Source organism: Rhizobium sp. NLR10b, assembly GCF_019685435.1.
In the GTDB taxonomy this organism is placed as follows: domain Bacteria; phylum Pseudomonadota; class Alphaproteobacteria; order Rhizobiales; family Rhizobiaceae; genus Rhizobium.
On sequence record NZ_JABDWV010000001.1, the window covers coordinates 114149 to 170798 of the forward strand.

General features: G+C 62.7%; 54 protein-coding genes and 2 pseudogenes (2 of these 56 cut by a window edge). 24 read left to right on the forward strand and 32 right to left on the reverse strand.

The window, feature by feature from the left end; translation table 11 throughout:
• The 3 genes from HJB91_RS00490 to HJB91_RS00500 all read right to left on the reverse strand — a co-directional run.
• Positions 1–295: the 5' portion of an adenylate/guanylate cyclase domain-containing protein gene (locus HJB91_RS00490; RefSeq protein ID WP_210632514.1), read on the reverse strand. It extends 1616 nt beyond the left edge of the window; 295 of the gene's 1911 nt are visible here — the first part of the coding sequence; it begins with the start codon at positions 293–295; its stop codon lies off the left edge, out of view.
• A gap of 169 nt (positions 296–464) precedes the next feature.
• Entirely contained in the window at positions 465–1343 is an 879-nt protein-coding gene (locus HJB91_RS00495) for an FkbM family methyltransferase (protein ID WP_210632515.1), read from the reverse strand.
• Entirely contained in the window at positions 1343–3058 is a 1716-nt protein-coding gene (locus HJB91_RS00500) for an adenylate/guanylate cyclase domain-containing protein (RefSeq protein WP_221153281.1), read from the reverse strand. Before HJB91_RS00500 ends, HJB91_RS00495 begins: the two co-directional genes overlap by 1 nt.
• A gap of 271 nt (positions 3059–3329) precedes the next feature.
• Here HJB91_RS00500 and HJB91_RS00505 point away from each other — a divergent pair, with 271 nt between their 5' ends.
• Together HJB91_RS00505 and HJB91_RS00510 are read left to right on the forward strand one after the other, a co-directional pair.
• Positions 3330–4412: a glycosyltransferase family 4 protein gene (locus HJB91_RS00505; protein ID WP_210632517.1), complete on the forward strand. Its 1083-nt coding sequence runs from the start codon at positions 3330–3332 to the stop codon at positions 4410–4412.
• Positions 4413–4416: 4 nt separating this feature from the next.
• Positions 4417–5169, forward strand: a complete 753-nt coding sequence (locus tag HJB91_RS00510; protein WP_221123101.1) for a polysaccharide deacetylase family protein — start codon at positions 4417–4419, stop codon at positions 5167–5169.
• Positions 5170–5182: 13 nt separating this feature from the next.
• Here the strand turns inward: HJB91_RS00510 and HJB91_RS00515 are convergent.
• The 8 genes and pseudogenes from HJB91_RS00515 to pcaD form a co-directional block, all read right to left on the reverse strand.
• Positions 5183–6057: pseudogene (locus HJB91_RS00515) on the reverse strand (alpha/beta fold hydrolase).
• Entirely contained in the window at positions 6054–6428 is a 375-nt protein-coding gene (locus tag HJB91_RS00520) for a GFA family protein (RefSeq protein ID WP_210632520.1), read from the reverse strand. Before HJB91_RS00520 ends, HJB91_RS00515 begins: the two are co-directional and overlap by 4 nt.
• A 118-nt stretch (positions 6429–6546) precedes the next feature.
• Complete coding sequence (locus tag HJB91_RS00525) at positions 6547–7377, reverse strand: MBL fold metallo-hydrolase (protein ID WP_210632521.1); 831 nt, start codon at positions 7375–7377, stop codon at positions 6547–6549.
• A gap of 326 nt (positions 7378–7703) precedes the next feature.
• Positions 7704–8750, reverse strand: a complete 1047-nt coding sequence (locus HJB91_RS00530) for a 3-carboxy-cis,cis-muconate cycloisomerase (RefSeq protein WP_210632522.1) — start codon at positions 8748–8750, stop codon at positions 7704–7706.
• Positions 8751–8886: 136 nt separating this feature from the next.
• Entirely contained in the window at positions 8887–9498 is a 612-nt protein-coding gene (pcaG, locus tag HJB91_RS00535; protein ID WP_221144872.1) for a protocatechuate 3,4-dioxygenase subunit alpha, read from the reverse strand.
• 2 nt (positions 9499–9500) lie between these two features.
• Positions 9501–10250 carry a protocatechuate 3,4-dioxygenase subunit beta gene (gene pcaH, locus HJB91_RS00540; RefSeq protein ID WP_210632526.1) on the reverse strand — a complete coding sequence of 250 codons (750 nt, stop codon included), beginning with the start codon at positions 10248–10250 and terminating at the stop codon, positions 9501–9503.
• Positions 10251–10259: 9 nt separating this feature from the next.
• On the reverse strand, positions 10260–10661 hold the full coding sequence (gene pcaC, locus HJB91_RS00545; protein ID WP_210632527.1) for a 4-carboxymuconolactone decarboxylase: 402 nt from the start codon (positions 10659–10661) through the stop codon (positions 10260–10262).
• Positions 10658–11479 carry a 3-oxoadipate enol-lactonase gene (pcaD, locus tag HJB91_RS00550; protein ID WP_221153282.1) on the reverse strand — a complete coding sequence of 274 codons (822 nt, stop codon included), beginning with the start codon at positions 11477–11479 and terminating at the stop codon, positions 10658–10660. Before pcaD ends, pcaC begins: the two co-directional genes overlap by 4 nt.
• A 191-nt stretch (positions 11480–11670) precedes the next feature.
• On the opposite strand from pcaD, the gene pcaQ reads away from it, so the two are divergent.
• The 3 genes from pcaQ to HJB91_RS00565 all read left to right on the forward strand — a co-directional run bounded on the left by pcaQ (position 11671) and on the right by HJB91_RS00565 (position 13860).
• Entirely contained in the window at positions 11671–12588 is a 918-nt protein-coding gene (pcaQ, locus tag HJB91_RS00555) for a pca operon transcription factor PcaQ (protein WP_210632530.1), read from the forward strand.
• Positions 12589–12655: 67 nt separating this feature from the next.
• A complete protein-coding gene (locus HJB91_RS00560) occupies positions 12656–13168 on the forward strand; it encodes an MbcA/ParS/Xre antitoxin family protein (RefSeq protein ID WP_210632531.1) in 513 nt (170 codons plus the stop codon).
• Positions 13165–13860, forward strand: a complete 696-nt coding sequence (locus tag HJB91_RS00565) for an RES family NAD+ phosphorylase (protein ID WP_221153283.1) — start codon at positions 13165–13167, stop codon at positions 13858–13860. The genes HJB91_RS00560 and HJB91_RS00565 overlap by 4 nt, the downstream gene beginning before the upstream one ends.
• 3 nt (positions 13861–13863) lie before the next feature.
• On the opposite strand, the gene HJB91_RS00570 is transcribed toward HJB91_RS00565, so the two are convergent.
• Complete coding sequence (locus HJB91_RS00570) at positions 13864–14505, reverse strand: alpha/beta fold hydrolase (RefSeq protein WP_210632539.1); 642 nt, start codon at positions 14503–14505, stop codon at positions 13864–13866.
• A gap of 70 nt (positions 14506–14575) precedes the next feature.
• On the opposite strand from HJB91_RS00570, the gene HJB91_RS00575 reads away from it, so the two are divergent.
• Positions 14576–14758, forward strand: a complete 183-nt coding sequence (locus HJB91_RS00575) for a hypothetical protein (RefSeq protein WP_085780917.1) — start codon at positions 14576–14578, stop codon at positions 14756–14758.
• Positions 14759–15163: 405 nt separating this feature from the next.
• Here the strand turns inward: HJB91_RS00575 and HJB91_RS00580 are convergent.
• Positions 15164–16092 (reverse strand): annotated as a pseudogene (locus HJB91_RS00580) (LysR family transcriptional regulator).
• 128 nt (positions 16093–16220) lie between these two features.
• Between HJB91_RS00580 and HJB91_RS00585 the strand changes: the two are divergent.
• From HJB91_RS00585 to HJB91_RS00600, 4 genes are all read left to right on the forward strand, one after another.
• Positions 16221–17069 carry a class III extradiol ring-cleavage dioxygenase gene (locus tag HJB91_RS00585; RefSeq protein WP_210632541.1) on the forward strand — a complete coding sequence of 283 codons (849 nt, stop codon included), beginning with the start codon at positions 16221–16223 and terminating at the stop codon, positions 17067–17069.
• 115 nt (positions 17070–17184) lie between these two features.
• Positions 17185–17583: a DoxX family protein gene (locus HJB91_RS00590; RefSeq protein WP_086083302.1), complete on the forward strand. Its 399-nt coding sequence runs from the start codon at positions 17185–17187 to the stop codon at positions 17581–17583.
• A gap of 79 nt (positions 17584–17662) precedes the next feature.
• Entirely contained in the window at positions 17663–18565 is a 903-nt protein-coding gene (locus HJB91_RS00595; RefSeq protein WP_221153284.1) for an NADP-dependent oxidoreductase, read from the forward strand.
• Between the two features lie 243 nt (positions 18566–18808).
• On the forward strand, positions 18809–19510 hold the full coding sequence (locus HJB91_RS00600) for a DUF899 family protein (RefSeq protein WP_221153285.1): 702 nt from the start codon (positions 18809–18811) through the stop codon (positions 19508–19510).
• Between the two features lie 20 nt (positions 19511–19530).
• Here HJB91_RS00600 and HJB91_RS00605 read toward each other — a convergent pair whose 3' ends face one another.
• From HJB91_RS00605 to hutI, 6 genes are all read right to left on the reverse strand, one after another.
• Positions 19531–20160, reverse strand: a complete 630-nt coding sequence (locus tag HJB91_RS00605) for a J domain-containing protein (RefSeq protein WP_011427926.1) — start codon at positions 20158–20160, stop codon at positions 19531–19533.
• Between the two features lie 175 nt (positions 20161–20335).
• Positions 20336–20911, reverse strand: coding sequence for a HutD family protein (locus HJB91_RS00610; protein WP_221153286.1), 576 nt, complete (start codon positions 20909–20911; stop codon positions 20336–20338).
• A 5-nt stretch (positions 20912–20916) separates the two neighbouring features.
• Positions 20917–22590, reverse strand: a complete 1674-nt coding sequence (gene hutU / locus HJB91_RS00615) for a urocanate hydratase (protein WP_210632547.1) — start codon at positions 22588–22590, stop codon at positions 20917–20919.
• A gap of 24 nt (positions 22591–22614) precedes the next feature.
• Positions 22615–23418, reverse strand: a complete 804-nt coding sequence (gene hutG / locus HJB91_RS00620) for an N-formylglutamate deformylase (RefSeq protein ID WP_210632548.1) — start codon at positions 23416–23418, stop codon at positions 22615–22617.
• Positions 23419–23467: 49 nt separating this feature from the next.
• Positions 23468–25003, reverse strand: coding sequence for a histidine ammonia-lyase (gene hutH, locus HJB91_RS00625; protein ID WP_221153287.1), 1536 nt, complete (start codon positions 25001–25003; stop codon positions 23468–23470).
• The gene (hutI, locus tag HJB91_RS00630; RefSeq protein WP_221153288.1) at positions 25000–26262 is read right to left on the reverse strand and encodes an imidazolonepropionase; all 1263 of its coding nucleotides are present in this window, start codon (positions 26260–26262) and stop codon (positions 25000–25002) included. The genes hutH (HJB91_RS00625) and hutI overlap by 4 nt, the downstream gene beginning before the upstream one ends.
• 122 nt (positions 26263–26384) lie before the next feature.
• Here hutI and HJB91_RS00635 point away from each other — a divergent pair, with 122 nt between their 5' ends.
• Positions 26385–27731: a formimidoylglutamate deiminase gene (locus HJB91_RS00635; protein ID WP_221153289.1), complete on the forward strand. Its 1347-nt coding sequence runs from the start codon at positions 26385–26387 to the stop codon at positions 27729–27731.
• A gap of 61 nt (positions 27732–27792) precedes the next feature.
• Positions 27793–28515, forward strand: a complete 723-nt coding sequence (gene hutC / locus HJB91_RS00640; protein WP_221153290.1) for a histidine utilization repressor — start codon at positions 27793–27795, stop codon at positions 28513–28515.
• 32 nt (positions 28516–28547) lie between these two features.
• Here the strand turns inward: hutC (HJB91_RS00640) and hutC (HJB91_RS00645) are convergent, their stop codons facing one another.
• Entirely contained in the window at positions 28548–29303 is a 756-nt protein-coding gene (hutC, locus tag HJB91_RS00645) for a histidine utilization repressor (RefSeq protein ID WP_168296485.1), read from the reverse strand.
• Positions 29304–29497: 194 nt separating this feature from the next.
• Between hutC (HJB91_RS00645) and HJB91_RS00650 the strand changes: the two genes are divergently transcribed.
• From HJB91_RS00650 to hutH (HJB91_RS00670), 5 genes are all read left to right on the forward strand, one after another.
• Positions 29498–30340, forward strand: coding sequence for a transporter substrate-binding domain-containing protein (locus HJB91_RS00650; RefSeq protein ID WP_221144891.1), 843 nt, complete (start codon positions 29498–29500; stop codon positions 30338–30340).
• Between the two features lie 104 nt (positions 30341–30444).
• On the forward strand, positions 30445–31170 hold the full coding sequence (locus HJB91_RS00655) for an ABC transporter permease (RefSeq protein ID WP_168296487.1): 726 nt from the start codon (positions 30445–30447) through the stop codon (positions 31168–31170).
• Between the two features lie 10 nt (positions 31171–31180).
• Positions 31181–31885: an ABC transporter permease gene (locus HJB91_RS00660; protein WP_168296488.1), complete on the forward strand. Its 705-nt coding sequence runs from the start codon at positions 31181–31183 to the stop codon at positions 31883–31885.
• Positions 31886–31912: 27 nt separating this feature from the next.
• Positions 31913–32689: an ABC transporter ATP-binding protein gene (locus HJB91_RS00665; protein WP_040111353.1), complete on the forward strand. Its 777-nt coding sequence runs from the start codon at positions 31913–31915 to the stop codon at positions 32687–32689.
• Positions 32686–34179: a histidine ammonia-lyase gene (gene hutH / locus HJB91_RS00670; protein WP_221124001.1), complete on the forward strand. Its 1494-nt coding sequence runs from the start codon at positions 32686–32688 to the stop codon at positions 34177–34179. The genes HJB91_RS00665 and hutH (HJB91_RS00670) overlap by 4 nt, the downstream gene beginning before the upstream one ends.
• Before the next feature lie 13 nt (positions 34180–34192).
• On the opposite strand, the gene HJB91_RS00675 is transcribed toward hutH (HJB91_RS00670), so the two are convergent.
• On the reverse strand, positions 34193–34735 hold the full coding sequence (locus HJB91_RS00675) for a hypothetical protein (RefSeq protein ID WP_221144893.1): 543 nt from the start codon (positions 34733–34735) through the stop codon (positions 34193–34195).
• A 180-nt stretch (positions 34736–34915) separates the two neighbouring features.
• Between HJB91_RS00675 and HJB91_RS00680 the strand changes: the two genes are divergently transcribed.
• Positions 34916–35653, forward strand: coding sequence for a phosphatase PAP2 family protein (locus tag HJB91_RS00680; RefSeq protein ID WP_210632558.1), 738 nt, complete (start codon positions 34916–34918; stop codon positions 35651–35653).
• Between the two features lie 73 nt (positions 35654–35726).
• Here HJB91_RS00680 and HJB91_RS00685 read toward each other — a convergent pair.
• From HJB91_RS00685 to HJB91_RS00720, 7 genes are all read right to left on the reverse strand, one after another.
• A protein-coding gene (locus HJB91_RS00685; protein WP_221153291.1) for an IS630-like element ISRel6 family transposase occupies positions 35727–36675 on the reverse strand; the annotation gives its coding sequence in 2 pieces (ribosomal slippage) (positions 35727–36338 and positions 36340–36675; 948 coding nt in all).
• A gap of 126 nt (positions 36676–36801) precedes the next feature.
• Positions 36802–39363, reverse strand: a complete 2562-nt coding sequence (locus HJB91_RS00690; protein ID WP_210632559.1) for an FAD-dependent oxidoreductase — start codon at positions 39361–39363, stop codon at positions 36802–36804.
• A 268-nt stretch (positions 39364–39631) separates the two neighbouring features.
• On the reverse strand, positions 39632–39871 hold the full coding sequence (locus tag HJB91_RS00700) for a hypothetical protein (RefSeq protein WP_210632561.1): 240 nt from the start codon (positions 39869–39871) through the stop codon (positions 39632–39634).
• An 11-nt stretch (positions 39872–39882) separates the two neighbouring features.
• A complete protein-coding gene (locus HJB91_RS00705) occupies positions 39883–40143 on the reverse strand; it encodes a hypothetical protein (protein WP_210632563.1) in 261 nt (86 codons plus the stop codon).
• Positions 40144–40464, reverse strand: coding sequence for an XRE family transcriptional regulator (locus tag HJB91_RS00710; protein WP_221153398.1), 321 nt, complete (start codon positions 40462–40464; stop codon positions 40144–40146). It abuts the gene before it with no gap.
• A gap of 187 nt (positions 40465–40651) precedes the next feature.
• Complete coding sequence (locus tag HJB91_RS00715) at positions 40652–42172, reverse strand: mechanosensitive ion channel family protein (protein ID WP_221153292.1); 1521 nt, start codon at positions 42170–42172, stop codon at positions 40652–40654.
• Positions 42173–42404: 232 nt separating this feature from the next.
• Entirely contained in the window at positions 42405–43247 is an 843-nt protein-coding gene (locus HJB91_RS00720) for an AraC family transcriptional regulator (protein ID WP_210632648.1), read from the reverse strand.
• A 244-nt stretch (positions 43248–43491) separates the two neighbouring features.
• Here HJB91_RS00720 and HJB91_RS00725 point away from each other — a divergent pair, with 244 nt between their 5' ends.
• From HJB91_RS00725 to HJB91_RS00750, 6 genes are all read left to right on the forward strand, one after another.
• Positions 43492–44958: an alpha-glucosidase/alpha-galactosidase gene (locus tag HJB91_RS00725; RefSeq protein ID WP_210632565.1), complete on the forward strand. Its 1467-nt coding sequence runs from the start codon at positions 43492–43494 to the stop codon at positions 44956–44958.
• 124 nt (positions 44959–45082) lie between these two features.
• The gene (locus tag HJB91_RS00730) at positions 45083–47170 is read left to right on the forward strand and encodes an ABC transporter substrate-binding protein (RefSeq protein WP_210632566.1); all 2088 of its coding nucleotides are present in this window, start codon (positions 45083–45085) and stop codon (positions 47168–47170) included.
• A 177-nt stretch (positions 47171–47347) separates the two neighbouring features.
• Entirely contained in the window at positions 47348–48355 is a 1008-nt protein-coding gene (locus HJB91_RS00735; RefSeq protein ID WP_168296502.1) for an ABC transporter permease, read from the forward strand.
• Between the two features lies 1 nt (position 48356).
• A complete protein-coding gene (locus tag HJB91_RS00740) occupies positions 48357–49493 on the forward strand; it encodes an ABC transporter permease (protein WP_221144899.1) in 1137 nt (378 codons plus the stop codon).
• A 10-nt stretch (positions 49494–49503) separates the two neighbouring features.
• Positions 49504–51171 (forward strand): ABC transporter ATP-binding protein, encoded by a 1668-nt coding sequence (locus HJB91_RS00745; protein WP_221144901.1) that lies wholly within the window; start codon positions 49504–49506, stop codon positions 51169–51171.
• A 22-nt stretch (positions 51172–51193) separates the two neighbouring features.
• Entirely contained in the window at positions 51194–52564 is a 1371-nt protein-coding gene (locus HJB91_RS00750; RefSeq protein WP_221153293.1) for an alpha-glucosidase/alpha-galactosidase, read from the forward strand.
• Positions 52565–53159: 595 nt separating this feature from the next.
• On the opposite strand, the gene HJB91_RS00755 is transcribed toward HJB91_RS00750, so the two are convergent.
• The 4 genes from HJB91_RS00755 to HJB91_RS00765 form a co-directional block, all read right to left on the reverse strand.
• Entirely contained in the window at positions 53160–54098 is a 939-nt protein-coding gene (locus HJB91_RS00755; protein WP_259669807.1) for a carbonic anhydrase, read from the reverse strand.
• A gap of 131 nt (positions 54099–54229) precedes the next feature.
• Positions 54230–54430 carry a hypothetical protein gene (locus tag HJB91_RS30490; protein ID WP_405047654.1) on the reverse strand — a complete coding sequence of 67 codons (201 nt, stop codon included), beginning with the start codon at positions 54428–54430 and terminating at the stop codon, positions 54230–54232.
• A gap of 23 nt (positions 54431–54453) precedes the next feature.
• A complete protein-coding gene (locus HJB91_RS00760; RefSeq protein WP_210632571.1) occupies positions 54454–55248 on the reverse strand; it encodes a DUF2092 domain-containing protein in 795 nt (264 codons plus the stop codon).
• A gap of 205 nt (positions 55249–55453) precedes the next feature.
• Positions 55454–56650 carry the 3' portion of a SulP family inorganic anion transporter gene (locus HJB91_RS00765; RefSeq protein ID WP_210632649.1) on the reverse strand. The gene runs 465 nt beyond the window's last position, so 1197 of the gene's 1662 nt are visible here — the last part of the coding sequence; its start codon lies beyond the right edge, outside the window — the gene reads right to left on this strand; it ends in the stop codon at positions 55454–55456.

Below are 56650 nucleotides of genomic sequence, written 5' to 3' on the forward strand. Positions count from 1 at the left end.
CGTTTCGCAGAACTTCGAGAAAGAGTTCCTGTTTTGCCTCGATATCCTGAGGCGGCGGCGAAGCGAGCTGCGGCAGGGTCGCTGCCAGCGCGACCGCCTCGTAGCCTCCTTCCAGCGTGTTGCGGTATCCCTCGATCAGCCGCAGGCTCATCTCGCGCATCTGCTGCGCGCCGGCACTCACGGCAGCATTGCTTCCCTGCCTGAACGCCATCCAGATAATCGGCATCGACGTGCAAAGCAGCGATGCAACGATCAGGACCCCGAGATGTACTCTGAGCGGTTTGGACCAGCGCACGAGACTTCCCTCGAATGCGGAAACGTCTCAGCACACCTATCGCCCACGGGTCGTCTAACTGTGCATGAAGAGCGTCCCCAACGACGGTAGCTAACTGCTTTTTTCGGGCTTGCACAAGCCGGTCCCGCGCGCCCGGCTCCGGGCGTCAGTATGTTTTTGAGAAGTAAGCCTAAGGCAGAAACAGCACGTTGTACTGATCGAACTCTTCAGGCAGGTCCCGCACCTTCATCTCTTCCTCGCGGTCCTCGAAGAGCACGAGACAATCCTCGTAGAACCCTGACAGCATCGCTATGAAGGCCTTCGTTCCCTCGCGCCCGTAGAACAGCGGCGTGAATTCCATATGAAGCGGCACGCGGCGGGAAAGCAGCGGCTGCATCGAGCGGCAGGCGACCGGCTCGTAGCCTTCGATATCCATCCACACAAGGCCGATTGCGGCCGGATCGATCGAGAGGCCGGCGAGGATTTCGGAGACCGGCTTCACCGGCACGCTGATCTTCCGGTCGATCGGGCTCTGGCGGATGGCGCTGCTCTTGCCGTGATTGTTGAGGTTGAGAAAAAAGTCGATCTCGCCTGCGTGCTCGCCGGCGGCGCAGTTGACGAGCCGAACCTTCTCCTCCAGCCGGTTCTGGCGAATGTTGAGTTCAAGCAGCGGGAAATTGCGCGGATCGGGCTCGACACTGACGATGTTGGCGTAGGTGCCGCTCAAGGCGAAATAGACGGTCTGGGTGCCGATATTGCCGCCGATCTCGAGCAGCGTCGCATCCTTTCTGAGCAGGCCGCGCTCGCGCAGGATGACGATCAGCCGGTCGACGGCGTCGCGCTCGAAATGGCCCTTGCGGAAGACCTTGCGGCCGATATAGTCGGCGGGCGAGAAGGTCATCAGATGATCACCGGCATCGACCGTCATCGAGACGACGCGCGGGCCGATATTCTCGATCAGCAAGCGACGGCCGAGGCGAGTGTCGAAGAACCGCGAGGCGGTTCTATTGCGCGCCTTGCGTAGCCGGCGGCTCCAATATTTGGCGGTGAGCCAGGGCTTGCCGGGCATCAGACATTTCCTTCGAGCGGTTCTGCCGCTTTCTCTCTCGGAATGACATAAACTTTCAAGGGCAGGGCGCGGCCGCGCACGCTGATTTCACGGCTTTCGACGTCGGCAAGGTCGGCGCCGGCAAGCCGCGCCACCGGCTCGGAGAAGACGATCGCCGCGTCGAATTCCTTGGCCGCGCTTTCCAGCCGGCTCGCGACATTCACCGTATCGCCGATCGCCGTCATGCTGCGCACCCGGCCATAGCCCATCGTGCCGACGACGGCCGGCCCGGCGTGGATGCCGATGGCGATCCGCAGCGGCAGCGTCAGCTCTTCGGCCAGTTCGGCGGCGAGTTTCTCGATCCCCGCGACGATCGCCGCGGCGGCGTCGAGCGCCTGGCGGCATGCTTCTTCCGGCGCGGCGTTGAGGCCGAAGAGCGCCATGGCACCGTCGCCGATGAACTTGTCGAGCCGGCCGCCGGCCTGTTCCACCGCCTTGCCGATGATGGCGAAATAGCGGTTCAGCAGGAAGACGACGTCGAAGGGCAGGCGCGTTTCCGTCAGCGTGGTGAAATGACGGATATCGACGAAGAGCACGACGATCTCACGCTCACGGCCGGGGCTCGTCTCCTGGCTGTTGGCAGGCAGAGCCGCCTCCTCCGCCGGAACCATGAGAGGCGCGACCGCGATCTCGGCATTCGGTCGAAGCTGGCAGGCCAGCCGCACGTCAGGGCCGGCATTGATGCGTTTCAGTGTCGTCTGCTCCAGCTTGTCGGGCGGCGGCAGCTTCTGGTAATCGCCGAGGATCTGCACCCGGCAGGTTGAGCACTGGCCCTTGCCGCCGCACACCGAATAATGCGGCAGGCCGCCGAGGCGGCTCGCCTCCAGCACGGTGAAGCCCCGCGGCACGCGGATCACTTCGCCACCCGGATAATGCACCGCGACCTGATCGAGACGCTCCTTCAGCCTGCGCTGGGTGCGGGCGGCAACGACGATGATCAGCGAGGCCGAGAAGGCGCCATAGAGCCCGGCGCGAACCATGGCGATCTGACTGCGAATCTCAGGATCGGAGACATAGTGAGAGTTCACGGTCGTCGCGTAAGGCTCGATCGCGGTCAGTTGGTAGGCGGGGTCGGCGAGGGTGCGGCCCATTTCGACAAAACCGAGCAGCGACAGCACCGGCACAAGGATCGCCAGCGCCAGCAGCAGCGGTGCGAAATCGCCGTACCAAGGGCGGTAACGCAGCCAGTAATGGATGCCGATGCAGCCATGGATCCACACCGCGAGAAGGCCGAATGCCTGGCGCACCCCCGTCGCCGGCGTCCGCAGCCACAACATGCCGACGATCGTCTCGTAATTGTCGATATAGCCGTAGAGTTCATGCGCGATGCGGGTGCCGATGACGTGATCGATGAGAAGCAGCGGGATCAGCAAGCCGAGCACCATCTGAGCTGCTTCTCCCTTGGGCATGACCAGGCTGCGCCTGATGTAGATGGCGCGCAGCACCAGGGCCATATGGACGAAGACGGATCCATAGAACAGAACGGTGCCGACGGGATTGCGCCAGACAGCCAGGAAAAGATGGCGGGCCTTATCGGCTGCGGCGATCGAGACGAGTCCGAGCGCATGGTTCGACAAATGCAAGAGAACGAAGACAAAGATAACCAGCCCGGAACCGAGCCTTGCCCTTCTGATCGAGCGTTCCGAAAAAATCCCTGTGACCGAGGCCGTCGTCATTCATTCCCGTTCTTGTCGATGCAATCGCAGGCCCATAGAGATGGGGAAGGAGGCGGAATTGCTTCCATTGCGATCACATTGCATATGCTTATGCGCAAGTTTTCGGGAAGGCAGCAATAAGGGATTTTTTCGCCTCCGGGCACGATGCCGCGCACCATGGGAAGGTTCAAGGCGACCGCATGCTGCATGTGCCTGATCTGGTTATGAATTCGAATGATCTATGATGCCTGTGAATACCGATTGGAAACAGTGTGTCTATGTGAGGGATCGCATGCGGGTCGCCTTCTATGCGCCGATAAAATCACCGAACCACCCGGTGCCCTCGGGCGACCGGCTGATGGCGCGGCTGCTGATCCGGGCATTGCAGCTTGCCGGGCATCAGGTCGAGGTCGTCTCCGAATTCCGTACCCATGCTGCGACGCCCGAGGCGGCGGCAGCGCTCGAACCCGCGATCTCAGCCGAATTGGCGCGGCTGCGGGCGAAATGGCAAGAAGAGCCTCGGCCGGATCTCTGGTTCTGCTACCACCCCTACTACAAATCCCCCGATCCCTTCGGGCCGGCGATTTCGGCCGAATTCGCCATTCCCTATGTCACCGCCGAAGCTTCTTATGCGGCAAAACGCGATAAGACCGATTGGGCGGCCCGGCAGAAGCGCGTGGGCGAGGCGGTCATGCAGGCGGCGGTCAATATCGGCTTCACCGAGCGCGACCGGGCCGGGCTCCGCTCCGCCTTTCCGCAGGCGCGGCTTGCGGCTCTCAAGCCGTTCATCGATCCGGCGCTGTTCGAGGCGGTGCGCCCGGCGCCCGATCGCAGCCGGCTGATGACGGTCGCGATGATGCGGGCCGGCGACAAGATGGAAAGCTTCGCGATGCTCGCGAAAGCATTGCGGCTGATCGGAGACCGGCCATGGACGCTTTCGGTCATCGGCGATGGGCCGATGCGCCAGGAGGTGGAGGCGCTGTTCGCCGGCCTTTCCGGCCGCATCGAATGGCTGGGCGAGCAAGGTGAGGCTGAGATCGCCGGCCTGCTCGCGCGTGGCGGCATCTATGTCTGGCCCGGCTGCGGCGAGGCCTATGGCCTTGCCTATCTCGAAGCCCAGGCCGCCGGCCTGCCTGTCGTGGCGCAGCAGACGGCGGGCGTGCCCGCCGTGGTCGAGGCCGGCGTCACCGGCCTGCTGACGCCGGAGGGCGATGTCGCCGCCTATGCCGCGGCTGTCGCGGCCCTGCTCGGCGACGGGCGGAAACGCGACGCGATGGGGCAGGCAGCGCGGCGCTTCGTGCTCGGGGAGCGCTCGCTCGCGATGGCTGCCGGCGCCCTGGACGGGATTTTGCGCAAGGCGCAGGAACAGGAGTGAGATGATGAGCCGAGGGATGAGCTGGGAACCGCTGCGCCGGGAGCTCGACCGCTGGCGCGCCGCCGGCCGCGTGGCGCGGTTCTGGCTGCGCGACGACGATGCCGTCGAGCCGACGCCGGATCTGGAGCGGCTGCTGTCGCTGACCGGCGCGAACGGAATTCCGCTGACGCTTGCCGTCATTCCCGGCCGGACCGGCGAAGCATTGGCGGCGCGGCTGGCGGCAGAGGCGAGCGTCGCTGTCGCTGTGCATGGCTGGTGGCATACGAACCACGCCGGACCTGAGCGCAAGAAGCAGGAACTCGGCGGCGAACGCCCGCCCGAGGTGGTGCTCGGCGAGTTGCGTGAGGGACTACAGCGCCTGAAGCGGCTCCATCCGGCTCGCTTCCTGCCGGTGCTGGTGCCGCCGTGGAACCGGATCGACGCCGCGCTCATCCCGGCATTGCCCGACCTCGCCTTTGCGGCGCTTTCGGTTTACGGGCGGGCAAGAGAGGGCGGGCCGATCCCGCTTCTCAACACCCATGTCGACATTATCGACTGGCACGGCACGCGCGGCGGCCGCGACGAGGAGGAGCTGGTGGCCGAACTGGTCGCCGAACTCCGCGACCGGTTTGCCGGCAGCGACGAGCCGATCGGCGTGCTCACCCACCATCTCGTCCATGATGCGGCCGCCTGGGATTTCCTGTCGGCCTTGTTTGCGCTGACGGCCGATCATCCTGCCGTCTCCTGGTCGTCGCCGGGCGCACTTCTCAAAGCTTAGCGCGAAGGAGCGATCAGCCGGCGTGAACGCGCCCGAGGAAGTCCCGCATCAGGGCTGCGACCTCTTCGAGATGCGTCTCGAGCAGCCAATGCCCGCCATCGAGCAGATGCAGTTCGGCATCCGGCAGTCGCGGAGGTAGGCGCGTGCCGACTCTTCCGGCATATAGTGGTCGTTCGGCCCCCAGACGATCAGGGTCGGCGGCCGGTTTTGCCGGAGATATTTCCGGTGCTCGGGAAACCAGGCGCGGTTCTCCTTCAATCCGGCGATCAGGTCGATGGCGATTTCCGTGCGCCGCGGCGTGACCAGCGACCAGTGCAGCCTCCAGAGATCCGGCGGGATCGTTTCGGCCAGAGGCGGCGGCAGGTCGTTGAGGAATTCCTCCCGGAACATCTCCTCGCTGATTGCTTCCGCCAGCGCCTTCCTCATCTCCGCGCGCGGTAGCGCCCAGGTCGCCTCGATATCCGCATATTTCGGGCCAAGCGCATCCTCATAGGGAATATCGCCATTCTGGATCATCAGCGCCACGATGCGGCCAGGGTTTCTGATGGCCAGCCGCGCTCCGATCGGCGAGCCGAAATCGTGGAGATAGAGGGCGAAGCGGTCGACACCGAGCGCGTCGATGAAAGCCTCCAGCCAGGCGGCATAGCCGTCGAAGCTGTAGTCGAAATCGTCGGGCGTGTCGCTATAGCCCGCGCCGGGGAAATCCGGGGCTATCAGGCGCCAGCGGTCGGCAAGGCGCGGCATGAGATTGCGAAATTCGTAAGAAGAGCAGGGATAGCCGTGTGGCAGAAACAGGACCGGTGCGTCCGGCGGGCCGGCCTCGCGGTAAAAGGTCTCGATGCCTGAGATCGTAACGAACCTATGCCGGACGAGCGTGGCGAGGCTCACGTTCGGTCCTCCTCATACTGCTCGGCGCCCTCCACGGGTCGCAGCCACGTTTCGCGGCGTTTGATCCACAGTTCATAGCGCGGCACCAGCGGCGTCGGCGCCTGCGAGAGGATGCCGAGCTTGATCTCCGCCTCCTGGTCATCGGCGGAAAACAGCCGCGAACCGCAGCCGGTGCAGAAGCGCCGGCCGTGAAATTCGCCCGTTTCTCCGGAATGTTCGAACCGCCCGGCGGGCCAGATTCCATAAAAAGTAAAGGCCGAACCGCTTTCCTTTCGGCAGTCGGTGCAATGACAGATGCCGACACGCAGCGGTTCGCCTCGCACAGAAAGCTGCACCTGCCCGCAAAGGCATTGTCCGGAGAGCACGGTCATGGCTGATACCCCGTTTCATCGATCTTGCGCTGCCGGGGAAACGGTCGGACCCGACATCTGTTCCGTCAGCAAGGCGCGAACGGACGTCGTCTTGCGCGCCCGCAGGAGACTCGGTGTCCTAGATCACCACGGTCTGGTTGTCGCGCGCGGCGAAGGCGCCGGGGAAGGCGGCCTCAGCCTGCGCTTCCATCTCGGCCAGCTGTTCGTCCGTGCGGGAGGGCGCATGGTGGAACAGGGCGAAGCGCTTGGCGCCGGCCATTTTGGCGAGCTCGGTGCCGTGCTGCCAGGTCGAATGACCGAAGCCCTTGAAGCGCTGCATCTCATCTTCATTGTAGGTGCAATCGTAGACGACGAGATCGGCGCCCTGCATCATCTCCAGCGAGACCGGATCATAGCTGCCTGGAATATGCTCGATATCGTAGATGAGAGCGATGGAACGGCCTTGCCATTCGATGCGGTAGCCGATGGCGCCGCCTGGATGGTTCAGCGTGAAAGTCCTGATCTCGATGCCCTCGTGCGGGGTCAGAACCTGGCCGGGATGGAAATCGCGGAAGTTCATCGTCGCCTGACAGATATCTGTCTTGACCGGAAACCAGGGCGGGCTGATGAACTGCTCGACCATTTCCCGCGTGCTCATCTTGCCGTCGAGATGGCCGGACCAGATGTTGACGTTGATCGAGGGATAATAGATCGCCTTGAAGAAGGGCAGGCCGATGATGTGGTCGTAATGGCAGTGGCTGAAGAACAGATCCACGTCGCTGACGCCGTCGGCGAGCAGCGACAGTCCCGCCTCGCGCAAGCCCGAACCTGCGTCGAAAAGCAACCGATGTTTTCCGCAACGAATCTCGATGCAGGAAGTGTTACCGCCGTAGCGATCGAACTCGGGGCCCGATACGGGAATACTGCCGCGGACGCCCCAAAATTTTATCTGAAACAGTTCTGTCGTCATCGTTTTTCAAACCGGCCTTCCCGCATCGCCATCGTAATCATAGTTTATCCCGATGCGAAGCAGCAGAATTCCACGAGTTTGCCTGCGCCCCCTTTCGTTCTCCTAACCGCTAGCGGAAGAAGAAGTATATTCTCCTAAGCAATCGGCTTTCGCTTCGGAAAGCAACCCGGTATGGTTGGTTTTCGGTAAATGGGCTGCTCGGGCGGGGCGTTTTCCGCAAGTCATGCCTATTAGATGGTTGCGCGCGATCGAAAATGCAAATCACCGCGCTCGCGCTGGAGCCCCTGACGAACGGGCTTGCCACAGCGCTGGCCGCGGCTGCGATCTCAGGCCGTCCCAAGCCGCTTGATATTTCCGATCAGCTCTCCGGCAAGCCGCAGGCTGGCGGCGGTTGCCATGGTCATCTGCGGCAGCAGCAGCCATTCCAGCGTCCAGGCCGCTCCGGAGCGTTCCTGTTCATGGACAAGCGACTGGTGGATGCCGGAGAGCGCCGTGGCGTTGAAGCGGGCGAGCGAGACCAGGACTTCGGCGGCAACCGGATTCTGCTTGTGCGCCATGGCCGACGAGGCGCCGCCGCCTGAGATTTCGATCTCGCCGCCCATCTCGGCAAGCAGCGCGATATCCTGTCCCATCTTGCCGAGGCTGCCCGAAATCGAAGCGAACAGGCCGGCGATATCGGCGATCGGCAGGCGCGCGCTTTGCCATTGCCTGATATCGGTGAGGCCGAGCTCCTGGGCGAGCGAAGCGCGGATTGCGGTGGCCTGTGGCCCGAGCTTGTCGAGCGTGCCGGCAGCACCGCCGAACTGGACGGGAAAACTCTGCTCGGTCAGGCGGTCGCGATAGGTCGCGAGCGGCGGGCGCCAGGCATCGAGACGGTCGCGGACGCTGATGGCGATCGCCGCCTGCATGCGGGTATGCCCCATCAGGCGGTTGCGGCCGAACCGCCGGTCGAGCCCGTCGAGCGCTGCGAGGATCGAGGAAAGCCGGCCGGCAAACAGGAAGACCACCGCCTTCAGTCGGATCATCAGGCTGGTGTCGATGACGTCCTGGCTGGTGGCGCCGAGATGCAGGTTTTTGCCGGCTTCCTCGCCGACCTTGGCGCGCAGCTGCTTGACGAGGTCGGGGACGATGACGCCGTCCTTCGCCGTTGCCGCGCGAAGGCTGGTGAGGTCCGGAGAAAAACCGGCGCAGGCTTCGGCGATCTTCCTTGCGGCTTCGCCGGGAATGACACCGTGCGCGGCTTCCGCCCTGGCGAGCGCGGCTTCGAAGGAGAGCATGGCGCGGATATCGGCTTCGGCGGAAAAATAGGGCGCGATTTCGATATCGCCGAGAAGGCCGGAGAGGAAGGGATGGTCGAAGGGCGATGCGGTCATGGGGGTCTCTATTCGAGCATTTCAGACAAAGTGCAGGGGTGGGCGCCGACCCGACCCATCCTTCGAACCCCCCGCAGAGAGGGCAGGGTGAGGGGGCTGCTTGCTAAGAGCTCTCCTTACAAATAGCCGTCGACCTTCAAATATCCAGAAACACGGTCTCCTTCGGCCCCTGCAGGTGGATGTCAAAACGGCAGATCGCGCCGTCGCGGCCGGCGACCATGGTGGCGACGCGTTCGCGATGTTCGATACGGGCAAGCAGCGGGTCGCTGGCGTTGGCCTCCGTCTCCTCCGGAAAATACATCCGCGTATGCAGGCCGATATTGATGCCGCGGGCGACGATCCAGAAGGTGATGTGCGGCGCCTGTCTGCGGCCGTCCTTGAAGGGAACGCGGCCGGGCTTGATCGTCTCGAAGCTGTAGACGCCATCGTCGGCGCTGGTCGGGCAGCGGCCCCAGCCGGCGAAGTTCGGGTCGGCGGCGCCGCGCATTTCCGAGGGGCTGTTGTAGAGGCCGGCGCTGTCGGCCTGCCAGATCTCGACGACGGCATCGCGCACCAGCGCGCCCGCCCCGTCGAAGATGCGCCCGGTGACGGTGATGCGTTCGCCGAGCGTTTCGTCATTGAGCATCGCGGCGCCGAGATCGCTGTCGTAGACGCCTGTGATGTCGCAAAAATTCGGCGTCAGGCCGATATGGACATAGGGGCCGGCGGTCTGCGACGGGGTTTCCTTGAGATAGCCGAGCTGCTGCATGGTCAGTTGCCCTCCAGCCTGTTTTCGAACATCGTCGAGCGGCGGCCCCGCAGCACGATGTCGAATTTATAGGCGCGTGAATCCATCGGAATCGTATTGCCCCAGTCGAGCGGCGCGATCAGCTGCTCGATCGCCGCCTTGTCCGGGATCGTGCCGACGATCGGACATTTCCAGATCATCGGATCGCCCTCGAAATACATCTGGGTGATCAGGCGCTGTGCGAAGCCGTGGCCGAAGATCGAGAAGTGGATATGGGCGGGGCGCCAGTCGTTGACGCCGTTCGGCCAGGGATAGGCGCCCGGCCGCACGGTGCGGAAATGGTAGCGGCCTTCCTCGTCGGTGATGGCACGGCCGCAGCCGCCAAAATTCGGGTCGATTGCCGCCAGATAGGTTTCCTTCTTGTGGCGGTAGCGGCCGCCGGCATTGGCCTGCCAGAATTCGACCAGCGCGCCGGCCACTGGCTTGGCGCGTTCGTCGAGCACGCGGCCGTGGACGATGATGCGCTCGCCGATGGCGCTTTCGCCGGGCCGCGCATAGTTCAGGATCAGGTCGTTGTCGAGTTCGCCGATCAGCGAATGGCCGAAGACCGGCCCGGTCGTCTCGGAGATCGTGCCGTCGAGCGACAGCAGTGCCCGTTGGGGCGCGCGCAGCACCGAGGTTTTGTAGCCGGGGGTCAGGGCCGGCGCATGCCAGGCGCGGTCGCGGGCGAAGAAGGCGCCGGTCTCCGGCTTTTGGTTGGGTCGTTCGGACATCTCTCTCCCTCAGGCCGCCTTCTCGGCGTCCATCTCTGCAAAGGCCTGCTTGGCAATCTTGATCGCGTGGTTGGCGGCGGGGACGCCGGCATAGATCGCCACATGCAAGAGCGCCTCGCAGATATCCTCGCGGCTTGCTCCCGTATTGGCAGTAGCGCGCACATGCATGGCGACCTCGTCATCCTGGCCGAGTGCGGCGAGCAGTGCGATGGTGATGATCGAGCGCTCGCGCTTGGTCAGCGCCGGGCGCGACCAGACATGGCCCCAGGCGGCTTCGGTGATCAGCTCCTGGAAGGGACGGTCGAACTCGGTCGTTGCCGCTGCGGCGCGCTCGACATGGGCGTCGCCGAGCACGGCGCGACGGGTCGCCATGCCCTGTCGGTAACGCTCGGAGGAGGCGGTCTCGTTCATCGGTTGGTGTCTCCAGGTGGGATGCCAGGGGGGATGGATGTGAGGAAGGCGCGGATGATCGCCGTCAGCGCTTCCGGCTGCTCGACGCAGGGAATATGGGCGCAGTCGGCGATCACCTCGTAGCGGGCGCCGGGGATAAGCCGCGCCGTGGAGAGCACCAGATCGGGCGGGGTCGAGCCGTCCTGGTCGCCGACGATGCAGATTGTCGGCACAGCAATCGACTTGGCCGCTTCGGTGAAATCTGCGTCGCGGATCGCTTCGCAGGCGGCGAGGTAACCCTCGACCGGCTGGCGTGTCAGCATGTTGCAATAGCCGGAATAGGCGGTGTTCTCGGGCCGGCGGAAGGAGGGCGTGAACCAGCGCTCCATGACGGCGTCGACGATGCTGCCGATGCCATCTTTCTTGACGGCGGCAATGCGGGCGTTCCAGCTCTCAGCCGTGCCGATCTTGTGGGCGGTGTCGCAAAGAATAAGGGCGCCGACGAGATCCGGCCGGCGCTGCGTCTGCGACTGGGCGATGAGGCCGCCGACCGACAGGCCGCAGATGACCGCATTTTTCACTGACAGCAGGTCGAGCAGGCCGGCAAGATCGGTCGCATGGTCCTCGATCGACGAGGGGAGCTGGCCGACGTCGGAAAGGCCGTGGCCGCGTTTATCGTAAAGCACGATGGCGTGATCGCCGGCCAGTCGTACGACGACGTCGCGCCAGATGCGGAAATCCGTCCCGAGCGAATTGATGAAGACGATCACCGGCCGGTCGGCGGGCGCGCCGATAAGCTGATAGTGGATCGTCACGTCGTTTATGCGGGCGAATTGCACGTTACGTCCTCCTTGTTCAAGTCCGAGCACCCCACCTCCGTCATCCTCGGCTCAAGGCCGAGGATGACGGAGTGTCGGCTTGGCTTTCCCGTCAAACTCGCCACACCTCTTGGCGTCAAGACTGAATGGTTGATCCGGTTAAGTAAAATGATATTTTAAGGCATTTCGATAACCTTGGAGTTAAGTGATCGATGGTCGACAGCCGCGTCAAGTTTCGCCATCTGCAGACCTTTGTCGAGGTGGCGCGGCAGAAGAGCGTCATGAAGGCGGCGGAGTTGCTGCATGTCAGCCAACCGGCGGTGACGAAGACGATCCGCGAGTTGGAACAGGTGCTCGGCGTCGACGTCTTCGAGCGCGACGGCCGCGGCATCAAGATCACTCGTTATGGCGAGGTTTTCCTGCGGCACGCCGGCGCGGCGCTGACGGCGCTGCGCCAGGGTCTCGATTCCGTCTCGCAGGAGCAGTTCGCTGACGCGCCACCGATCCGCATCGGCGCCCTGCCGACGGTCTCATCGCGCATCATGCCGCGGGCGATGGAACTCTTCCTCAAGGAGAAAACCTGGAGCCGGGTGAAGATCGTCACCGGCGAGAACGCCGCGCTGCTGGAAGAGCTTCGTGTCGGCGATCTCGACCTGGTCGTCGGGCGCCTCGCCGGCGCTGAAAAGATGGCGGGCTTCTCCTTCGAGCATCTTTATTCAGAACAGGTGGTGTTTGCCGTGCGCCGCGGCCATCCGCTGCTGAACGGCCGGCAATCGCTGTTTGCAGGTTTCGCCGACTATACGGTGCTGATGCCGACACGCGGTTCGATCATCCGGCCGGTTGTCGAAAATTTCCTGATCGCCAATGGCGTCTCCAGCCTGCCGGACCAGATCGAGACGGTGTCGGATTCCTTCGGCCGCGCCTTCCTCAGGTCAAGCGACGCGATCTGGATCATTTCGAACGGTGTGGTAGCAGGCGATGTCGCCGATGGACGGCTGGCGCTGCTGCCGATCGACACCGGCGAAACCAGGGGGCCGGTCGGGCTGACGACGCGCGCCGATGCCGTGCCGTCGGCGCCGCAATCGATCCTGATGCAGACAATCCGCGAGGCGGCGCGGGAGGTTTCCTGAAGCCCCCCTCCAACGCTTGCTATTTGCCCAGATCTGGATTAAATCTAGTTCAAGACGGGAGATTCCTATGCAGCAGGCAAGACGCAGAGAGCAAGAGCCGGAGCGGCTGGACACGGAGCGGTTTGCACCTGCCAATCGAAGGCGGCTGAGCCCGCCGGCGTTGCGAACCTTTTTGGCGATCGCCGATCTCTGGGGGCTCACCGAAGAGCAGCGTTTGCTCGTGCTCGGCTATCCCTCCCGCTCGACCTATCACAGCTGGGCAAAGCAGGCGCGTGAGCACGGCGCTTTTACCCTCGACGTCGATGCACTGACCAGGATCTCCGCCGTGTTCGGCATCCACCAGGCGCTTGGCGTGCTGTTTGCCGACGAACGCGCCGGTATCGCCTGGCTGCGCACGCCGCATCAGGCGCCGGTTTTCGGCGGCCATCCGCCGCTCGATATCGTCACAAGCGGAACTCAGGACGGGCTGATGACCGTGCGCCGGTTTCTGGACGGCGCGCGCGGCGGGCTCTACATGCCGCCCAATAGGCTCGACGAGGCCTTCACGCCTTACGAAGACGCGGACATCGTCTTCCGGTGAGCGATCGTTTTGCCGAGGCGCCGCATCCGTCCCATCGGCTGATCCCGTCGCAATTTCCGCCGATCGGTCTGTTCGATACGGTGACGAGGGCGGCGGATCTCGAAGCCGTAATGGAACTTGTGGGATGGACCAATGATCGGCTCGTGGCCGACCGCCTTCGGCGGCTTCCCGAAAACGAGTGGGTCTACGGCAGTCCGAACGCCAGTATCGTGATGGCGGCGTTCCTCCATGTCGCACCCGGCGGCATGCGCTTCAACGGGCCCGATCTCGGCGCCTGGTATGCCGCCGACAATCTGAAGACAGCCGCGGCTGAAGTCGGCCATCATCTCCGGCGCGAGGCTGTGGCGCGCGGGGTGGCGACGATGGCGCGCACCTATCGCAGCTACGCCGCCACCCTGATCGGCGACTATCTCGACATTCGCGGCGAACAGGCGCTGCGACCGGATGTCTATGACGGCACGAGCTATGCGGCGTCGCAGGTGCTCGGCGAAGACGTGCGCTCGAGCGGCGGTGCCGGCATCCTCTATGACAGTGTGCGGCTGAGGGGCGGGGTGAACGTCGCGGCGCACCGGCCGAGGAATATCCGCGATGTGCTGCAGGCAGATCATTTCGAAATCACCGTTTTCGCCGCCGACCGGCGCATCGATGTCAGGAAGCTGGCAGTCCGGCGGCGACCGACTGCCGCAAGGTAGACGTTAAACCGGCAGGCGCTCGGCCCATGCCTTTGCCGTCTTTGCCATCGTCGCGAGGTGATCGGCAGCGGAGAAACCGGAAATTTTCTTGCGCGGCTTCAGGTCGTGATCCCCGTCCTCGAGCCAGAGGACCTCGATCCTGTCGGAGAGGTCGTAGCCCGGCACTTCGTCCTTCGTGCCGAACTCGTCGCGTGTTCCCTGGCAGATCAGTGTGGGCGTCTTCAGGCCCAAGAGATGGCTGGTGCGCAGCTTGTCCGGCTGGCCGGGTGGATGGAAGGGATAGCCGAGGCAGAGCAGGCCGGCGATCCTTCCCCTGTCATAGAGACCGTCGGCGACCATGCTCGCAACCCGTCCGCCCATCGACCTGCCGGCGATGATGAGAGGACCGCCAGCGTCGAGCGCGGCAATCGCCGCCTCATATTCGGGGTTAAGGGTTTCGGCGCGCGGCGGCGGCTTGCGCCCTTCCGCAGTGCGGCGGGCGGCCATATAGGCGAATTCGAACCTGGCGACGCGAAAGCCGACGCCGGCAAGCGCGTCGGCCGCCGCTGTCATCGAAGCCGAATCCATCGGCGCGCCGGCGCCATGGGCAAGAAGGATGGTGAAGCGCGCATCCTGCGGCCCCTGCAGCAAAAACCTTTCAAGCATCGGCAATCCTCCATCCGCCGCCGGAACCATGTCGGCAGCCCGGGCTTCGTCCCTGGAAAGGAGACAGACAATGTCGACGAATGATGAAAACGTAAAGCCCGAGCAGCGCCGTCCCAAGGACGTCAATGCCGTACCCGGCAAGCCGGAACCCGCCGACGCCGAATCGATGGCCCCGCCGGCCGTGCAACCGGCTGGGGAGGGCGATAAAAGCGAGCGGCCGGTGGTCAATCCGGTGACCGGCGCCGCCCTTTAGCGGCCGCTCGCTAAAGATGATGCAAAAACCCCTTGAAACGGCGAATGCAAGCGTCCATATAGCGGCTCTGCCTGAAAAATGGATGCGCCCGGTATCGACGTCGTCGAGCTGTTCGCTGTCCGACAGGATAAGGGCGCTCCCCGCAAGGGTCGAGCGCCCTTTTTGCTTTTCCGACGTCGCGTGGAATCACGGCTTGGGTTTGCATTGGTGGCGATAGCGAGCAACTCCCACCATAATCTATAGAGCACTTCGGAATCCCGAAATTGGCTGCGTCGTTGAAATCGTTCAATTTTATTCCACGGGCACATGGCTGAAAAGGCGTCGAATTTCGGAATCCCGAAGCGGGCGGATTTCGGGAGTCCGAAGTGGGATTTTTTTCGCGCCGGTGTTCTCGCTGAGCGAGGATTATCCCATCTCCCGCGTGCTCGCCGTCAGAAAATCGATGAAGGTACGGACCTTGGCCGAGAGATATTTGCGGCTCGGATAGACGGCGTAAAGCGTGCTGTTGAAACCGAGCATAATGGCCGGCAGCACGATCTCCAGGCGGCCTGCCTCGATATCCTGCTCAGCCATCCATGTCGGCAGGAAGGCGAGGCCCATGCCGCGCAGGGCCGCCAGGTGCATAATTGTCTCGTTGTCGCTCTGCATCACCGTGCGGAAGGTGATCTTGTGTGGTCCGTCCGGACCTTCCAGCGACATGCTTTCCCCAAAATTGACACCGGAGTAGCGAAGCAGTGCGTGGCCGTTGAGCTCGCCGACGTTTCGGGGCCGCCCGGTTCGCTCGAGGTAATCCGGCGAGGCCATGAGACGGAACTGCACGTTCGTCAGCGGGCGGGCGACGAGGCCCGGATCGAGCCGGTCCTGCGACGTTGCCCGCAGCGCCAGATCGAAACCTTCGTCAACTAGGTTGACCAGCCGGCCGCTGAGATCCAAGTCCAGGCAGACATCGGGGTAGCGCCGGTTATACGCTGTCAGCATGTCGGTAAAATAGTTGGTTGCCGCCCAAACCGGCGCACTCAGTTTCAGCATGCCGCGGGGAGCGACCGTCACATTCCCGATGGCGTCTTCCACCTCGTCCAGCCGTTCGAGCATCTCCCTGGTCTGGTTGAAGTAAAGCCGCCCTGTCTCCGTCAGGCTGACGTGCCGGCTGGTTCGGTTGAGCAGCCGCGTGCCCAGCCGGTTCGGTTGAGCAGCCGCGTGCCCAGCCGGTTCTCGAGCTGCATCACATGCTTGCTCGCCATTGCCGGTGAAACGCCCAGGCGATCGGCAGCAGCGGTGAAGCTTTTCAGTTCGGCGACGGTGCAAAACACCCGCAGGCTCGTCAACGTATCCACTGATCATCAACACCCAGGAAATGGTTCTTCAATATCTGCCACATTGATCAATAATGGAGAAAAAATCAAAATCTTCCTATCGAAGCGCTGCCCAATGCTCGCGACAATGATGCCCAAGGACAATTCCGGTGACAAATTCCAGACTCCCGACTTATTTCGTCAGCCATGGCGGTGGTCCCTGGCCCTACATGACAGGAGAATTCCGTCGCAACTTCGACGTGCTCGAACGGTCGCTGGTCGACATGCGCGCTGAACTCGGCGATGCGCCGAAGGCGATCCTCGTGGTCTCGGGGCACTGGGAAGAGGAAGGTTTTGTCATATCGTCGGGCGTCAAGCCGGGCATGGTCTACGACTATCACGGCTTTCCCGAACACCTCTATCACATCACCTACAATGCCCCCGGTTCGCCTGATCTCGCAGACCGCGTGCAGCATCTGCTGCGGGCGAGCGGTATCGAAGCGGCGCTTGATCCGACGCGTGGTTACGATCACGGCACGTTCAGCATCATGAAGCCGCTCTATCCGGAAGAGAACATCCCTGTCGTGCAGCTTTCGCTGGATGCGGGTTATGATCCGGCGCTGCACATCAGCGTCGGCCGGGCGCTGGCGCCCTTGCGTGACGAGGGCGTCCTGATCATCGGCAGCGGTCTCAGCTATCACAATCTTTCGGCCATGCGCGGCACCGGCGGATATGAGCCGTCCCGCCGCTTCGACGCCTGGCTTCAGGAAACACTGGTTCACGCAGCCTGCGACAAGCGCACCGAGCGGCTGATCGAATGGCAGCAGGCGCCGGCCGCCCGGGCGGCGCATCCGCGCGAAGACCACCTCATCCCGCTGATGGTGGTCGTCGGCGCCGCCGAGAACGAAGCCGGCGCCACCACCTATCACCAGAAGGATTTTGCCGGCGGGCTCACCGCATCGAGCTTCCGTTTCGGCCGCGCCCCCTCAACCCCCCGATCACATGGAGATGCGCAATGACCGGCGAAATCTTCAAGCCGTCTTCGCCATGTCGATAAGGCTCTGGAAAGAAACCAGGAACTCAGAAGGCGGCCTCCGCCGCCTGACCTCCCATCAACCTCATTGGAGAAACTCGATGATCAATACCGGCAAATGGACGCCATACATTCTCGCACTTCTGCGCATCATGGCGGCCTTACTCTTCCTCGAACATGCCACAATGAAGTTTCTGCAGTTTCCGGGTCCGATTCAAGGCGTACCCTATCCGCTGCCCGCCCTCCTGCTGGTTGCAGGCGCAATCGAGGTGATCACCTCTGCTCTGATGCTCGTCGGATTTCAAACGCGCATCGCCGCATTCATCGCGTCGGGCGAAATGGCTGCCGCCTACTTCATGGGCCACACGCCGTATGGCTTCTGGCCGGCGCTGAACATGGGCGAAGGTGCCATTCTGTTCTGCTTCATCTTCCTCTACATCGCCTTTGCCGGCGGCGGAGCCTGGACGCTCGACAACGCGCGTCCCCCCGCCACGGCCTGAGACGGCATCATCCGGGAACCGCCTGTGCCCGGCAGCCGGGCATAGGCGCAAACGAAACGCTAGAAATTCTGGAGGCGCAATGAAAGCGGCACTTCTGAAATCCTATGGTGATGTCGATCAGTTCGAAATCGCGGATCTTCCGGCGCCGAAGCCCGGACCGGGCGAAGTCCTGATCAAGATCGAGGCATCCGCCGTCAACCCCTTCGATCTCATTCTCCGCCAGGGCTTCATGGCGCAGTACATCCCGCTTCCACTGCCGGCCGTGCTCGGAGGTGACGCCGCCGGCACCATCTCGGCACTCGGCGAAGGTGTGACCGGTTTTGCGGTCGGCGACCGGGTGGTCGCCGTTTTTGCCGCAAACGGCAGAGGCGCGCATGCGGAATATGGTGTCGTTCCCTCGACATCCATCGCAAGGCTGCCGGCCGCACTCGGCTTCGAGCAGGGCGCCTCGCTGGTCAAGGCAGGTCTTACCGGCCGGCAGACCGTCGAAGCGCTCGGCGTCAAGGGCGGCGACCGGGTTCTCGTTTCCGGCGGCCTCGGCACGGTCGGACGGTCCGCCATCCAATACCTCAGGCAGATCGGCGCCCAGCCGGTTGCGGGCGTCCGGCCCGAGCGGCTGAACGAAGGCCAGGAGCTGGCGGGCGAAGCGCTCGACATCACGGTTCCCGCCGCAAGCCCGAGTTTCGACTATGCGATCAGCACCGCCGGCCCGGTGGTCGGCAACCTCATCGGTCATGTCCGCGACGGTGGCACAGTTGCGAGCATCGTTTCGGTGCCGGAAGGCGCCAACGCCGGAAACCGCGTTATCATCCGCGAACTCTACCATCGCACCGACGCGGCCATGCTTGACGCTGTTCTGGCGTCCGCCGCCAGCGGTGACTTGGTGATCCCGATTTCCCATACCTTCACCCTGGAGCAGATCGGCCTTGCCCAGAACGCGGTTGCGGCAGGTGCTCCCGGGAAGGTCGTTCTCAAACACTGAAAAGCAGACAAGCGGCACCGCATCACGCGAACGGTAGCACCGGCATGACGATCTTCATGCCGGTCGTTTCGGTCGCTTAGGTGGTTTTCTGTTCCATTCCTCCTCAAAGGCGGATTTTTCCCGCCGGTCCTGTCGATTTTCGCATCTGAGGATCGTCTTCCTAACGATGTGCTGGAAATCCGTTGCGATCGCGGCACATCCTTTGAGCGCTCGAGACGCGCGACGACAGAAGGAGGATATGTGATGGATAACAGTCAGCTGGTACCCGCCGCCGTACTCGCGGCCAAGAACGGCGTTCGTTTCCCGAACGAGAGCGAGGAATATCGTATCGCCCGCGACGCGCTGCTGGCCGAGGAGATCGAATTGCGCCGGCACATCGAGCGCGTGGCAAGACAGCGCCGGGCGCTGCCGCCCGGCGGCGAGGTGAAGAAGGATTACCGCTTCGAAGGTGCGGACGGGGCGATCTCGCTGAGCGAACTCTTCGCCGACAAGGATACGCTAATCGTCTACAGCTACATGTTTGGGCCGGAGCGCGAACGCCCATGCCCGATGTGCACCTCGCTGCTGTCGGCCTGGGATGGCGAGGTACCGGATATCCAGCAACGCGCCGCCCTCGCGGTCATTGCCCGCTCGCCGATCGGAAAGCTGCTTGCCTTCAAGAAGGAACGCGGCTGGCATCACCTGCCGCTCTATTCCGACACGACGGGCGATTACAGCCGCGACTATCATGCCATCGGCAAAGGCGGCGGCGATGACCCTGCCTATAACGTCTTCACACGGCGCGACGGCACCATCCGCCACTTCTGGAGCCAGGAAATGGGCGACGTTACCTCGGATCCCGGCGAGGACCCGCGTGGCGCCCCCGACCTGATGCCGCTCTGGACCTTGATCGACACGACACCGGAAGGCCGGGCGCCGGACTGGTATCCGAAGCTGTCCTACTGACGGTTTTAGCGCGTGCTGCGTCAGCCGGTGGAGCGGTTTCTGGAGGTCTCGATCCATTCGAGATTGGTGACCGAAGCCTCCGGCAGCAGCGATGGATCGAGATCGTAGACATAGCCGCTCAGCATGTCGGCGGCCCGTTCGGCCGCCTTGATCTTCGCCTCGGTTTCCGCGACCGCCTTGGAGATCGCTTCGATGCGGGCGCGGAACATATGGGCGAGCACATCGCGGCCGGACTGCTTTTCCAACCGCTCCAGATGCAGGCCCACGCGTGAGGCGTGGCGTTCCAGCTCGCTCTTGCTGAACCGCGCCTTGCGTAGTTCCTCGGAGAGGCTTTCCTGCATGACGGCGACCGGATCGAAACTTCCCGGCGCCCGCTCGTCGAGCACGGCGTCGGTCACGAGCTTCTCGATCATCACAAGCGCCTGCAGCTCGGCCGCATCGGCGAACTCGACGTCATAGCCGGTGTCGTCATAGACCTTACGGCGGACCGGATCGAGCAGCAGCGCATAGGCCTTCTGCAAATTGTCGAAGGCTTCCGTGTCGCCGCCCGAATCAGGATGGGCGACTTTGGCAAGGCGCCGATAGGCAGCCTTCAGCTTCGCCTCGTCCGCATCGCGTTCAACGCCGAGAATATCGTATGGATCCGTCACACCTGCTCCCTTGCCGCCCTGGATGTCACGGGCAGTCTAGGTCTTCTTCTGCATCAGAAGGGCAAAGTTTAGACCGAAAGCAGGAATGGCGTCCATGGCCTGATATCGCGATCGTCGATGCGGGCGCGCCCATTCGTCCAGAAATTTACTGTCTTCTCAGATTGTTAAGACGAAATCAGTGCGTGGCGATCGAGATGAAATAACATCTGGCCTCGCCGTCGATATCAAGTGCGGTTGCCGTTCCATCCTCGATCAGCAACGCGTCGCCGGCCGAAAGCGTCCCGGTCTCGCCGGACCGGCGGAATGACACGCTGCCGCGATGGCAGAGGAACAGGCATGTCCGCGATGGCAACGGCACGCGCACCGCGGCGTCGATCTCGATTCGGGTGAGGCTATGGGTGAGACCGCCCCGGCGCGTCATGACGTTGAGGTCGGTGATCGCGCCGTCTTCGAGCCTGGCGATGACGGGGATGTCAGCCGGGAAGACAAGGGGGGCGCTTTGCGTCGTCAGCAGCGTCGGGGCGCGGCCGTCGATCTCGAGCACCATGCCATTGCCGTCGAGGATCGCCAGCGTCCGGTCGATGCCCGGGAAAATCGAGAACGCCCCGTTTTCCGCGACCGCCGCCATACTGATGCGCCAGTCGAAATCGTCGATCGAGGCGCCAGGCGGGGAGACGGCGATCTCCACCGTCACCCCCTTGCCGTTCTTCCACGGCATGCGTTTGTAATCGCCGGCGCGCAGGATCTTCACGAGGCTCAGTTCCCGAGAATGCCGGGCAGGCGCAGACCCTTGTCGCGGGCGCAGTCGAGGGCGATATCGTAGCCGGCATCGGCGTGGCGCATGACGCCGGTCGCCGGGTCGTTCCAGAGCACACGCTCGAGACGCTTTGCCGCATCGTCGGTGCCATCGGCGCAGATGACGACGCCGGAATGCTGGGAGAAGCCCATGCCGACGCCGCCGCCATGGTGCAGCGACACCCAGGTGGCGCCCGAGGCGGTGTTGAGCAGCGCGTTCAGCAGCGGCCAGTCGGAGACGGCGTCGGAGCCGTCCTTCATCGCCTCGGTTTCGCGGTTCGGCGAGGCGACCGAACCCGAATCGAGGTGGTCGCGGCCGATGACGATCGGCGCGGAAAGTTCGCCGTTTTTGACCATTTCGTTGAAGGCCAGCGCCAGGCGGTGGCGGTCGCCGAGGCCGACCCAGCAGATGCGCGCTGGCAGGCCCTGGAAGGCGATGCGCTCCTTGGCCATGTCGAGCCAGTTGTGCAGGTGGGTATTGCCGGGGGTCAGCTCCCGCACCTTGGCATCGGTCTTGTAGATATCCTCCGGATCGCCGGACAAGGCGGCCCAGCGGAAGGGGCCGATACCGCGGCAGAACAGCGGTCTTATATAGGCCGGCACGAAACCGGGGAAGGCGAAGGCGTTTTCCAGGCCTTCTTCCTTGGCGACCTGGCGGATGTTGTTGCCGTAGTCGAGGGTCGGGATGCCGGCGTTCCAGAAAGCGATCATCGCCTCGACATGTTCGCGCATCGAAGCGCGCGCGGCCTTTTCCACCGCCTTCGGATCGCTTTCGCGCTTGGCCTTCCACTCAGCCATCGTCCAGCCCTTCGGCAGATAGCCGTTGATCGGGTCGTGGGCCGAGGTCTGGTCGGTGACGATGTCGGGGCGGATACCGCGGCGGACCATTTCCGGCAGGATTTCGGCGGCATTGCCAAGCAGGCCGACGGATTTGGCTTCGCCGGCCTTGGTCCAGCGGTTGATCATCTCGAGCGCTTCGTCGAGCGTCTCGGCCTTGGCGTCCAGATAGCGGGTGCGCAGGCGGAAATCGATCGAGTCGGGGTTACATTCGACGGCGAGGCAGCAGGCGCCGGCCATGACGGCGGCGAGCGGCTGGGCGCCACCCATGCCGCCGAGGCCGCCGGTCAGGATCCATTTGCCCTTGAGATTGCCGTCGTAGTGCTGGCGGCCGGCCTCGACGAAGGTCTCGTAGGTGCCCTGGACGATGCCCTGCGTGCCGATATAGATCCACGAGCCGGCTGTCATCTGGCCGTACATGGCAAGGCCCTTCTTATCCAGCTCGTTGAAATGATCCCAGGTCGCCCAGTGCGGCACGAGGTTGGAGTTGGCGATCAGCACCCGCGGCGCATCCTTGTGGGTGCGGAAGACGCCGACCGGCTTGCCGGATTGGACGAGCAGGGTCTCTTCTTCCGTCAGCGTCTTCAGCGTCGCGACGATCCGGTCGAAATCCTCCCAGGTGCGCGCGGCCCGGCCGATGCCGCCATAGACGACGAGTTCGTTGGGATTTTCGGCGACGTCGGGGTCGAGATTGTTCATCAGCATGCGCAACGGCGCTTCGGTCATCCAGCTCTTGGCATTGAGCTCGTTGCCGCGGGGCGCACGGATTTCGCGGATATTGTGGCGTGGATTGCTCATGGCGGTTCCCCTGTCGAGTGATCGTTATCGTTTCAGGCCTGGCGCGATCTGCTCGATGCGCACCAGAATGTCTTTGAGATGGACGCGAAGCCTGTCCGCTTTCGTAGTGTCGTAGGCAAATGGCGGCGCCTCGCTCTGCAGATGGGTCGATTGCGCGAGCTCCATCTGGATCGCATGCACGCCGGTCTCGGGCCGGCCATAATGGCGGGTCGTCCAGCCGCCCTTGAAGCGGCCGTTAAGCACGCTGTCATAGCCTTCTGCGGCTTCGACGCCGGTCAGCGTCGCCTGCTCGATGGCGCCGTCGCATGTCCTGCCCATATCGGTGCCGATATTGAAATCCGGCAGCTTGCCTTCGAAGAGGAAGGGAATGTGCGAACGGATCGAGTGGCAATCATAGAGGATCGCCACGCCATGCATCGTTCTGACGCGCTCGATTTCGGCGGCAAGGGCGGCATGATAGGGCGCATGAAAGTCCGTCAGCCGCGCCGCGATATCGGCCTCGTCAGGCGCCTGCCCATCCTTCCAAATCGCCTTGCCGTCGAAGTCGGTTTCCGGGACGAGGCCTGTGGTGTTCTGGCCAGGATAAAGGCTGATGCCCTGGGGATCGCGGTTGGCGTCGATCACATAGCGGTGGAAGGTGGCGCGCACGGTCGTGGCGTCGGACAGCAGGCCATCATAGAGCTCATGGATGTGCCAGTCGGTATCGGCGAGGATCCGGCCATTGTCGTTGAGGCGATCGTAAATCGCCGGCGGCACGTCGGTGCCGGTATGGGGGAAGGCGAGGATGACGGGGGAGGTGCCTCGATGGATTTCATATGGTTCGGTCATAAGCAAAGAGCTCCGGCGTCTCGGGGTACCGAGTGCAGATACATCGCGATCAGCCCTCCAAAACCGGCAAGATGCCTGACGAAACCGAGGCGTTCAGCGCGCCCGTCGCCACCAGTTCGGTGGCGGCGGCGAGGTCGTCTGCCATGTAGCGGTCGACGTCCAGGCTCGGCACCTGCCTGCGGATTGCCGCGATCGCCTTCAAAAGCTCCGGGCTCGTTGCGAGCGGCGCGCGCAGTTCGACGCCCTGGGCGGCGGTCAGCGCCTCGATGCCGATAATGCCGAACAGGTTTTCAGTCATCTGCAGGAGGCGGCGGGCGCCGTGGCAGGCCATCGAGACGTGGTCTTCCTGGTTGGCCGAGGTCGGCGTCGAATCGACCGAGGCGGGGTGCGACATCTGCTTGTTCTCAGACATCAGCGCCGCCGAGGTGACCTCGGCAATCATCAGGCCGGAGTTCAGGCCCGGCTTCTTGGCGAGGAAGGCCGGCAGGCCGTAGGAGAGCACCGGGTCGACCAGCAGCGCGATGCGGCGCTGCGAGATCGCGCCGATCTCGCAGACGGCGAGGGCGATCTGGTCGGCAGCGAAGGCGACCGGTTCGGCGTGGAAGTTGCCGCCCGATACAACCGAATTGTCCGACAGCACCAGCGGATTGTCGGTGACCGCATTGGCCTCGATCTCCAGCGTGCGGGCGACCGAGCGCAAGAGGTCGAGGCAGGCGCCGTCGACCTGCGGCTGGCAACGGATGCAATAGGGATCCTGCACGCGCTCGTCGCCCTCGATGTGGCTCTGGCGGATGACCGATTGTTCGAGCAGGGCGCGAAGGGCTGCAGCCGTGTCGATCTGGCCCTTATGGCCGCGCAGCGTGTGAATATCCGGATGGAAGGGCGCCGAAGAGCCCATGGCGGCATCGGTGGACATGGCGCCGGTGATCAGGGCCGCCTGGGCGGCGCGATGGGCGCGGAAGAGGCCGGCGAGCGCCAGTGCGGTCGAGGCCTGGGTGCCGTTGATCAGCGCCAGACCCTCCTTGGCGGCGAGCACGACCGGCTTCAGCCCGGCTCTTTCCAGAGCTTCAGCGCCGGAAAGGCGATCGCCGGCGAAGAAGGCTTCGGCCTCGCCCATCATCACGGCGGCCATATGGGCGAGCGGCGCAAGATCGCCAGAGGCGCCGACCGAGCCCTTTTCCGGGATCAGCGGGATGACGCCCCTATCAAGCATGCCTTCGATCAGCCGCACCAGTTCCAGCCGCACACCGGAGGCGCCGCGGCCGAGTGAGACCAGCTTCAGCGCCATGATCAGCCGGACGACATTTTCCGGCAGCGGCGCGCCGATGCCGCAGCAATGCGACAGGATGAGATTGCGCTGCAGCGTGGCGACGTCGGCGCTGTCGATCTTGATCGAGGCGAGTTTGCCGAAGCCGGTATTGATGCCGTAAACCGGCGCATTGCCGGCGGCGATCTCGGCGATGCGGGCGGCGGCCTTGGCGATACCGGCATCGAAGGCGGGATCGAGCCTTGCCGGCTCGCCGGTCCAATAGATGCTTTCCAGATCCTTGAGCGAGACGGAGCCCGGGTGGAGCGTAATGGTCATCGACCGTTCCTTTCGCCTTTGAAGACGCGTGTATGAAGCGGGTTGAAGCCGATGCGGTAGACGAGCTCGGCAAGGCTCTCGATATTCCAGACGGCGAGATCGGCGGATTTGCCGGCTTCGAGCGTTCCGGTCTCGCCGATGAGGCCGAGCGCGCGGGCTCCTTCGCGGGTGGCGCCGGCGATGCATTCCTCGACGGTGAGGCCGAACAGCGTCGCCGACATGTTCATCGTGAGCAGCATCGAGGTGAGCGGCGAGGTGCCCGGATTGCAATCGGTGGCGATCGCGATCGGCACGCCCGCCCGGCGCAGCGCATCCACCGGCGGCTTCTGCTTTTCATGAATGGCGTAGAAGGCGCCGGGCAGCAGCACGGCGACGGTGCCGGCGGCGGCCATTGCCGCAACGCCTTCCTCGTCGAGATATTCGAGGTGATCGCAGGAGAGCGCGCCATAGGCGGCCGCCAGCTTGGCGCCGCCGAGATTGGAGAGCTGCTCGGCATGCAGCTTGACCGGCAGGCCGAGCGCCTTCGCCTTGTCGAAGACGCGGGCGATCTCGGCCGTCGAAAAGGCAATGCCTTCGCAGAAGCCGTCGACGGCATCGGCAAGGCCGAGATTATACATGTCGTCGAGACCGGGCAGCACGACATCGTCGAGATAGTCGCCGTTGCGGCCCTTATAGTCGACAGGCGTCGCATGCGCGCCGAGATAGCTGGTGGCGACGCGGACCGGCCTGACATGGCCGAGCAGGCGGGCGCTCTGCAGCATCTTCACTTCGCCGGTTCGGTTGAGACCATAGCCGGATTTGATCTCGATCGTCGTCACGCCTTCGGCCAGCAGCGTATCGAGCCGCGGCAGCGCCGTGGCGACAAGCTCCTCGACCGACAGGGCATTGGTTGCCTGAACGGAGGAGACGATGCCGCCGCCGGCCCGCGCAATCTCCTCATAGGTCGCGCCTTCGAGCCGCATCTCGAATTCGCGGGCGCGATTGCCGCCGTGAACGATATGGGTGTGGCAGTCGACGAGACCCGGTGTCACCCAGCGGCCTTCGAGATCGATGATGTCCGAGCGTTCGATCGCCGATGCCGGCAGCTCGCTTTCGGCGCCGGCAAAGGCGATGCGGCCGTATTCGATCAGAACGGCGCCCTTTTCGATGATGCCGAGCCCGGCTTTGTCAGGTGCGAGGGTCGCTAGGCGCGCATTGCGCCACAGCGCCGGCCTGACGTCGGCGGATGCGGTCTCTTCAGAAAAATTGTTCCCGGTCATCAGCTTTGCGCCTTTCCTTATGCTGAAACATGTATATACATAATAAGCAGGTGACAAGCGAAATTTTGCGCGCTCCTCTGGAAAAGAAAGATCGGCGGCGCGGCAGAAGGGGAGAAAAGTCCATGACTACACTTCACGCAGGCACGGCGCTGACGCCGCAAGGCTGGCAGAAGGACGTGCGGCTGACGCTCGAGGCCGGGCGCATCGCCCGGGTCGAGGTGGGGGTTGCCGCTGCGCCCGGCGATGAGCGCCATGCTCTGATCGTCCCGGCCATGGGCAATCTGCACAGCCACGCCTTCCAGCGGGCAATGGCCGGTCTTGCCGAGGTGCGCGGTCCTGCAAACGACAGCTTCTGGAGCTGGCGCACGGTCATGTACAAGTTCGCTTTGGCGATGACGCCGGAGCATGTCGAGGCGGTCGCAGCCAAGCTCTATGCGGAGATGCTGGAGGCAGGCTTTTCCCGGGTTGGCGAGTTCCACTATCTCCATCATGATAAGGACGGAGCGGCCTATGCCAATATTGCCGAGCTCGCCGAACGTATCGGTGCGGCGAGCCTGGAGACGGGCATCGGTCTGACCCTGCTGCCGGTCTTCTATGCCCATTCCGGTTTCGGTGGTACGGCGCCGATCGACGGCCAGCGGCGCTTCATCAATTCGCTCGAAAGCTTCGAGAGGCTGATGGAAGGATGCGGGGCGGTGATCGGCCGGCTCGATGGCGCCGAGCTCGGACTGGCGCCCCACAGTTTGCGGGCGGCAACCCCGGAGGAACTGGCCAGGGTCGTGCCGTTGGCGGGCGAGGGCCCTATCCATATCCATGTCGCCGAGCAGGTGAAGGAGGTCGAGGACTGCGTCGCCTGGTCGGGCGCGCGGCCGGTCGAATGGCTGCTCGATCACATGCCTGTGGATGCGCGCTGGTGCCTGATCCATGCGACGCACATGACCGAGGACGAGACGCGGCGGATGGCGAAAAGCGGCGCGATTGCCGGCCTCTGCCCGATCACCGAGGCCAATCTCGGCGACGGCGCCTTTGCCGCGCCACTCTTCCTTGAGGAGGGCGGGCGTTACGGCATCGGCTCGGATTCCAACGTGCGGATCTCCCTGCCGGAGGAACTGCGCCAGCTCGAATATTCGCAGCGCCTGGCGCTGCGCGCCCGCAATGTCGTGGCCGCGCCCGGCGGTTCGACGGCGCTTTGCCTGTTCAACCAGGCGCTTTGCGGCGGCGGTGCGGCGCTGAAGGCCCCGGCGGGTATCGCCGAGGGCCGTCATGCCGATTTCGTTTCGCTCGATACGTCGGCCGTTTCCTATCTCTCGGGTGACCAGATCCTCGATCACTGGCTGTTTGCCGGCGGCATTTCCGTCGATTGCGTCTGGGCGCGCGGCCGCAAACAGGTGGAGGGCGGTCGCCATCTCAAGCGTGACGCCATCGATCGTCGCTTCCTTGCTGCGATGGGTGAGTTGCTGGCTGCCTGAAAAAGCGCTTTTCACGGTGGCGCATTCGATCTAGATCGGGGAACCAATTCGGAACGTGGCGATGAATCAAAGCAGGGATCCTACCTTGCATCAGCGCATCCTGGGCGACATCGAGGGCCGTATCGTGTCGGGCGAATGGCCGCCGGGGCATCGCATTCCCTTCGAGGTCGATCTCGCCACGCAGTATGACGTCTCGCGGATGACGGTGAACAAGGTGCTGACCCAGCTCGCCAAGGCCGGCCTGATCGAGCGCCGCAAGAAATCCGGCAGCTTCGTCACCCAGCCGCAGGCGCAATCGGCGGTTCTCGAAATCCACGACATCAAGGCCGAGGTGCAGTCGCTGAACCTGCCCTATTCCTATGCGCTGTCGAAGAAGGCGAGCCGCAAGGCCAAGGCGGAGGACAGCCGCCGGCTGGAGCTGCCTCTGGGGTCCTCGGTCGTCGAAGTCGTCTGCATCCACAATGCCGGCGCACGGCCCTTCTGTTTGGAGGAGCGGCTGATCAGCCTTGCGACCGTGCCGGAGGCGGCCGATGCCGATTTCCTGACGGTGGCGCCGGGGCCGTGGCTGCTCAACCAGGTGCCGTGGAGCACCGCCGAACACCGGATTCACGCCGTCTCCGCCAGCGCCGAAGTGGCGGCCGCCCTCGGCATCGCCCGCAACACTGCGTGCCTGGTGGTCGAGCGCCGCACCTGGAGTGGCGCCGGCCCGGTGACCCACGTGCGCTTCACCTATCCCGGCGATCGTCACGCGCTGATGGCGCGATTCACGCCGGCGTCGCAATAATCGTAAGTTCCATATACAAGGTAACGAGTGTTTTAGTCTTCGAACATCTTGCCGCTGCGCGCCTCGAGCCGGTAGCGATAGCCGGGATAGACAAGGCGGGCGGTCGAGACGACCTGTTTTGCCGACCATGTGCGCCGGCGGATCGTCAGGCAGGGCTCGCTCTTCAGGATGGTCAGGAGCTTGCATTCCCAGGCCTGCGGCATCGCCGCCTCGACGACGTGCTCGGAGCCGCTGAGCGGGGCGGCGGCCGTCAGATAGGCGTTCGGCGTCAGCGTCGTGAAATCCTGCTCGAGATATTCGGGAGCGGCCTCCGGATGGACGAACCGGTCCTCGATCTGCACCGGAACGCCGTTTTCGCTGTGCACGATCAGCGAGTGGAAAACGGCCGCGCCGATTGCCAACTCCAAGGCGTCGGCAATCTCGGGAGAGGCGGTTTCCCGGGCCAGAACGACGACAGTGGCCTCGTGGATATGGCCGCGTTCGGCGATCTCCTCGGCGATGTTGCGCACCTCGAACAGCGCCGAATATCCCTTGCGCTCGGCGACGAATGAGCCGACGCCCTGGATGCGGACGAGTTCGCCTTCGTTGGCAAGTTCGCGCAGTGCCCGGTTGGCGGTCATCTTGCTGACGCCGAGTTCGACGACCAACTCGTTTTCCGACGGCACGCGGTATTTCGGCGGCCATTCTCCGCTGTGGATGCGGTCGAGGATCACCTGCTTGACGCCGGCGTAGAGCGGCGTGCTGTCATTTCCCGCCAGATCGCGCTTCATTTCGCCGGACCGCTTCATTGCCTATTCCTTTTGCACGGATGCAATTTGCCACATAATCGACTTTCCTCTTGCATATCACAAAATATCTCATATGGTACCATATACAACCTCCCAATCGGTCCTGGACACAAAAATAGGACGGAAAGGGCAAGCCGGCGAAGATCGGCATGGCGCCGCAAGGTCTGTTTTCAACTCCAGAGGAGAATTCATCAATGAAATTCAGCACAATCCTGTTTTGCGGCGTCGCCGCTCTTTCCGCCTTTGCTGCCCCGGCCTTTGCCAAGGACTGGACGAAGGCGACCATTACGCTTGAAGGCGCCTATGCGCCGTGGAACCTCACCAATGCCGACGGCACGCTCGGCGGCTTCGAGCCGGAGCTTGCCAAGGTGCTCTGCGAACGCGCCAAGATCGAATGCACGCTCGTCGCTTCCGACTGGGACGGCATGATCCCGGCGCTCAACGCCGGCAAGTTCGACGTCATCATGGACGCGCTGTCGATCACCGAGGAGCGCAAGCAGGTCATCGACTTCACCGTTCCCTATGCCGCGACACCCGCCGCCTTCGCCACCGCCAAGGACAGCCCGCTGGCGAAAGCCGCCGGCACCGGCGCCACGATCAAGATGACGCCCGGCCAGACCGGCGTGAAGGAGATCGACGCGCTGAAGGAGGCCTTCAAGGGCAAGACGATCGGCATCCAGGCGGCGACCGTCTATGCCAAGTTCGTCTATGACAATTTCGGCGACATTGCCGAGATCCGCGAATACAAGACCGGCGCCGACCGCGATCTCGACCTGCAGAACGGCCGCATCGACCTCGGCTTCGATGACGCCGTCTATTTCGCCAATGCCTTCCAGGCCGCCAACGGCGCGCTCGACTTCACCGGTCCCGAGATCGTCGGCTCGATCTGGGGCGAGGGCGAAGGCCTCGGCGTCCGCAAGGCCGACACCGATCTGCGCGACAAGTTCAACGTGGCGATCAAGTCGGCGCTGGCCGATGGCACGGTCAAGAACCTTTCGATGAAGTGGTTCAAGGTCGACGTCAGCCCGCAGCAGTAATCGCTTCGGCCGTTTGGCCGCAGGCGCGGTCTCCGGCTTTATCGCCGGGGACCGCGTGTTATTCTCGATCGACAAAACACTGCCACGGACGGGGAACGGACGCTATGGCAACCTTGGAACTGCTTGGCTTCGGCTCGACGGGATGGGGCGCGCTGCTCATTCTCGCCGCCTTGATGACGCTGGCCGTCACCGCGACGGCGCTTGCGATCGGCGCGGTGCTCGGCGCCATCGTCGCGGGTGCGAAGCTCTCCGGCAATCCTCTCCTCGTCGCCTTCGGCAATGTCTATACGACCGTCTTTCGCGGCGTGCCGGAACTGCTGATCATCTATCTCATCTATTTCGGCGGTTCCTCCGCCGTCACTTCGATCGGCAAGGCGATGGGCTACGAGGGTTTCCTCGGCCTGCCTTCCTTCGCCGCCGGCGCGCTTGCCGTCGGCATCATCTCCGGTTCCTATCAGGCGGAGGTGTTCCGCGGCGCCTATCTGGCGATCGCCAAGGGTGAGCTCGAAGCCGCTTCGGCGATCGGCATGAATCGCGGCATGCGCTTCCGCCGCATCATCATCCCGCAGGTGCTTCGCTTCGCCATTCCCGGCCTCGGCAATGTCTGGCAGCTCAGCCTCAAGGATTCGGCGCTGATCTCGGTCACCGGCCTTGCCGAGCTGATGCGCACCAGCCAGGTGGCGGCGGGTTCGACCCGGCAATATTTCCTGTTCTTCATCGCCGGCGGCTGCCTCTACCTGATCCTGACCAGCCTTTCCGACCGCATCTTCAACGGGGCGGAACGCCGCGCCAATCGCAGCATGCCGGCCTCCGCCATGGGCCAGGCGTAAGGGGACGACGATGGATTTCACCTTTCTCGCCTCGACCATGGTGACGCTGCTCAAGGCTGTGCCGACGACGCTGATCCTGTTTTCGCTGTCGATCTTCTTCGGTGGCCTGCTGGCGCTCGTCATCGTCACGATGCGGGTCAGCGGCAACCGCTATTTGTCGGGTTTCGCCAAGGGCTATATCTTCGTCTTTCGCGGCTCGCCGCTGTTGATCCAGATGTTCCTGGTGTTCTACGGCCTCGGCCAGTTCGGCGTCATCCGCTATTCCTTCCTCTGGCCGTTCCTGCGCGAGCCGATGGTCTGCGCCGTGCTGTCGCTGGCGCTCTGCACCGCCGGTTACACGGCGGAGATTTTCCGCGGCGGCATCCGCGCGGTTTCGCCGAAGGAGATCGAGGCGGCCCGTTCGATCGGCATGTCCGGTTTCCTGATGGTGCGCCGCATCCTGGCGCCGATCGCCTTCCGCCATGCGCTGCCGGCCTATTCGACCGAGATCGTGCTGATGATGAAATCGACGGCGCTCGCCAGCCTCGTCACCGTCTGGGAGGTCACCGGTGTGGCCCAGCGGCTGATCTCGCAGACCTACCGCACGATGGAAGTCTTCCTCTGCGCGGCGATCATCTATCTCGTTTTGAACTTCATCATCCTGCAGGGCATGGCTCTGCTCGAATATTCGCTGTCCCGACACCGCCGTGCGATCCCGCAAGCGCTGAAGGCCTAGGCGGAACCTGAATCGATTGGAGCAACCATGCCAGGCGTAACCCGACTTTCGGTCCGCAATATCCGCAAGAGCTTCGGCACGCACGAGGTGCTGCGCGGCATTTCCCTCGATGCTGAGGACGGCGATGTGATCTCGCTGCTCGGCGCCTCCGGCTCCGGCAAATCGACCTTTCTGCGCTGCATCAACCTGCTCGAAACCGCCAGCGACGGTGAGATCTGGGTCGATGGCGAGCACATCGAGATGGTTCACAAGAACGGCAAGACAAGGCCGGCCAGCCAGAAGCAGGTCGACCACATCCGCTCCGAACTCGGCATGGTGTTCCAGTCCTTCAATCTCTGGTCCCATATGACGATCCTGCAGAACGTCATCGAAGGGCCGATCCATGTGTTGAAGCGGCCGCGCGCCGACTGCATCGCCGAGGCCGAAGCGCTGCTCGAAAAGGTCGGCATCGCAGACAAGCGCCATGCCTATCCCGCCCATCTCTCCGGCGGCCAGCAGCAGCGCGCCGCAATCGCCCGCGCGCTGGCGATGAAGCCGAAGGTCATGCTGTTCGACGAGCCGACCTCGGCGCTCGATCCGGAACTCGTCGGTGAGGTCCTGCGCGTCATGCGGGCACTTGCCGAGGAAGGCATGACCATGCTCGTCGTCACCCATGAGATGAGCTTTGCCCGCAACGTCTCGAACCGCGTCGTCTTCATGCGCGAGGGGCTGATCGAAAGCAGCGGCAAGCCGGACGAGATGTTCACAACAGGCGCGACCCCCGCCTTCCGCCAGTTCATCGGCCATTTCGGGACAGGTCAATGACGATCATCATCGATAGAGTGCTGACCTGGCGCGATGTGGCGCGCGTCGGGGCAGGGGAAGCTCTTGCGCTGTCGCCGGCCGCCTGGGCGCGCGTCGAGCAGGCAAGCCGCATCGTCGCCAGCATCGTCGAAACCGGCGTACGCGCCTATGGCGTCAACACCGGCGTCGGGGCGCTGGCCGATACCGTGGTCGATCGCGCCTCGCAGAGCCTGCTGTCGCGCAGCATCGTGCTCAGCCACGCCTGCGGTGTCGGGCCGTTGCTTGATGCCCGCGCCGTGCGCGCCATCATTGCCGCTCAGATTGCCAATTTCGCCCATGGCCATTCCGGCGTGCGGCGCGAGATCGTCGAGCATCTCACCGCCCTGCTGGCGCATGATTGCATTCCCGACGTGCCGTCGAAAGGCTCGGCGGGTTACCTCACCCACAATGCCCATGCGGCGCTCGTCCTGATCGGCGAAGGCAGCGCCATGCTGGGCGGAGAACGCATGAGCGGCCGCCAGGCACTTGCGGCGATCGGCCTCGAACCGCTGGTGCTCGGCGCCAAGGAGGGGTTGAGCCTCGTCAACGGCACGGCCTGCGCCACCGGCCTGGCCGCCACGGCACTTATGCGCGCCGAACGGCTGCTCGACTGGGCCGATGCCATCGCCGCGCTGACGCTGGAAGCGGCGGGTTGCCAGATCGCCGCCTTCGACGAGGCGGTGCTGGCGCTGCGCCCATCGGCGGGAATTGAAAAGGTGGGAGCGTCCCTTCGTGCCCGCCTTCGCGGCAGCGGCCTTGTCGCCGCCGCCTTCGGCCGGCGCACCCAGGATGCGCTCAGCCTCCGTTCGGTGCCGCATGCGCATGGCGCCGCCCGCGACGTCTTCGACAATTCGGCTCGCATCGTCAACCAGGAGCTTGCTTCAGTGACGGACAATCCGGCCGTCTCGGGCACGCCGGAGCAGCCGATCGTCTCCTCCGAGGCCCATGCCGTCGCCCCGGCGCTCGGGCAGGCGGCTGACAGTCTCGCCATTGCACTGGCGCAGATCGGCGCGATCAGCGAAAGGCGCATGGACCGGCTGGTCAATCCGCTGGTGAGCGGCCTGCCGCCGTTTCTCGCGAGCGACGCCGGCAGCCATTCCGGCTTCATGATCGCGCAATATACCGCCGCCGCGCTGAGCAATGAAAACCGCCGCCTTGCCGCGCCCGCGGCGATGGACGGCGGCCTGACCTCCGGCCTGCAGGAGGATTTCCTCGCCCATCCCACAGCCGCCGCCGGCAAGCTGCTCGCGGTCATCGACAATGCCGAATATATCCTGGCGATCGAGCTGATGACCGCCGCCCAGGCGCATGATTTTCTGGCGGCGACAGCGCCCCGGGCGGCCGGGACGGATCTGGTCTATCAGGCCGCGCGGGAGCATATCTCCCATTATGGCGACGAGCGGCCGCTCAACGGCGATATCGAGGCGGTGCGCAGCCTGGTCCGCGAGACTGCGCCGCCACCGATGAATTGACTCGGGCTGACCGTCAGAACGGCTTGCTGGTGTCGGAATCCTGCTTCAGCTTTCCGCCAGCCTCGAGGCGTTTTAGGCATTGGGCGAAGGTGGGGTAGAGCTGGTCTACCCGCGAGAGTGGCAGCGTCCAGTCGCCCTCGTCGCCGGCAAAGGTCAGCTGCACATCAGGGGTTCCGGCAAACGAATTCTTGATGATCTTCTTCAGTCCAGCGCTTCCCTTGCTGCCCACTGGCCAGAGGCGAAGCGTATTCTTGTCGAAAAACTCGGCCGCGACCACCTTCGTCACTTGGCGATCGGTGAGCGTCACCTCGGTTTTGGTATCGGCTGGAATGTCCCATGTAGTCTTGGCAACGAGCCAGAAGGTCTCGCTCGCGCTCTGGCGGAATTCCATGGTCTTGCCGATCTCGCTGTCCCAGCGCAGGCGGCAGTAGGCAGGCTGTTCGTTGGCATAGCCCACCGACCATTGTCTTGCGCCGCCCATCCATTCGGTCTCGCCGGAGGCGGAAGCCGGCTGCAGGGCGGATGCCAGCAGAACCATCGCGGTCAGAATTTTCATCGCCGAAACCTCCAGGCCAATCGGCTTCAGCCATAGCAAAAGAAGGTTGAGCTTTTGCTACCGACGGTTTGGAAACCAGGCGGCGAGCGGCTCCTCGACGGCCGCAAGGTCTTGAATTTTCGCCTCGCCTTGCCGATTTGGCAGGTGAGGACATGATGCGAAGGGAGCTCGACGGCAGGCATGACGGAGGTTCGACGAAGCGGTTTCCTGGCGAGGCTCAACGCCTATGAGCCACTGACCCTGATCATGCTGGCATCGGTCGCCGGCGGGCTGTTCGTGCTGCAGCGGCTGACGAGCGAGGTACTCGAGGGCGAGACCTTTGGTTTCGACCAGGCGATTCTGCTGGCGCTGCGGCGGGCGGATGATCTTGCCGTGCCGATCGGTCCGGCCTGGCTGACCCACGCTGTCGACGACATCACCAGCCTCGGCGGCATCACCGTCCTGGCGCTGCTGACGGTTCTCATCACCGTCTATCTCTTGCTTGATCGGCGCTGGCCGATCGCGATCTTCGTCTTTTCGTCTGTGCTATCGGGCTGGCTGGCGAGCACGCTGTTGAAGATCCTCGTCGCGCGGCCGCGTCCGGATGTCGTGCCGCATCTGATCGAGGTCAGCGATCTCAGCTTTCCCTCCGGGCACGCCATGGTCTCGGCAGTGACCTATCTGACGCTCGGGGCGCTGGTGGCGCGCACCCAGCGGTACCGCTCGACGCGGATCTTCGTCATGGGCGTCGGCGTCTTCCTCGCCGTCATCATCGGGTTCAGCCGGATCTATCTCGGCGTCCATTACCCCACGGATGTTTTTGCTGGATGGTGCGCCGGGGCACTGTGGGCGCTCGGCTGCTGGCTGATCTCGAAGAGGTTCGTCCCGAGCCGTGCGCCTGACGATGGCGTCGAGACTGCAAATGGAGACAACACATAGCTCAATGCGGCTCAACCGCATGAATGTGGCGCCGTGCTGGCGGCGCCACAGGTGCTTGAGGGCTTAGAGCCTTTCATGTTTTGACGGAAGCGTAGCCAGCATTTGAGAAATAGTTGGCGCATTCCTCTGGCTTGATGGTGTCGGCGAGTATGCCCAGATGGCGCCAGGTTTCCTCGATGGTTCGCTTTTGGGCTTGGCGCATCCAGTGCTTGATCTTGGCGAAGGCCTGCTCGATCGGGTTAAGGTCGGGGGAATATTTCGGCAGGAACCAGAGCCTGGTGCCGACGGCCCTGATGGCATCACGGATGGCCTTGGCTTTGTGAGAGCCGAGATTATCGAGGATGACGATGTCGCCAGGTTTGAGGGTCGGGATCAACTGCTGGCGGACATAGGCGTGAAAGCATTCGCCATTGATGGGACCGTCGAAGACGCAGGGCGCAGTGAGCTTGTCGCAGCGTAGGGCGCCGAGGAAGGTGAGGGTGCGCCAGCGGCCATGCGGGGCAAAGCCGCGTAATCTTTTGCCCCTCGGCCCCCAGCCGCGTAACGGCGCCATGTTGGTGCGGATCCAGGTCTCGTCGATAAAGACGAGCCGCTTCGGATCGAAGCGGTCTTGCCAGGCTTTCCAGCGAGCTCTGCGGCGGGCAATGTCGGCGCGGCCCTGCTCAAGGGCGAACAGCGTTTTTTTTAAAGCTCAAGCCCTCGCGGCGCATGAACTGCCAGATGGCATTGTGGGAGACGCTCACACCGCGGGCGGCTAACTCATCCTTCAGCCGATGTAGCGTCAGATGTGATGTCTGCTCGATCTGCTCGACGATGAAGGCGCGGTGCGGCTCCAGCACACGTCGGCGATGGCCGCCCATCTTGCCGGGCGACACACTACCGGTGGCCCGATAACGCTGCGACCACTTCACCACGGATGAGACAGCTATGTCGAACCGCTCCGCCACCACCCGGCAGCTCTGACCGTCCACAACCGCTGCAATGACTCGCTCGCGAAGATCATTCGAATAGGGTCGCGTCATGGATGCTGGCCTCCATTCCAGCATCCATCATGAATCACAAATCTGCTGATTTGGGAATCCCGCACCGATTCCGATAAGTAATGATCCGCTCTAGGTTCTGCCGCTTTCGTTGAAAGCTGAACCGCTTTAGGTGCGCGGCTTCAGATTTTCCGGGTCGTAGATCGGCTTGTATCCGACGCCGACAACCTCCACCGGGTAGCTCTCGGCAAAATACTCGATATTCAGCTTGCGTCCGACCTGGCAATGCGACCACGGCAGATAGGCCAAAGCAATGTTCTTGCCGACCGTCGGTCCGTAGGCGATCGAGGTCGTGTAGGACCGGCGGCCGAGTTCGTCGACCAGAACCTCTCCAGTGGCGGGATCGACAACCGGCAGGTTGCCGAGAGGATAACGCTTCACGCCTGTCTTGTCGGTATTCTCGGTCATCACGAGCGTGCACAGCATGGCCGGCTGGTGCTCGCGCGCCTTGTATTCCAGATGTTTTGCCTTGCCGCGGAAATCGGCTTCCTTGACCTTAGGTCGGGCGAGATCGGCTTCGATCAGATTGTACTGGGTCAGCAGGTCGGCGTTCTGCAGGCGCAGGCTCTTCTCCATGCGGCGCGAATTCGCATAGGTCTCGACGCCGAAGGCCATCACGCCGGTCGAGCGCAGCGCATCCCAGACGGCGAGGCCGTCCTCGTACTTCATGTGCAGTTCCCAGCCCTGCTCGCCGACATAGGAGATGCGGAAGGCGGTGACGGTCTTGCCTGATATTTCGATCGGCTTGATCGCCGCAAAGGCGAAGTTTTCCTGATCGAGCCCGGCCGGATCGGCCACGACCTTCTTCAGCGTCTCGCGCGCGTTCGGACCCCAGATGCCGATCGTCACGAATTTTTCCGAGACGTCGGTGACGGTCACGTCAAGGCCGCGGTCTTGAGCGACGCGCTTCATATAGTGCAGGTCGCGCGGGCCGGCATCGGCGCCGTTGACGAGACGGCAGCGGTCGGCCATGCGGAAGACGGTGAAGTCGGCGCGCACCATGCCTTCGTCGTCGAGGAAATGGGTGTAGACGCCCTTGCCGATGTTGGCATCGCCGCCGATCTTGGCAGCGCACAGCCATTCCATCAGTTCGACATGGTCGGGTCCTTCGATATCGACCATGTGGAAGTGGCTGAGATTGACGATGCCGCAATCCTCGCTCATCGCCAGATGCTCGGCATTCGAGACGCGCCAGAAATGGCGGCTGTCCCATTCGTTCTCGCGAACCGGCACGCGGTCACCGTATTTTTCCAGAAGGTGCTCGTTGGCGGCGTAGCCGTGCGCACGCTCCCAGCCGCCGAGCTCCATGAAGTAGCCGCCCAGCTCCTTTTCGCGCTCGTAGAAGGGCGAGCGCTTGACGTTGCGGCCGGAGGCATAGGGTTCGCGGGTGTGGACAGCCGGGAAATAGATCTTCTGGGCGGCTTCGAAGCAGCGGCCTTCAATGAACTCTTCCGTCAGCTGATGCGGATAGAAGCGGGCGTAATCAATGCTGTTGTGGTCGATTTCGGTCCGACCGTCGGTCATCCAGTCGGCGATCAGCTTGCCATAGCCGGGGCCATCCTTGACCCAGATGGCGACGCAATACCAGAGGCCGCGCACCTTCTGGCTCTCGCCGCAGGATGGACCGCCGGCGGCGGAAACCTGCAGCAGACCGTTGAAGGAATGGCCTTCGTTATAACCGAGTTCGCCGAGGATCGGCGTCAGTTCCATGGCGCGCTCGAGCGGCTCGATGATCTGTTCCATCTCGAGATCGCGCTGCGACGGCGAAAGGCGGGCTTCGTGTTTTTCGAGAAGCTCGCGCGGATGGCACATGCGCGGATTGTTGGCTTCGTAATAGCCCCACTCAATCTGGCCGCCTTCGGTCGTCGCCGGGTCGCCGGTATCGCGCATATAGGCGGAGTTGCCCTGGTCGCGCAGCAGCGGGAAGCCGATCTCCTTGCCGGTGCCTTCGAACTCGTTATAGGGACCGAAGAAGGTCAGCGGGTGATCGACCGGCATGACCGGCAGGTCTTCGCCGACCATCTCGGCGATCAGGCGTCCCCAGAGGCCGGCGCAGACGATGACGTGGTCGGCCATGATGGTGCCGCGATGGGTGACGACGCCCTTGATGCGGCCGCCTTCGACGATCAGCGACTTCGCCGGGGTATTGCCGAAGACCTGCAGCTTGCCGGCCTTTTCGGCGGCGTCGACCAGTTTGCCGGCAACGGTCTGCGAGCGCGGAATGACGAGGCCGGCATCCGGATCGAAGAGGCCGCCCATCACCTGATCTTCCTCGATCAGCGGGAACTTCTTCTTGATCTCGGCAGGGCTGACATAATGGGCGCGTGTGCCGAAGGCGCGGGCCGAGGAAAGCTTGCGCTTGATTTCCTCCATCCAGGCATGGTCGCCGGTACGCGCCACTTCGAGGCCGCCGATGCGGGCGTAATGGCCCATTTTCTCATAGAAATCGATCGAATATTGCGTGGTCCAGACCGACAGATAGTCGTGGCTGGTGGTGTAACAGAAGTCCGAGGCATGGGCTGTCGAGCCGATGTCGGTCGGTATGCCCGACTTGTCGATGCCGACGATGTCGTCCCATCCGCGCTCGACGAGATGATGAGCGATGGAGGCGCCGACGATGCCGCCGAGCCCGATGATGACGACCTTTGCCTTTTCCGGAAATGCTGCCACGTGCTGTTCCTTCTATTTCCGCACGAATTAAAACCACCTAGCCGCGCTTGGCTTACGCTTCGCGTGAGATGCAGGAGTCATGTCAGCCTCGTGTGCGTGTCACATTTGCCGAAGCTGCAAAACCCCAGACCTCTCCCTCTCGAAGCTGGATAAGCCATTATGCATAAGGCTCACAATCGTCATTGGTCCTACGCCGTCGAGTAACGGCGTAATTGCGTCAGCCCGGATCGAGGCTGAAATTATTCCCGATAGAGCTCGCACGCCCGGATCACGACGCTGAAATCGCCTCGAGCCGGTCGATGTCCCCCAGCACGATATCTTCGGAAACAGGTTCGCGATTGTGCAGTCGGAACCATTCGGCCGCTTCGCGCACGCGATCCCCGTGCGGCGAGGGATAGGCGCCCAGCCGGAGAACCCACTCGCGCACGGTCTCGCGCTCCATCCGTCCGGCCCGATATCGCTCGCAGACGGTTTTCGCCGAGGCGACGAGATCATTGATGCTTTTCACGGGACTGTCCCTCAATGCACGGAAGGCTCTTCATCGTCGAGGAAGGATCGAATGCCGTCCCGCGCCACGACCGCCAGGAATTCGTCGAAGGCTTCACGGTCGGTCGCGAACGGCTCGTCCCACTGGATCAGATCCTCCGCCTGGGTGACGACTTCCATCGTCCAGTCTCCATTGCTGCCGGCGGTTCGAAAGATATCGACGAGCACCGTAACCCCGTCATCGGTAAATTCCCCCGCCAATTCGGAGTGCTCAAGCTTCTGTTTCTTTGCCATTCAACCGCCAGCGCCGGGAGGGGCGTCGTTTTTGAGATGCTCTTCATATTGGACCGTCTCGGTCTCGTCCGTGTCTATAGAAGCCGATGGCGATCTTGCCAAGCGAACGCCGGCGCCGCCGCCATCTTTCGGGATAAACAGCACGCCTGCATCTTCCAGGCTGCGCCTCATGGCCTGGAGAGTTTTCTCATCAGGGAGATGCGCTCCCGCCTCGAAACCGGCAATCGTCGCCTTGTCGATCTTCGAAGCTGAAGACAGGTCGTCCTCAGACCAGGCGATGAGTGCCCGCGCGGCGCGGCACTGGGCTGGAGATAGATACAAATCACTACCTTGCATCGAAATTCGATTCTTGCTCTGGGTCAGCAATACAAAGATGTAACCGCAGCAGAAGAAAGCAAGCGAGGCTCACTGTCAGTCTATGCCGGTTGCGGTTGCGCGTCATTATGATGGACGAGCCGAAAGTCGCCGAAGCTTCCGCACCGACAATCGTCTCGGCGGGCATTGACCGCTATTGCGGCACCTGGAACAGGTGGCGGATTCGCATAAGCAACGAGGTCATCGAGCTGCCGTTCAACGTTGTGCCTTCGGTCACGAATGAATGCTGGCCGGTCTCTATGCGGCGGGACAGCGTGGCGGCGAGCTCCTCGGCGATGCCGGGCCGGTCGTGCAGCAGCGGTGTCAGACTGGTCTGCGCAATTTCGTAAATGACCACGAAGGTAAGGGCGCGCAGCCTTGCCGCTTCGCCGGCGCCGATCAGCAGTCCGCTCTCGCCGAAATAGTCGCCCGGTGCCAATCGTCCGACTTCGATTTCCTTTTGGCCCTCCTTCCGCGTCGCGATGACGGCGCCGCTGCGCACGATCATCAGCGAAGCCACCGTATCCCCCTGTTCAATCAGAATCGCATCCTTCTTGAAGGTCCGCCGCGTCATCGAGGCGGCCAGCGTTTCCTTCTCGTCCTCCGTCAACGAGGAAAACAGGGGGATGGCATCGAGGAGCTTCAGCGGCGTCGGACGATGCGGCCCTGCCATTTCTTCCGGCTGCATCCGGTCGGGCGGCGGGCCCGCGGCATCGATCGGCCGCGCCAGGGTGAGGCCGGCAGCCTTGATGTGGCGATAGACGAGATCGAATATCTCATTCTTCGCCGGCCCAGCGTGGCCAATATCCCTGACGCGAAAAGAAAGCTCAACCTCCACCGCATCGGCATTGAGCGATTTGACCTGTACGCCGGGCATTGGTTCCGTCAGGATAGAGCCGCTGCTCAAAAGCACGGTGCGCATGACCTCGACGATCGTCGATGGCCCCGCCGTCGGTACGACGCGGACCGTCAGCATGACACCGTGGCTGCGGTCGGGGCTGCTGAGGTTGGTCAGCCCCACCTTGGCAAGGAAGCTGTTGGGCAGGATGACGAGGTCGTTCGTGCCGTTCAGGAGATGCGTGGAACGCCAGTTGGTTTCGACGACACGCCCTTCGACGCCGTCGGTGAGGACGATCCAATCGCCGATTGTGTAAGGCCGGCCGAGATTGAGGGCGATGCCTGAAAAGACGTCGTTCAGCGTGCTCTGCAGCGCCAGGCCGAGGATGATGGCGAAGACGCCCGAGGTGGCGATCAGCGTCCCGACGGGAAAGCTGAAGACATAGGCTACCACCGAAAGGATCGCGCCGAGATAGATCAGGCCGATAACCAGATCCTGAACGAGGCGCCCCTCCCGCGGTTGACGTTCGAAGATCAAGAAGACACGAACGAAGCCGATCAAGGCCCAGGCGGCATTGATCCACCAGACCACCTTGGCAAGGCCGATGAAGACACGTTCGAAGGTGGACGACGATGTCGGGCTGACCTCATAGGGCACGATATCGTGATAGAGAAGCAGGATGGTCAGCGCCGCGAAGAAGAACACCTGACCGGCCAGCTTCCAGCTCGGGAAGCGGCGAAGGGCAATTCGGGTAACCATCGCGCCGACCGCGGCCAGCATTCCGACCTGGACGATGGGATCGGAAAGCACGTCGGGCCAAGTGGGATTGTCAAGCATTGAAATCGACTCGCGAGAGAAGGCTGAGTGCGGCCAGAACCGCTATGGCAATGACCGGTCGAAGAACCTTCGTCGCTGTCATCGAATAGTCCTTGAGAAAATTCCATTCCTCGCGACGTCCGCCGGGCAGGCGACCGGAGGTCCGGAAAAGCAACATTGCCGTTCGTTCAAGCGATGTCAAACCGCCACCTAGCCATGGATTTCGCGTTGCGCCTTTCGGGTGATCAGGCGCTCAGCGAAGCTTGCCGATGCTGGCATACATGCCGGTCGTGCGGAATTCGGTCGGATTGGTGCCGTAGACGCGGCGGAAGACCTTCGAGAAATAGTTTGCGTCCTCGAAGCCGCACATGATGGCAACTTCCTTGACCGGCAGGAAGTCTGCCTTGGTCAGAAGCTTGACGGCGCGCTGCAGCCGCTGCTGCAGCACGTATTCCGCCGGCGGCATGCCTTCGCTCTCGGCGAAGCTGCGGGAGAAATGCGCGCGGCTGAGGCCGACGATGCCGGCGAGTTCGCTGACCGGCAGCGGTTTGTCGAGATTGGCGTTGATATGATCGATGACAGGCTGCATCAGGCTGAGCTCGGCGGCAAAGGCCGGCGAGCCGAAGACGTCGTCATAGAGCGCCATCGCGGCTTCATAGGCGATCGCCGAGGCCGCTCCCGCCGAGGTCGCGCCCTTGACGAGACGGAGGCTGCAATCGGCGAGATGATCGATGGTCGAGGGCTGCAGTTTCAAGACCGGACCGGCAGTGGAAAGTACCAGCTTGTGGATGCGCAGCGTTTCCTCGCCGTTCATCGAAATCCAGAAATACTCCCAACGGTCGCCCTTCTCCAGCCAGTAGCGGTGATTGTGCGGCACGAGCACGAGGAGCGTGTCGCCGCCCTGAAGGCGATAGTTGCGGTTCTGGTAGCGCAGCCGGCCGCTGCCGCTGATCGTGTGCTGCAGCACGGTGAACGGCGTCTGGCCGCGTCTGCGGCCGTCCCAATCATAGGTTTCGTTCTCGCGCACCTCGTAACCGGCGCTGGTCGGCATCGCGTGCAACCGCTGACGGCCGCGGGGTAGCGAGACCGTCCTCATCGACTGTCCGTTGGCGATTAAATCCTGCAGCACAAAATTACCCCTGAAAGCATAATCCTTCTCTGGTCGGCCTGCCGAATTCGGGCATAATCCCGCTCGACAAGAAGGAAGAGAGCACGGCCGATCGATCGGTCGGGAGGAAAACAGGCAGTTTTACGGCTTTTTCAACCACATGTGCCGGCATGCGGTCTGTTCCTCCATATCAATCTTTTCTCTAGCATTCGATTGGGTCGAGGTGAAGATCATGAGTTTCAAAATCGCTATCATCGGTGCGGGCAGCGTCGGTTTCACCAAGAAGCTGTTCACCGACATATTGTGCGTTCCGGAGTTTCGCGACATCGAATTCGCGCTCACCGATATCAGCGAACATAACCTCGAGATGATCAAGGCGATCCTCGACCGGGTCGTCGAGGCGAACAAGCTGCCGACCAAGGTGACGGCGACGACCGACCGCCGCAAGGCGCTGGAAGGCGCGCGTTACATCATCAGCTGCGTGCGGGTCGGCGGTCTCGAAGCCTATGCCGACGATATCAGGATCCCGCTGAAATACGGCATCGACCAGTGCGTCGGCGATACGATCTGCGCCGGCGGCATCCTTTATGGCCAGCGCAACATTCCCGTCATCCTCGACTTCTGCAAGGATATAAGAGAAGTCGCCGAGCCGGGCGCCAAGTTCCTCAACTACGCCAATCCGATGGCGATGAACACCTGGGCGGCGATCGAATATGGCAAGGTCGACACTGTCGGCCTCTGCCACGGCGTGCAGCACGGCGCCGAACAGATCGCCGAGGTGCTCGGCGCCACGTCGGTGCGCGAGCTCGATTACATCTGCTCCGGCATCAACCATCAGACCTGGTTCATCGACCTGCGCCTCAACGGCCGCAGGATCGGCAAGGACGAGCTGGTCGCCGCCTTCGAGGCGCATCCCGTCTATTCGCAGCAGGAGAAATTGCGCATCGACGTGCTGAAGCGGTTCGGCGTTTATTCCACCGAAAGCAACGGCCACCTGTCGGAATATCTGCCCTGGTACCGCAAGCGGCCGGAGGAAATCACCCGCTGGATCGACATGTCCGACTGGATCCATGGCGAGACCGGCGGCTACCTCCGGCACTCGACGGAAACCCGCAACTGGTTCGAGACGGAATTCCCGCAGTTCCTCGAATCCGCCTCCAGGCCGATCGATCCGGCCAGGCGCTCGAACGAACATGCCAGCCACATCCTGGAGGGACTGGAAACGAACCGGGTCTATCGCGGCCATTTCAACGTCAAGAACAATGGCGTCATCACCAACCTGCCATCCGATGCGATCATCGAATCGCCCGGCTTCGTCGATCGCTTCGGCATCAACATGGTCTCCGGCGTCACCTTGCCGGAAGCCTGTGCTGCCACCTGCATCGCCTCGATCAACGTCCAGCGCATGTCGGTGCACGCGGCCATCTCCGGCGATATCGACCTCCTGAAGCTTGCCGTGCTGCACGATCCGCTGGTTGGCGCCGTCTCGACGCCGGAGGAAGTCTGGCAGATGGTCGACGAGATGGTCGTTGCCCAGGCGCGCTGGCTGCCGCAATATGCCGATGCCGTGCCGACCGCCAAGGAGCGGCTGTCGAAATCCAAGGTGCAGACCCGTGACTGGGCGGGGGCTGCGCGCCGCAACGTCCGCTCGATCGAGGAGCTGCGTGCGGAAAAGGCGGCGCTGAAACAGGCCGTCTGACTTTTTCGTGGAAGATGGGTCGTCATGGGTTTCCGGGAGGGAAATCCATGACATCAAACCCGCTTTCACATCGTGCGAGGAAAAGGAGCCCGCGTGACCGCGCTCCGAAACAGAGGGAGAAACGATGATGAATTTCCGCAAAACAAGCATTCTGGCCGGACTGGCGCTCGGCGTCTCAGTCATGGCGCTGAATGCCTATGCCTCCGAGGCGACCGTCCCGCCGGTGCCGCCGGAGTTCCCGGCCGAAGGCAAGATCAACTATGTCGCGCGCGACTCCATCCTGGAGTTCAAGGCGTTGCCCGAATATCACGAGCCCGACTGGGTCACCAAGAATTTCGTCTCCAGCGGCAAGCTGCCGGCGGTCAAGGACCGGCTGCCGAAGGAGCCGCTGGTCTTCAAGACGGGCAATATGCCCGACGGCATCGGCGTCTACGGCGATACGATGCGCCATGTCATCGGTGGCCGGCCGGAAGGCTGGAATTACGGCGCCGGCCAGACGCAGGGCTGGGGCGGCATCGATATCGGCCTGTCCGAATGCCTGACGCGCACCGCGCCGCTCTTCCAGGTGAAGGCCCAGGATACCGAGCCGCTGCCGAACCTTGCCAAGAGCTGGGACTGGTCGGAGGACGGCCATAAGCTGACCATGCACCTGATCGAAGGCGCCAAGTGGTCCGACGGCGCGCCGTTCAATGCCGACGACATCATGTTCTACTGGGAAGACGAGGTCATCGACCCGAACGTCTCGCCGCTCGGCGGCGGCGCTTCGCCTGAGGCCTTCGGTGTCGGCACGACGCTGAAGAAGATCGACGATTACACGGTCGAATGGACCTTCAAGGAAGCCTTCCCGAAGCAGTACCTCTACACGATGGCTTACCCGAACTTCTGCCCGGGTCCGTCGCACATCCTCAAACCGCAGCATCCGAAATATTCGAAGAACACCTACGACCAGTTCAAGAACGCCTTTCCGCCGGAGTTCATGAACATGCCTGTGATGGGCGCCTGGGTGCCGGTGGAATATCGCCCTGACGATATCATCGTCCTGCGCCGCAATCCCTATTACTGGAAGGTCGACGAAAAGGGCAACCAGCTGCCCTATCTCAACGAGCTGCACTACAAGCTCTCGACATGGGCCGACCGTGACGTTCAGGCGGTGGCCGGATCCGCGGATTTCTCCAACCTCGAGCAGCCGGAAAACTTCGTCGCCTCGCTGAAGCGCGCTGCGGAAAAGACCGCGCCCGCCCGCCTTGCCTTTGGCCCGCGCCTGATCGGCTATAACCTGCGGATGAACTTCTCCGCCAATGGCTGGGGCAACCCGGACGAGCGCGGCCAGGCGATCCGCGAGCTCAACCGCAACGAGGACTTCCGCAAGGCCGTTACCATGGCGTTGGATCGCAAGGCGATCGGTGACTCGCTGGTCAAGGGGCCGTTCACGGCGATCTATCCGGGCGGACTTTCCTCCGGCACCAGCTTCTACGATCGCAACTCCACCGTCTATTATCCCTTCGATCTCAAGGGCGCCAAGGCGGAACTCGCCAAAGCCGGCCTCAAGGACACTGACGGCAACGGCATCGTGAACTTCCCGGCCGGCACGGCGGGCGGCAAGGATGTCGAGATCGTCATGCTGATCAACAATCAGTACACGACCGACAAGAGTCTTGCCGAAGGTGTCGTCGGCCAGATGGAGAAGCTCGGCCTGAAGATCGTCATCAATGCGCTCGACGGCGCCAAGCGTGACGATGCCCATTATGCCGGCCGCTTCGACTGGCTGATCCAGCGCAACACGACGGAGCTGTCGTCGGTGGTGCAGAATACCGAGCAGCTTGCTCCTGTCGGTCCGCGCACCAGCTGGCATCACCGCGCCGGCAAGGATGACCAGCTCGATCTGATGCCGTTCGAAACGCAGCTTGTCGACGTCGTCAACAAGTTCAGGACGAGCCAGGACAATGACGAGCGCGTCGATCTGATGAAGCAGTATCAGAAGATCTCGACGGAGCACGTCAATACGGTCGGCCTGACGGAATATCCGGGCGCGCTGATCGTCAACAAGCGCTTCTCCAACGTGCCCCAGGGAACGCCGATTATGATGTTCAACTGGGCCGAAGATTCGGTGATCCGCGAACGCCTGTGGGTGGCTGCCGACAAGCAGGGCAAATATGAGCTGTTCCCCGAGCAGCTGCCCGGCAAGCCCGGCGACAAGGGCCCGATCAACTGAGGCCCATGGCCCGGAGATGAAGAGCTGAAGCGCGTCGCACCTGACGCGATGCGCTAGAGGGTTCCCTCCCAGCTGAAGTGAGTTCCGGGCCGCGCGTGCCGCGCGCGGCCTGATATGACCAACGAGCCGGCCGCGCTGACAAGGAGCGACCGGCGGCAGAGAGAAGCGAACCGTTAGATGTTACGATTCCTGCTCGTGCGCATAGCCTCCGCGATCCCCGTTCTCTTGATCCTGAGCGTGGTGACTTTCGCGATCATCCAGGCACCGCCCGGCGATTACGCCGATTATATAAGATCCCAGCTGATCAACCAGGGCGGCGCATCCTATGCCCAGGCCGAAGCGCAGGCGCAGGCCTACCGCATCGAGCACGGCCTCGACAAGCCGATGGTCGTCCAATACGTCAACTGGATCGGCGGCATCGTAACGCGCGGCGATTTCGGCTACAGCATGTTCTACAACAAGCCGGTTGCCGACGTCGTCGGCGAGCGCCTGCCGCGGACCTTGCTGTTGGCGCTCGTCTGCCACATTTTCGCTTCGGTGCTCGGCATCGGCTTCGGCATCTGGGCGGCAACGCGGCAATATAGCTGGATCGACAGCACGCTTTCGGCAGTCTCCTTCCTCGGCATGACGGTGCCGCGCTTCCTGATGGCGCTGATCATCGTCTATCTCCTGGTCTTCCAGTTCAACGTAACGGAGATCGGCAGCTTCTTCTCGCCGCAATATGGCGGAGCGCCCTGGTCCTGGGCGAAATTCGTCGACCTCGTCAGCCATGTCTGGCCTGTTGTGGCGATCGCCACCTTCGGCGGGCTCGCCTATAACATGCGCGTCATGCGCGGTAATCTGCTCGATACGCTGAATGCGCAGTATGTCGAGACGGCAAAGGCGAAGGGCCTGTCCGGTGGCGCGGTGGTGATGCGCCATGCGGTGCCGAACGCGCTGCATCCGCTGGTGATGTATCAGGGTGTCGTGCTGCCCTACATGCTGACCGGCGAGATCGAAACCGCGATCATCTTCGCGCTGCCGACCGTCGGCCCGGCGATCGTCGGCTCGATGGCGATCGGCGACGTCTATGTCACCGCCACCTTCATGATGGTTCTGTCGGCGACGCTGATCGTCGGCAATATCATCGCCGACATGCTGCTCGCCTTGCTCGATCCGCGCGTACGCCAGTTCGGAGGAGCCTGAAATGCTTGCTTTCGATTCGTCCGACACGCCTCCGACAACCGAACCGGCAGTCAAGAAGCCTTCGCATGGCAGTGAAAGCTATCTGGCACTCGTCTGGCGCCGGTTGCGGCGCTCCTGGACCGGCGTTGCCGGGCTGGTGCTCGTCGGGCTCTTGATTCTGATGGCGGTCTTTGCCGATTTCTTCGCACCGATGGACCCGAAGGCGACCGACGTCGGCTTCGCGCCGCCGCAGGTGATGAGCTTCCACGACAAGGACGGAAATTTTGTCTTCCAGCCGCGTGTCTATGCGCTGTCGGATTCCGAGGAACTCGATCCCGTTACCTTTCAGCCGATCGTCGGTATGGACTACGACAATCCGCGGTTGCTCGGCTTCTTCGTTAAGGGTGCGGAATATAAGTTGCTCGGCCTGATCCCGGCCGACCGGCACTTCTTCGGCTCGGTTGACGGCCAGCCGGTTCATTTCCTCGGCACCGACAAGTTTGGCCGCGACGTGCTGTCGCGCGCCATCATCGGCTCGCGCATCTCGCTGATGATCGCGCTGACAGTGGTCTTCATCGTCACGCTGATCGGCACGACGGTCGGCATGGTTTCCGGCTATTTCGGCGGCACCTTCGATGTCTGGCTGCAGCGCTTCGTCGAGCTGGTGCTCGCCTTCCCGCAGCTGCCGCTCTATCTCGCATTGACCTCGCTGATCCCGGTGACGGCGCCGACCAATGTCTTCCTCGCCTTCGTCATCGTCGTGATGTCGGCGCTCGGCTGGGCGCAGATGTCGCGCGAGGTGCGCGGCAAGACCCTGGCACTTGCCCGCATCGATTATGTCCGGGCGGCGATGGCGGTCGGCGCCACCGATCGGCGCATCATCATCCAGCATATCCTGCCGAACGTGCTGAGCCACGTCATCGTCGCGGTGACGCTGCACATACCGAGTGTCGTGCTCTTGGAATCCTTCCTCGGTTTCCTCGGCTTTGCCGTCAAGCCGCCGCTGATTTCCTGGGGGCTGATGCTGCAGGATACGGCGACCTATTCGGTCATCGGCTCCTATCCCTGGATTCTTTCTCCCGTCGGCTTCGTGCTCGTCACCGTCTTCGCCTTCAATGCGCTCGGCGACGGACTGCGCGACGCGGTCGATCCATATTGAGGTGATTGATATGGCTCTTGCACTGGTCAATTCCTTCGCCCCGCCCGTCCGCCACGATCATGACGGCCGCTCGGACACGCCGATCATCGACGCCCGCAACGTGGCGGTGAATTTCAAGGTCGAGGACGGCATGGTCGAGGCTGTCAAGGACGTCTCCTTCCAGCTCTATCGCGGCGAGACCATCGCGATCGTCGGCGAATCCGGCTCCGGCAAGTCGGTGACGGCGCGCACGGTGATGGGTCTCCTGTCGAAGCGCGCCGTCGTCTCCGCCAAATCGACGGTCTCCTATGACGGCAGTAACATCCTGAAATTCTCAGAGCGGGCGCGCCGCAAGCTGCGCGGCGACCGCATCTCGATGATCTTCCAGGAGCCGATGAGTTCGCTGAACCCGATCTATACGATCGGCAGCCAGATCGTCGAGGCGATCCGCGTCCATCGCCGGATCAGCAAGCGGGATGCGGAAAAGCGCGCCCTCGAGCTGCTCGAACATGTGCAAATTCCCGACCCGGCCGCCCGCCTCAGGCAATATCCGCATCAGCTTTCCGGCGGCCAGCGCCAGCGCGTGATGATCGCCATGGCGCTCGCCAACGATCCCGACGTGTTGATCGCCGACGAGCCGACGACGGCGCTCGACGTCACCGTCCAGGCGCAGATCCTCAATCTGATCCGCAACCTGCAGAAAGAGCTGGGAATGGCGGTCATCCTCATCACCCATGATCTGACGGTGGTGCGGCAGTTCTCCGATTACGTCTATGTGATGCAGCATGGCGAGGTCCGCGAACACAACGTCACCGAGGCGCTCTTTGCCAATCCTCAGCACCCTTACACCCGACATCTGCTCGCCTCCGAGCCGCGTGGACAAGCCAATCCGCTGCCGGAGGGCTCCGACATCATCCTCGACGCCAAGGGCGTGCGTGTCGGCTTCATGCTGCGCCACGGCACCTTCCTGAAACCCGAGATGCGTGAGCTCGTCGCCGTCGATAGCCTCAGCCTGACGCTCCGTCGTCACGAGACGCTCGGCCTCGTCGGCGAATCAGGCTCCGGCAAGACCACCTTCGGCCAGGCGATCCTGCGGCTGAACACGCCGCAGGCCGGCGAGATCCATTTCGACCGTCAGCCGATCCACGGCCTTTCCAGGGCCGAGATGCGGCCGCTGCGGGCCCGCATGCAGGTGGTGTTCCAGGACCCGTTCTCCTCGCTCAATCCGCGCATGACGATTGGCCAGATCATCGAGGAAGGGCTCGTCGTCAACCGGCTGGGCGCTACGAGGGCCGAACGGCAGGACCGGGTGCGCGAGGCGCTTGTTGCCGCCGGCATGCCCGGCAATATCCTGTCGCGTTTCCCGCATGAATTTTCCGGCGGCCAGCGCCAGCGCATCGCCATCGCACGCGCCATCGCGCTGGAGCCGGAATTCATCCTGCTCGACGAGCCGACATCCGCACTCGACCTGTCCGTCCAGGCGCAGATCATCGAACTGCTGCGCAAGCTGCAGGACGAGCGCGGCTTGAGTTACCTCTTCATCTCCCATGATCTCAAGGTCGTCCGGGCGCTCTGCCATCGCGTCATCGTCATGCAGCATGGCAAGATCATGGAAGAGGGGCCCGTCGACGAAGTGCTCACCAATCCCAAGACCGCCTACACCGAACGGCTCGTCAAGGCCGCTTTCGAGGTAGCATGATTATCGAATGCCGGAGGCTATAATGGCAGGAAATCCCAAAATCACCTTCATCGGAGCAGGCTCCACCGTCTTCATGAAGAACATCATCGGCGACGTTTTGCAGCGTCCCGCACTCTCGGGTGCGACGATCGCGCTGATGGATCTCAACCCGCAGCGGCTTGAGGAAAGCGCCATCGTCGTCAACAAGCTGATCTCGACGCTCGGCGTCAAGGCCAAGGCCGAGACCTACTCCGACCAGCGCAAGGCGCTTTCAGGCGCCGATTTCGTCGTCGTCGCCTTCCAGATCGGCGGCTATGAGCCCTGCACCGTCACCGATTTCGAGGTGCCGAAGAAATACGGGCTGCGCCAGACGATCGCCGACACGCTCGGCGTCGGCGGCATCATGCGGGGCTTGCGCACCGTGCCGCATCTCTGGAAGGTCTGCGAGGACATGCTCGCCGTCTGCCCCGAGGCGATCATGCTGCAATATGTCAACCCGATGGCGATCAACACCTGGGCGATCTCGGAGAAATATCCGACCATCCGCCAGGTCGGCCTCTGCCATTCGGTGCAGGGCACGGCGATGGAGCTGGCGCACGATCTCGACATTCCCTACGAGGAAATCCGCTACCGCGCCGCCGGCATCAACCACATGGCCTTCTATCTCAAATTCGAGCATCGCCAGCCCGACGGCTCCTACCGCAACCTCTATCCCGATCTCTTGCGCGGCTACCGCGAGGGCAGGGCGCCGAAGCCCGGCTGGAATCCGCGCTGCCCCAACAAGGTGCGCTACGAGATGCTGACCAGGCTCGGCTATTTCGTCACCGAAAGCTCGGAGCATTTCGCCGAATACACGCCCTATTTCATCAAGGAAGGCCGTGAGGACCTGATCGAGAAATTCGGCATTCCGCTCGATGAATATCCGAAGCGCTGCATCGAGCAGATCGAGCGCTGGAAGGGCCAGGCCGAGGCCTATCGCTCGGCCGACAAGATCGAGGTGACGCCGTCGAAGGAATATGCCTCCTCGATCATCAATTCGGTCTGGACCGGCGAACCCTCGGTCATTTACGGCAATCTGCGCAACAATGGCTGCATCACCTCGCTGCCGGAAAATTGCGCCGCCGAAGTGCCCTGCCTCGTCGACGCCTCCGGCATCCAGCCGACCTTCATCGGCGAGCTGCCGCCGCAACTGACGGCGCTGATGCGCACCAATATCAACGTGCAGGAACTGACGGTGCAGGCGCTGATGACCGAAAATCGCGAGCACATCTACCACGCCGCGATGATGGACCCGCATACGGCGGCCGAACTCGACCTCGACCAGATCTGGTCGCTGGTCGACGACCTGCTCGCCGCCCACGGCGACTGGCTCCCCGAATGGGCCCGCACATCGGGTAAAGTCAAGGCTGCCTGACCTCCTCTCCCTGGTCAGGCGTCAAAGAGCCCCGCGGTAGTGCAACAACCGCGGGGTTTTTGCGTTAGATGAGGCTTTGCGATCAGGGGGAACTCGAACTCTTTGCATCCCACGGACCGGCGCAGTGTGACGAATTTGGCTGCGGGCATGCGTGGGAGGATAGGTATGAGGCTACTGTGAAAGTCGCACCACGTTTATGAACCTGAAGATCGGTATTTGTCTGTGGCCATAACCTGAAGGCCGCAGGTTCAAATCCTGCCCCGCAACCAACTTCCCTAATCTTACCCAGACCAGTTATCGCTGGCGGAGAAGCTCCGCTTTCCCTGGCAATGGTAACTCGTCGTTCGCAAAGCTCACCATAACCTGAAGGGTGAGCAACGCGAACGGTTCAAATCATCAGCCGCGTCGCTGCGACCTGCGGGCACCGCTCGTGAAGGGTAAAGCTCCAGGGGCGAGGCGCCTGCCCCGCCAATCCCGATTTTAGACTAGTATGCGTCTGCCCGTCCACTAAATTGGCGACGGCTATGAAGAGAGAGAGACCTGAAGAGCAGATCCTTCTCAAGTGCCTACATCGGAACCCGCCGAACATCGTGTTTCACTTCGTCGCCTCCCTGCCGATAATGTCGATTTCATCCTGAGCGAGGAGTAAAGCTCGTACTCTCGGGCATGACGCCACCAGATCACACAACACGACATATTCATTCGCGTCGAAGGGGGCAGACGAAAGCCCAAACCAGTTTGGATCAACCCTGCGTGGTGACCATACGAGCCGTTCCTCCAGAAGGTAGACGCCATATACGACGTCTACCGTCTCGTTGCCAGTTAGCCCGAGGTTCGTCCGAATACTGTAGGCCGTCAGAGCGGCGTTCAAAACGATCGCAACTTCGATCAGCGCGCTTCGATAACCCGGTTGGCGTATAACCTCAATTCCGTGCACCCGCTCAAGCCACGTCGCTGCAAGCTGGACGGTGACCAGTGTGCGGTCCATGATGCACCGCAAGTCCTTCATTGGCACTATGTTCATGTATTTCGCCGGCTGCAGATAGACATCGACTGCGGTAGAAACGGCGCCGCACCGGCTGTGGCCGAGAACCACGATAGTCCTTAGACTCTCTCCGAGATGACTGGTCGCATAGCTCAGGCTTCCCATTACGTCGTCGCCGATGCCGTTGCCGGCGGTCCTGACGACGAACAAATCGTTCGGTCCCTCGGAAAAGATCAACTCGACCGGAACACGCGCGTCGGCGCAACCAACAATAGCCGCGAACGGCTGCTGAACTGGTGCGGCGCTACGCCCCGGAAAGAGGCCGACATCATGTGGGTCGATATCGATACTCAACGTTGTGCCATTGGATGAGCCGAACTGGGCGAGGAGTTCGGCAAAAGCCCGATTTCCAGCCTCCAGCCGCAGACGGGCAGCCTCTGAATCCGGCGGCAGGGGCCGGTGTGCCGCATCAAACGCGAACCGATAGATCACTTCTGCCAGCAATGCAGAGTTTTCACGCGAATGGTCTTCGGTGGAGTCCATTGCCATGTCGACAATTCTCCTGCGCAGGGATCCGGCCACTTGGGGACCCAGGAGTGGATCGATACTGTTACTGCCTGAATGTCGAAACGGCTGTCGTCGTCGGCGAGACCAAACAGGCGGCTGCCGCCCGTCGCTGGCTAACAGTTGTAGACACCGGCTGCGCATCGCCGTGCGCTCCTGCGAGCAACGCCGGCGACGCTGACTGGTGTCAGCGGTCTCCCGACTCTAGCCTCTGCGCTAGGCACCAGGCTAAATCCGATTACGGGACCATCGCGAAATTCGATGCTTGACGCGCCAGCAACGACTGCCAGCAATGTGATAGCGATCCATCTGAGCATGCCCAATCCCCTTTTCCTTCCGCTCATTTCTTGGAGAATATTTCCGGCAGTTCGTCAGCGTCCGGAAGGTCTTTCAAGTCCCGCTTTTTGGCGCCATCGGGCGCCTTGAAGTTGAAGTCGCCGGCCGCCGCGTCTGCTCCAGCCTTCCATGACCTGACGTCAATCGTATATTGCGGGAAGCCTTTTACCTTGGTGCTGGTAACAACATAGCGACAGGGGTAGGGGTTTTGGCCTTGGGCGATCCAGATCTGCCAATCAACCCCCTCCTTGGTGCGAAACGCCAGATGGTCGCATTCCTCCCCTCGTATTACGCCACTGCCGAGATCCTTCACGTCAACCACCTCGGACATGAGTGCGTCGTACGGGTGTGATATCAGCATGTCTCCGGCCGGCAGTGGTCGATTGAATTTGTCCCGCAAGGTGTCGATGAGGTTGTCAGTCGTTCCAGGCACTTCGGCCTGTGCGTAAAGGTTGGCGTCTTTCCCGAGGAACGACAATGTCTTCCCATCAAAAACGATCTCGACGTTGGCAAAGCCGCCTTGGCGTGTGACGTGCAACTTGTCGGGCCGATTGATCTTTACCGCTCCGGAGCTTGCTAGTGCGAGCTTCTGTTGCTGCTTGGTAACGACCTCCAGATTCGTGTCGTACTCAAATGATATCGTTTCTTGCGCAGCCATGTAGTCCGACATCGCCTTTAAGAGGCTCTTCGCCTCCTTCTCGTCCGCATGGACGGAAGTCGCGCACGTCACCGTCGCCATAACCACTACGGCGGCAAGCCGTCCGGCATTCTGGAAGAGGCTATCCGATTGAGATCGCATGGGTGATTCCTCCATTACCCTTGTAAGAAACCGCGCGCGGCTCAAGCAAACGCGCGGGAATTGATTGTCCTATAGTGCGCGCGGTAGGCCTTCCTTGGAGGGCCACACGCGGCTCACGCGTGAAAACCTGCACCTTGCAGAGATTTGGACTTCTCAAGCACAGCGGTCATGGGGCAGCTCTGCAGACGCGCGGCTGACTCCGGTTCTAGGTGCTACCAGGACGTTCCAAATAGCGTTGCAGAGCGGCATGCATGCTAAAAAAGAGGCGTTCGCGGCCGAGTTCGTCGGCGAAACCGGAGGCTCGAAGATAATCAAGCACATCCGGATTCAATCCTGCCAGCCAAACCGTTATCCCTTGGTCGGAAACGCGGCGTTCGCTCTCGATCATTGTCTGCAGCGCGGAATACTCGATGTCAAAGACCCCGCTCATATCGAGTGCGAGTACTTTCGGTTTATACTCTGCGACGAACGCCTGAATTTGATCCGCAACCTGTTGAACGTTTGCGAAAAAGAGCCGGCCCTCCGGGCGAAGTATCAATAGGCCGTTAAAAGTTTCGTCGTCGGGATGCTCCGAAGACAGCGGCCGGAGCACGTCGGTGTCGCGCTTGCGACCAAGGACGTAAACTTTCGGTTTTGCCGATTGGCTGGCCAGACCGATCAGCGAGAGGACGATGGCAACGACGATACCCTGGAGGGTGCCGAAAACCAGAACGCCGAGAAAGGCCGCCAGCGCCCAGCGAAACTCCATCCGGCGGACCTTGCGGATGGATGCAAACTCTGCCGGGGAAATGAGTCCGACCGAATAGATGATCACAATCGCGGCGAGGACGCCCTGCGGCAGCAAACCAAGCAGGGGAGCAAGGAACAGCATGGTGGCCGCCGAAGTCGCAGCGGTGACCAGGGAGGCTGTCTGGGATTGCCCGCCCACGGCGCGAACCACGGCCGTCTGCGAAGTGCCACCGCCTGCGGGCATTGAGCCGAAGAACGCGCCAGCCAGGTTCGCGGCGCCGGTCGCGACAAGCTCGCGATTGGGCTTGATCGGCGGCTCGGCCGGCTTGGCGAAGGCCCGACCCGCGGCAATCGTTTCGGTAAAGCTCATGAGAGCGATGCCGAGTGCTCCGGGCAGGAGTTGCTCGACCAGACCGGCACTGGGAGGCGTGAGTGACGGCAGTGATCGTGGGATGAAACCGACTGTCGCTATGCCCAATGCATTCAGGCCGACGACCCAGGAAATCAAGATGCCCGCACCGACAATCACGAGGGGGGCGGGAGAATGAGGCCAACGCCGTTCCATCAGTCCCAAGGCGATGAGCGCCGCGCCTGCGATCGTCAGCGTTAGCAGCGACGTTTCCGGCACATAGCGCACCAAGCTTACGACGTCGCGGAAAAAGCCGGCCTTTTC

Excerpts from the sequence above, each read along its gene's own strand:
- hutH (WP_221124001.1), top strand. The coding sequence starts at position 32,686 with ATGACGATCATCATCGATAGAGTGCTGACCTGGCGCGATGTGGCGCGC.
- HJB91_RS00735 (WP_168296502.1), top strand. The coding sequence starts at position 47,348 with ATGTTACGATTCCTGCTCGTGCGCATAGCCTCCGCGATCCCCGTTCTC.
- hutH (WP_221153287.1), bottom strand. The coding sequence starts at position 25,003 with ATGACCATTACGCTCCACCCGGGCTCCGTCTCGCTCAAGGATCTGGAA.
- HJB91_RS00680 (WP_210632558.1), top strand. The coding sequence starts at position 34,916 with ATGACGGAGGTTCGACGAAGCGGTTTCCTGGCGAGGCTCAACGCCTAT.
- HJB91_RS00755 (WP_259669807.1), bottom strand. The coding sequence starts at position 54,098 with ATGGCAATGGACTCCACCGAAGACCATTCGCGTGAAAACTCTGCATTG.
- HJB91_RS30490 (WP_405047654.1), bottom strand. The coding sequence starts at position 54,430 with ATGCTCAGATGGATCGCTATCACATTGCTGGCAGTCGTTGCTGGCGCG.
- HJB91_RS00750 (WP_221153293.1), top strand. The coding sequence starts at position 51,194 with ATGGCAGGAAATCCCAAAATCACCTTCATCGGAGCAGGCTCCACCGTC.
- HJB91_RS00745 (WP_221144901.1), top strand. The coding sequence starts at position 49,504 with ATGGCTCTTGCACTGGTCAATTCCTTCGCCCCGCCCGTCCGCCACGAT.
- pcaG (WP_221144872.1), bottom strand. The coding sequence starts at position 9,498 with ATGCAGCAGCTCGGCTATCTCAAGGAAACCCCGTCGCAGACCGCCGGC.
- hutG (WP_210632548.1), bottom strand. The coding sequence starts at position 23,418 with ATGACCGAACCATATGAAATCCATCGAGGCACCTCCCCCGTCATCCTC.
- HJB91_RS00705 (WP_210632563.1), bottom strand. The coding sequence starts at position 40,143 with ATGGCAAAGAAACAGAAGCTTGAGCACTCCGAATTGGCGGGGGAATTT.
- HJB91_RS00495 (WP_210632515.1), bottom strand. The coding sequence starts at position 1,343 with ATGCCCGGCAAGCCCTGGCTCACCGCCAAATATTGGAGCCGCCGGCTA.
- HJB91_RS00660 (WP_168296488.1), top strand. The coding sequence starts at position 31,181 with ATGGATTTCACCTTTCTCGCCTCGACCATGGTGACGCTGCTCAAGGCT.
- HJB91_RS00505 (WP_210632517.1), top strand. The coding sequence starts at position 3,330 with ATGCGGGTCGCCTTCTATGCGCCGATAAAATCACCGAACCACCCGGTG.
- hutC (WP_221153290.1), top strand. The coding sequence starts at position 27,793 with ATGAATCAAAGCAGGGATCCTACCTTGCATCAGCGCATCCTGGGCGAC.
- HJB91_RS00520 (WP_210632520.1), bottom strand. The coding sequence starts at position 6,428 with ATGACCGTGCTCTCCGGACAATGCCTTTGCGGGCAGGTGCAGCTTTCT.
- hutI (WP_221153288.1), bottom strand. The coding sequence starts at position 26,262 with ATGACCGGGAACAATTTTTCTGAAGAGACCGCATCCGCCGACGTCAGG.
- pcaQ (WP_210632530.1), top strand. The coding sequence starts at position 11,671 with ATGGTCGACAGCCGCGTCAAGTTTCGCCATCTGCAGACCTTTGTCGAG.
- HJB91_RS00600 (WP_221153285.1), top strand. The coding sequence starts at position 18,809 with ATGGATAACAGTCAGCTGGTACCCGCCGCCGTACTCGCGGCCAAGAAC.
- HJB91_RS00530 (WP_210632522.1), bottom strand. The coding sequence starts at position 8,750 with ATGACCGCATCGCCCTTCGACCATCCCTTCCTCTCCGGCCTTCTCGGC.
- HJB91_RS00725 (WP_210632565.1), top strand. The coding sequence starts at position 43,492 with ATGAGTTTCAAAATCGCTATCATCGGTGCGGGCAGCGTCGGTTTCACC.
- HJB91_RS00740 (WP_221144899.1), top strand. The coding sequence starts at position 48,357 with ATGCTTGCTTTCGATTCGTCCGACACGCCTCCGACAACCGAACCGGCA.
- HJB91_RS00760 (WP_210632571.1), bottom strand. The coding sequence starts at position 55,248 with ATGCGATCTCAATCGGATAGCCTCTTCCAGAATGCCGGACGGCTTGCC.
- HJB91_RS00665 (WP_040111353.1), top strand. The coding sequence starts at position 31,913 with ATGCCAGGCGTAACCCGACTTTCGGTCCGCAATATCCGCAAGAGCTTC.
- HJB91_RS00720 (WP_210632648.1), bottom strand. The coding sequence starts at position 43,247 with ATGAGGACGGTCTCGCTACCCCGCGGCCGTCAGCGGTTGCACGCGATG.
- HJB91_RS00590 (WP_086083302.1), top strand. The coding sequence starts at position 17,185 with ATGATCAATACCGGCAAATGGACGCCATACATTCTCGCACTTCTGCGC.
- HJB91_RS00560 (WP_210632531.1), top strand. The coding sequence starts at position 12,656 with ATGCAGCAGGCAAGACGCAGAGAGCAAGAGCCGGAGCGGCTGGACACG.
- HJB91_RS00635 (WP_221153289.1), top strand. The coding sequence starts at position 26,385 with ATGACTACACTTCACGCAGGCACGGCGCTGACGCCGCAAGGCTGGCAG.
- pcaC (WP_210632527.1), bottom strand. The coding sequence starts at position 10,661 with ATGAACGAGACCGCCTCCTCCGAGCGTTACCGACAGGGCATGGCGACC.
- HJB91_RS00500 (WP_221153281.1), bottom strand. The coding sequence starts at position 3,058 with ATGACGACGGCCTCGGTCACAGGGATTTTTTCGGAACGCTCGATCAGA.
- HJB91_RS00570 (WP_210632539.1), bottom strand. The coding sequence starts at position 14,505 with ATGCTTGAAAGGTTTTTGCTGCAGGGGCCGCAGGATGCGCGCTTCACC.
- pcaH (WP_210632526.1), bottom strand. The coding sequence starts at position 10,250 with ATGTCCGAACGACCCAACCAAAAGCCGGAGACCGGCGCCTTCTTCGCC.
- HJB91_RS00650 (WP_221144891.1), top strand. The coding sequence starts at position 29,498 with ATGAAATTCAGCACAATCCTGTTTTGCGGCGTCGCCGCTCTTTCCGCC.
- HJB91_RS00575 (WP_085780917.1), top strand. The coding sequence starts at position 14,576 with ATGTCGACGAATGATGAAAACGTAAAGCCCGAGCAGCGCCGTCCCAAG.
- HJB91_RS00595 (WP_221153284.1), top strand. The coding sequence starts at position 17,663 with ATGAAAGCGGCACTTCTGAAATCCTATGGTGATGTCGATCAGTTCGAA.
- HJB91_RS00525 (WP_210632521.1), bottom strand. The coding sequence starts at position 7,377 with ATGACGACAGAACTGTTTCAGATAAAATTTTGGGGCGTCCGCGGCAGT.
- HJB91_RS00730 (WP_210632566.1), top strand. The coding sequence starts at position 45,083 with ATGATGAATTTCCGCAAAACAAGCATTCTGGCCGGACTGGCGCTCGGC.
- hutU (WP_210632547.1), bottom strand. The coding sequence starts at position 22,590 with ATGAGCAATCCACGCCACAATATCCGCGAAATCCGTGCGCCCCGCGGC.
- HJB91_RS00675 (WP_221144893.1), bottom strand. The coding sequence starts at position 34,735 with ATGAAAATTCTGACCGCGATGGTTCTGCTGGCATCCGCCCTGCAGCCG.
- hutC (WP_168296485.1), bottom strand. The coding sequence starts at position 29,303 with ATGAAGCGGTCCGGCGAAATGAAGCGCGATCTGGCGGGAAATGACAGC.
- HJB91_RS00715 (WP_221153292.1), bottom strand. The coding sequence starts at position 42,172 with ATGCTTGACAATCCCACTTGGCCCGACGTGCTTTCCGATCCCATCGTC.
- HJB91_RS00655 (WP_168296487.1), top strand. The coding sequence starts at position 30,445 with ATGGCAACCTTGGAACTGCTTGGCTTCGGCTCGACGGGATGGGGCGCG.
- HJB91_RS00510 (WP_221123101.1), top strand. The coding sequence starts at position 4,417 with ATGAGCCGAGGGATGAGCTGGGAACCGCTGCGCCGGGAGCTCGACCGC.